This window comes from Paracoccus sp. TOH, from assembly GCF_030388245.1.
Classification (GTDB): domain Bacteria; phylum Pseudomonadota; class Alphaproteobacteria; order Rhodobacterales; family Rhodobacteraceae; genus Paracoccus; species Paracoccus simplex.
The window spans coordinates 53,386-107,608 of the sequence record NZ_CP098363.1 but is presented as its reverse complement, the minus strand read 5'-3'; the positions used below and the strand labels follow the sequence as shown (position 1 = coordinate 107,608).

The window sequence follows — 54,223 nt, the reverse complement described above, 5'->3', positions numbered from 1 at the left end:
AGCCATTCGGCTTTCCGCGAGCGGCCCGAGATCTTCGCTGCCCTCGTTCTTGATTTCCTGACCCGATCCACCGCCCAGTAGTTGGACCCTGCCGCCATGAAGATCACTGCGCTGAAAGCCACGCCTGTCAACATTCCGCTCGATAAGCCGATGTGGTGGACGGGCGGGCACTATCCGGGCACCTCCAAGACGATCATCGAGGTCGAGACCGATCAGGGTCTGATCGGTCTGGGAGAGGCGCCGTCGGTTGACGTCGTGCGCAGCATCGAGGCGATGGGTGAGCGGCTGATCGGAGCCGACCCCCTCGACATCGCCGGCTGTGAGGCGTTGTGCGTACCGCCTTGGCAAATCGTCCAGAACACCGATGACTCCTCGGTCGTGAAGGCGTTCGGTGCCATCGAGATCGCGCTTTGGGACCTGCGCGGCAAGGTGGCGGGTGAACCGCTCTATCGGCTGCTGGGGGGTGCGGTCCGCAAGGACATCCCGTTCACCGAATACTTCGGCTTCCGCGACGGTGGCGAGATGACGCCCGAGGCCATCGCCGACTACTGCCTTGCCATGCGCGAGGCGCATGGGTCGACCATGTTCGAGGGCAAGCTGATCCTTGGCGACCCGCTGCTGGAGATCGATACGGTGCGCCAGATGCGCGCTGCGCTGGGGCCGCGGGACATGATCCGGCTGGACAGCAACATGCAATGGTCGCTGAACACCGCCATCCGGGTGCTGCGCGAGATCGAACCTTACGACATCCGCAACTACGAAGACCCTGTTGGGACTTTCGAGGACATGGCGGCCCTGCGGCGACACTCGTCCATTCCCTTCTCGACCCATGCGCCCGACATCCGCCGCGCAGTGCGGATGGGGGTGCCCGATTTCATCGTGACGAATTTCGCCGTGCTGGGTGGCATCGCCCGCGCCGTACGCTTCATCGGCGCCTGCGAGGCGATGGGAGTGGGCTTCTGGTGCTATTCCGGCGATGCGGGCATCGCAACGGCTGCCTATCTGCACATGTCGGCGGCCCAACCGTGGATCACCGAACCATCGCAGTCGCTCTTCCGTTGGCAGATCGGCGACGTGATCGAAGGCGGGCCGTTCCGTCAGAAGAACAACGTGGTGCAGGTTCCTGAGGGCCCCGGCCTTGGCGTCACGCTGGACCGGGCGGCGCTGGCGCACTGGAACCGGCACCTGGTCGACAACGGCCCGCTGGATCACTTCCACGATCCCGCAGCACCGGGTCGCTTCCGCCGTTTGCCGCTCAACTGACCTTCCCTTTACGAGAGAATGACCATGCCACCTGTTTCGCCTTTGCCGCTTCATGCCCGTGCCGTCATCATAGGCGGGGGTGTCGTCGGCTGTTCGATCTTGTTCCACCTTGCCAAGTTCGGCTGGAAGGATTGTGTCCTGCTGGAGCGGGACGAACTCACCTCGGGTTCCAGTTGGCACGCTGCGGGGCAGATCCACACGATTAGTTCCGATCCCAACATCAGTCGCCTGCAAGGCTATACGATCAATCTTTACAAAGAGATCGAGGCAACCTCGGGCCATTCCGTCGGCATGCACAACACCGGCGGCTTCTACCTCGCCTCGAACGAGGTCTGGCACGATTATCTGAAGCGGGAACGGTCCAAGGCGCGCTACATGGGACTGGATCAGGAGTTCATCAGCGTCGAAGAGGCCGCGCGCCGCCACCCACTGATCGACCCCAGCCACTATATCGCCGCGCTGTGGGACCCGCTGGATGGCGATGTTGACCCGTCGGGCGTCTGCTACGCCTATGCCAAATCGGCGCGTGTGCATGGGGCGCAGTATTTCACCCATACGCCCGTGATCGAAACCCGCCAGCGCAAGGACGGCAGCTGGGACGTGGTGACGCCCAAGGGCACGATTAACGCCGAGCATGTGGTCAATGCCGCAGGCCTCTGGGCGCGTGAGGCGGGGCGGCTGTCGGGTCTGCATGTCCCAGTACAGCCGATGGAACACCACTATCTGATCACTGAAGAGATCCCCGAGATTGCAGAGCGCATGAAGTCGGGCGAACGCCTGCCAGCTGGCATCGATTACGAGGCGAACATCTACTTCCGGCAGGAACGCAATGGGATGCTGCTGGGCACCTACGAGCCGAAATCCACGCCCTGGAAGGTGGCTGGCACGCCCATGGATTTCGGCCACGAGCTCCTGCAACCGGACCTTGACCGTATAGCCGACCGGCTGGAACTGGCCTTTGACCGTATCCCCGCGCTTGGGCGTGCCGGGATCAAGACGGTGGTGAATGGCCCCTTCACCTTCGGTCCGGATGGCAACCCCATGATAGGCCCGGTTCCTGGGATGACCAACTACTGGGCCGCCGTTGGAGTAATGGCAGGTTTTTGCCAGGCGGGCGGCGTGGGCAAGAGCCTTGCCGAATGGATGATCGAAGGGGAGCCCGAAATCGACGTCCGCGCCATGGACATCGCCCGCTTTGGCGATTTCGCAACGCCCGACTGGGGCACCGTGAAATCCAGCGAAAACTACGAACGCCGCTTCGTGATGACCTTCCCGAACGAGACCCTGCCCAAAGGGCGTCGGCAGAAGACGACCGCATTGCATGACCGCCTGGTCGCCAAGGGGGCCGTCATGGGCGTGTCCTTCGGGCTGGAACATGCGCTGTGGTTCGCGAACGGACCGGAAGACGCGCATGAAGAGCCGACCTTCAACCGCAACCGCAGCCATGACTATGTCGCAGCCGAGGTCGCGGCGGTCCGAAAAGCCGTGGGAATGATCGAGATCGCCAACTTCGGCAAGCACCTCGTCGAGGGCCCGGGAGCGCGGGCCTGGCTCGACCGAATGCTGGCTGGGCGGCTGCCTGGTCCGGGTCGTGTCGCCCTGTCGCCGATGCTGTCGCACAAGGGGCGGCTGGCGGGCGACCTGACGGTGTCATGCCTTGCCGAGGATCGCTTCCTCCTCCTCGGTTCCGGCACCGCGCAGGAAATGCACCGCCGCTGGTTCGAGGCAAACCTGCCCAACGACGGCGTCACCTATGCCAACGTCTCGGACGCGTTGCACGGCGTTGCGATTTCAGGGCCGAGATCGCGCGAGCTGCTGGCGCGGGTCACGCGCATGGATGTCTCGCCGAACGCGATGAAGTTCCGCGATGCCCGCGAGACCTTCGTCTGCGGCGTTCCTGTGACACTCCTGAGGCTCAGCTTCTCTGGAGAACTGGGGTACGAAATCTACTGTGCCCCGCAATACCTGATGCGTTTGTGGGAAGGGCTCGAGGAGGCAGGCGCAGATCTGGGCCTGCGCCCCTATGGGGGGCGGGCCCTCATGAGCCTACGTCTGGAAAAGGGCTGGGGCGTCTGGGGCTTGGAGTTCCGTCCCGACTACACCGCAGCGATGAGCGGGCTCGATGCCTTCATCGACTGGAAGAAGGACTTCATCGGCAAGGCAGCAGCGCTGGCTGAACGTGAGACAGGTCCCGCGATGCGGCTGGTTACCATGACCGTCGAGACAGATCAGGATGTGGTGGGCGATGAGGCGATCCTAGTTGGCGACACCTGCGTCGGACACGTCACCTCGGGTGGCTATGCCCATCACGGTCAGACCTCTGTCGCGATGGGTTATGTGGATCGCGCGCAGGCCGAGGCGGGCACTGTTCTCCAGATCGAGATCGGCGGCCAGATGCGCCCGGCGCGCGTCCTTGGCACACAGATCCACGACGCGGATGGTGTGCGGATGCGGGGGTAGTTCATGAAACACTTCGGGGAAGGGATTTTCGCAACTGGCAACGAAGGTACAGACTGCCGCAGATTGGCTTTCCTGCTGCTTGGTGGTTTCACGCATCTCGCCTTTGCTTGCGCGGTAGAGCCATTGAGATTGGCAAGCCTTGCCGCTGGCCGAACACTTTTCGAGTGGCGGACACTGTCGACCGATGGGCGCAAGGTGAAGAGTTCGTCGGGAATCCGGGTCGAAGTGGACGCTGGGGTCAACCAACTGGAAAAGGGCGAAGTGCTTGTCGTGGTTGGCGGTTTGCCACCCACCCCAAGCGAGAGGGAACGGGTCATCGCCCGGCTCCGTCATGAAAGGGCGCATGGCCGCCAAATCATGGCGATCTGCGGTGGCGTGACGATCATCGCTGAGGCGGGGCTGGCAGATGACATGGACTGCGCCGTCCACTGGCAGATTGCGCAATCCTTCGCGGAACGCTTTCCGAAGGCGCGCATCTCTCTTGCTGCCTTTGAGATGGGGAAGATCCCGACCGCCTCGGGCGGTACCGCCGCTGCCGATCTGATGCTGTCCTTGATCCGAAATCTTCATGGCGACGATCTTTGCCGCAAGGTCGCAGATCTGATGGTGCATCATGCGATCCGCGATCAGACAGGGCCGCAGACATCATCGCTCATGTACCACATTCCGGGACGGAACGCGAAACTGGCTTCTGTCATCAGGCTGATGGAAGAGACGATCGACGCCCCTCTCGGGGCCGAGGAACTTGCCGAGGAGGCAGGTGTCAGCGTCCGGCAGATGGAGCGCCTCTTTCGCCGCTATCTGGGCACGTCACCCAAGCGGCATTATCAGGCCCTCCGCTTGAACCGCGCAAAGGATCTGCTGGTACAGTCCAATCTCTCGATCACGGAAATCGCGATGGCCACGGGTTTCGCAGCTGTTTCGCACTTTTCCAAATGCTATCGGTCGAAATTCGGCAGTTCGCCCTACGGCAGCAGATCCGCAGCACAAACCTACTGCCTCTCCAAGAGCTTGAACCCGCGACGAATGCAACTTGTGTCAGAACGGTCGCTTTCAGACAGTGCGGACTAGGTTCAGGACGTCTGTAAGGGGGATGAACCCGTAATCGGTGTCCAGACCCTAGTCGGGAGGCATTGTGCTCAATGCTTGGGCACAAGGGCTACCCGCCGAGTGAGGTGCCGCAGGACGCTAAGCATCAGTACAAGCATGGGATTGCTAGGTAGCGGTGCATTGGCAATACTGCCCAAGAAGCGTCGTCGAGGCGATCAATGCAGCAAGTCATCAGAAACTCCATTCTTGACCGTCTCTTTGACCGCGATCACGTCCGCTTGGTTATGATCGAGAGTCCGTCGGGCAGTGGGAAGTCAACGCTTCTGCGCCAGCTGCAGGCCGAACTCGCGTTGCGTGACATAACTACGATCTCTCTGCAGCCGAATGGCGAGGTGGATGCGGTTGTGTTGGCAACTCGGATTCTGGAGGGGCTGGGAGTTTCCACACCGTCGATCGATGCAGCGGCACCCGTCGAGCCCCTCGACGTTGTGACCAGTAGACTGACTCAGGAGCTGCGCGCTCAGCCGACGCAGGTCTATGTGTTGCTCGACGACTTTCAGAAAGTGAAGTCGTCGACCACTATCCGACTGATGTCGCAACTGCTTTATCTGGATCCTCCCCCGCCGCTCACGCTGGTAATTGCGTCGCGCGTCTCGACCGATATCCCGGTAGCCGCTTTGCGCTTGACCGGAGGAATCGCAGAATTTGGCATGGATTCATTGAGCTTTTCAGAGGAAGAAGCTGAGGCACTCCGAGCCCTGGAAGCTAAGGAGTTCGATCCTGCGATATGGCGTGCGTTCAACGAGAAAGTGAATGGTTGGGCCGTCGCTCTGAGACTCGCGCTCGTTCTTCTTCGTGACCGTCGCATCGACTTAGCGGGGTTGATAGGCTTTTCAGGTAACCACCGCGAAATGGCCGCCTATCTGTCACAATTGATAGTTGACGGGATTGATGAGCAAGATCGCCCCCTGCTTCTAGCCGCTGCAGCGTTCGAGACCCTGCACCCTGACATGCTTCGTGCTGTTCTCGGCCCTGAGCAATCGCGACGTCTACTTGGGCTGATTGATGCCCTAGCTCTTCCTATGGATAGAGGCGATGCGGTCGTGGGAGGCAGGCGACTCCACAGCGTAGTGGCAGATTACCTCTCCGCCCAGGCCAAAGTTGAAGGTGTCGATCTGACAGCATTGCAAAAGCGCGCGGCAGTACATTATCAGGGCCTCGAGCAATGGCGCCGCGCAATCCGATATGCATTGCGCTCGCGCGATCTCGCGTTCGCCGCCGGTGTTGTAGAGAATGGCGGGGGATGGCGGCTTATCTATCGTGGCGAAAAAGGAACGCTTGCGCAGTTCTCCGCATTGATGGAACTTGCGCCTCGGCACTACCCCGCCCATCCCCGAACAGTGCTCGGCTTGGCGATCTCGGCGGCGAAACGGGGTGAAATCGACTTGGCCCTCCATCTCGTGATGGCAATCAGTTCGATGATCCCTCTATCCGATTCGATCCTTGTCGCAGAGCTTCGACTGGTAGATGCGCTAATGAACCTCTACAGCGACCGCCGGATACCGGCCGATACCGTTGCTCGGTTGGAGACCGACATCGAAAAAATCGCTGAAGTGGATCCTGTGCGTCTTGCACTTACGCAGAATATTCTCTGCTTTAGCTTGCTTCAGGATGCACATTTCGATGGTGCAATTCGGTATGGTAGGCTTTCTGTTTCTACCTTTCGCACCGCAATGTCGGATTTCGGTGCCGCACATCTGCCACTACATATTGCTCAGGCTGAATTCTTTTCTGGAAGATCGGAGAACGCCCGCAAGACTCTGTCCGAGCATCTGATACCGCATCCCCCAGAAACGACATACTCTGTGCGAACCCCTGCAAGGACTGTTGAACCTGTTCCTGAAGGTCTACAGCATGAGACAGCCCAGCGCGGTGCCGCTCAAGCTCTTCGGCTGTCTCGGCCGCGAGGGCTTGATAGCGAATACGCCATTGTCGCTCCAGCGCCTCCAACGGTTGTAGAGGGTCTTGGCCGGGCCGTATTCCTTCGGCGCGTCACACCAGCGCAACCCATTGCGATTGATGAAAATTATACCGCTCAGAACGCGACGGTCATCGACGCGGGGCTTGCCATGGCTCTTGGGAAAGAACGGCTTGAGGCGCTCCATCTGGGCGTCGGTCAGCCAATAAAGATTGCTCATCGATCAGGTCTCCTTGCAGAGCCTGAATCATGTCAACGGTCTGAAATCAATGGGTCTGGAGCCTAAGGTCCATTTCCAGGTTGAATGCCAGGTAAGGGCGGTCCGCCGTGGCCTGGGTGATCCGTGCGATGATCGGAACGTCGATCGAAACCAGCATGCCCTGGCCCGCATCGTGCTGGAACGGCCGGTCGCCCAGGGTGCTGACCTGCGCACCCTGGACGACGACGCACAGCGAGGGGCGGAACACCGAACATATGATGCCGCTCGGCGCCACGGCCCGGCTCAGCAGCAGGCCGTCCAGCGGCGTCTCGTGGCCGAACCGGCCGAACTGGCGTTCGATCAGCAGGCCCAGGGGTTCAAGCGGCGTGTCCATGCTTCGGTCTTATCTCACCGCGCCTGCCGAGGGGGCAAGCCGCCGCCGCGCCCGCCGGGGCGGGCGGGAAGCCGCATCGGGGGCCGGAGGCGGAGGCCCATGCGGGGCCGACCGCACCATGCCCTCGCCTTGCCGTCAGCGCGAGCTCTGCCCATACAGGATCCTGCGGGCCTCCTCGTTCTCGATATCGGGCGCATCGCCGTCCGGAAGCTTGACCGCCAGCCCGCGCGCGACGCCGGGGCGCGCCTGCATCCGCTTCTGCCATGCCGCCACATTGGGGAACTCGGCCGGGTCCACGCCCAGGTCGTCCCAGTAAAGCGACCAGTCGATCACGGCGATGTCGGCGATGCTGAATTCGTCGGCGATATGGTCGCGTCCGTCCAGCTGCCGGTTCAGGACACCGTAGAGCCGGCGGGTTTCCTTGCGGTAGCGCTCGATGGCATAGGGAATTTTTTCCGGCGCATCCTTGGCAAAGAAATAGTTCTGCCCCAGCAGCGGGCCGAACCCCGCCACCTGCCAGAACAGCCACTGATCGACCTTGATCCGGGCCCGGTGGTCCCTGCCGTGGAAGCGGCCGAACTTCCCGGCAAGATACTGCAGGATGGCGCCCGATTCGAAAATCGACACCGGCTTGCCGTCCGGCCCCTCCGGGTCGAGGATGGCGGGGATCTTGTTGTTGGGCGAGATCTCGAGGTATTCCGGCTTGAACTGGTCGCCCCTGCCGATGTGAACCGGGTTCACATGATAGGGAACGCCCAGCTCCTCCAGCATGATGGTGATCTTCTTCCCGTTCGGGGTCGGAAAGTAGAAGACTTCGATCGGTTGCGTCTGGCTCATGATCTTCTCCTGCATTCCCCAAGTGGCGTGTCGTTTGAGGTGAAGATCGCCTGTATCCGAGCGCTAGACAAGGATTTTCTGCCGCAAGCGGCACCTGCGGTCGCGCAGACTGCTGGATCTGGACGGATCAGACCGCGAAGCCGCTGTTTCCTTGCCCAGGGGCGGCGTTTTTCAGCGCAGCGGACAGATCTGTCCAGCCGCTTTCGTTCAGTTTGAGCGTGGATCGCGATCATGCGCATAGCGGTGGCGCTCGCAATCGGCGGATAGCGGCGAGGATGGCGCGTACCATCGTGCCGGTGACAGCGACCTCGGCCAGCTGGAAGGTGATGGTGCGGGCGTGACGGACCACACGTGCCCCGATCTTGATCAGCTTCAGTTGCAGGCTGGTCAACGACCAGTCGGCCATGGCCTCGGGCAGCTCGATGCAGTGCAAGAAGGTGGCCAGGTTGTACGCCAGGGCGTGCAGTTGCAGCCGCACCTCATTGTCGCGGAACTTCCGGCACGACAGCCGCGTCCAGCGAAAGGCGTATTTGCCCTCTTTGATGTGCTGCTCGGCGGTGCCGCGCTGGTTGTAGAACCGCACCACCCAGTCCGGCTCCATCGGCAGGTTGGTGACGATGAAGCCGACACGCGGGAACAGTTCGCCCGGATGCCATTCGATCTTGGCGATCACCCGGCGTTCCTTGTCCCAGGACGCCGCCTGATACTCGAATTCCTCGAAGAACCGCTTGACCTTGGTCAGTGACGGCCGCCCGACAGGGCGCGTTAGCCGATGCGCGATCTTGTCCTTGAGGACCGCGTTTGCGGGCAGCCGGATGGCGTAGAAGAACCGCGCTTCTTCCAATCGCTCATAGATCGCCGGGATCGCGTAGGCAGCATCGGCCCGGAAGAACCTGCCACCAAGGTCGCGCTCCGCGTAGCGCGCAATGACGGGGTCGAGAACATCACGCCAGCCATCGGCGCTGTGGACGTTGCCATGGCGCAGGGCGCAGCGTTCCAGCATCCCGAACTGGTTGAACAGAAAGTTGGGGTGATAGCAGCTACAGTCGAAATGGCCATTCCAGGCGGACCCTTCCTGGTCGCCATGGGTCGGGCTGACCGAGCTGTCCATGTCCAGAACGATGTACTTCAGCCCGTTACGGTCATGGAACCGGTCGATCCATTGCCCGTTCAGGTCGGCCAGCGCGGCACGGTTCCCGGCCAGAGCCAGCGTCTCGGTCTCGAACCGTCCCATCTGCGATGCCGAGGCCGCTTGTGCATCGACCGCTCTGCCGCCGACAACTTGGCGCATGACCGGATCGCAGGCGAGACGGTTGGCGTCGTTGACATCCTCGTATCCGGCCAGCCGCCCAAAGACTGATTGCCGGAACAGGCCGTCGAGCCGATGGACCGTGTTCTTGCCAGAGCGAGTATCGCGCAGCGCCGCTGACGCCAAATCGGACAACCCGAGCGCGTCATCAAGCTCGCGCATCACCAGAAGGCCGCCGTCGGAACTGAGCTGCGTGCCGCGAAATTCCAGCCGCACGCGAGGGTCGAAATCCACCCGATCTGCCCGTTGCAAGCCCGCACCCTCTGGGTGATCCATGAAACGCGCCCCTCGCAGCCTTCAACACCATGTTTTATATAGGAAATATAATGGTCAGGACAGCGAAATCAGCGCCTTACTTGGGAAATGTGGGATTGGACGCCGCCCTTGGTGATCCCGGCGGCGCGCGCCACTGCCTCGAAGGTCAGACCCGAGGCTCCGACACGGCTGACAATCGCCTCGGCCGCGTCCAGCACCTTGTCGCGGTCGATCGTTCTGGGACGTCCCGACATTTTCACCCTTCCATTTCAGTACGGGCGTATTTATTCCTTTCCGCAAGTTTGTCAAAGCCGCTTCTTCACTTCATGAGGTCCCGATGCCCGCTCGCAACCGCTGGTTGGCCCTTGCCGTCATCTCAAGCGCCCTGTTCCTCATCGTCATCGACATGACGGTGCTTTACACGGCGCTGCCTCGGCTGACGCATGATCTGGGCGCGACGGCGAACCAGAAGCTGTGGATCGTGAACGCCTATCCTCTGGTCGTCGCGGGCCTGCTGCCGGGCTTGGGCACGCTGGGCGACCGCTTCGGCCACCGCCGGATGTTCATGCTGGGGCTGGCGGTCTTCGGCTTGGCCTCGACCATGGCGGCCTTTGCCTGGTCGCCGCAGGCGCTGATCGGCGCGCGGGTGGCGATGGCCGTGGGCGCGGCAATGATGATGCCCGCCACATTGTCACTGATCCGCCTGACCTTCACCGATGAGGATGAGCGCGCCTTCGCCATCGGCATCTGGGCGGCCGTCGCCTCGGGCGGCGCGGCCATCGGGCCGGTGATCGGCGGCATCCTTCTGGAGTATTTCTGGTGGGGCTCGGTCTTCCTGATCAACGTGCCGGTGGTGCTGGTCGCGCTGGTGCTGGTGCCTCTGCTGCTGCCCTATCGCGAGGGGGTGAAGGACCGGCCCTGGGACCTCATCGGCTCATTGCAGGTGATGGTGGGTCTGGTCGGGCTGGTCTATGCGATCAAGGAAATCGCCAAACGCGATCCCGCCTGGGGTGAGGCCGCGCTGGTCTTCGCCATCGGCCTGATCGCCATGGTGCTGTTCGTCCGCAGACAGCTGGCCAGCGCCCATCCCCTGATCGACTTTTCGCTGTTCGCCATTCCGCGCTTCACGGCGGGGGTGATTGCGGCGCTGGTCGCCGCGGGCACGCTGATCGGGTTCGAGTTGGTCTTTACCCAACGCATGCAGCTGGTGCTGGGGCATTCGCCGCTTTACGCGGGGCTGTTGAACCTGCCCCTGCCGCTGGCGGCCTTCTTTGCCGGTCCGATTGCCGGGCTAATGCTGTCGCGTCTGGGGACCGAGCGGATGATCTGGCTGACGCTTCTGGTCGCCGGACTGGGGCTTGCGGGCTATCTTCTCAGCTATCAAGCCGCGGCCGCGATCTGGCTGGGCGCGCTGGCGGTGATGGGCTTCGCCATCGGGGCCTGCATGACCGCCGCCTCCAGCGCCATCATGCTGTCGGCACCCGAGGATCGCGCAGGCATGGCCGCCTCGGTCGAGGAGGTCTCCTATGAGCTGGGGGGTGCGCTTGGCGTGGCGATCCTCGGCAGCCTGTTCTCGGCGCTCTACACCTTCTTCCTGCATGTGCCGGACTCGGTCCCGCTCAGCGCCGCCGCGCGCGACAGTCTGGATGAGGCGATGATCCACGCCGAGACCCTGCCCGCCGATCAGGCGGCCGAGCTTCTTCAATACGCACGGCTCGCCTTCGATCACGCCTTCGTCTGGGTGACTTTCGCCGCCATCGTGATGCTTCTGGCGGCGTCGCTGATCGTCTGGAAACGCAGCGGAAAGCCCGTCGCGGCGCTCAATTCGGCCTCGTCGCAGCAGCCCGGAATGTGATCGACCGCTGCGGGAGGCCCCGCAGCGGCTCGACGCCCGTACCTCAGGTTGTTTCGAGAACTTTCCGATAATCTACTGTAGTCGGCAGATTTAATGCCAAAGCACCGGAACGGCCCCGCATCCGCCCCATGCGCGTGATTGCCTATGCTGCGCCATGATCCTTGCGCGGATTGCCCCATGGCTCGCACAATAACTCCATTGTGAACGCCAAGAGGGAGGAACCGACATGGCGGGAACGCAGCCGGCAACCGGATCGGTGCCAGCACAACCGGAACTGCACCGGGTCATGGGCCCGAAGCTACTTCTGCTTTTCATCATCGGAGACATTCTGGGAACCGGGGTCTATGCCCTGACCGGCACCGTCGCGGGCGAGGTCGGCGGCGCGGCATGGGCTCCGTTCCTGATCGCCTTTCTGGTGGCCACGATCACCGCGCTCTCATATCTGGAGCTGGTCACCAAATACCCACAGGCCGCAGGCGCTGCGCTTTACACGCATCGCGCCTTCGGCATCCACTTCCTGACCTTTCTGGTCGCCTTCACCGTCATGTGCTCGGGCATCACCTCAGCCTCGACCGCGTCGAACGCCTTTGCGGGCTTCGTGAACGACGGCTTCCACCTGGGCTTTCAGGCGGGCGGCACCGGCATCCTGACCATCGCTTTGGGCTTCATGGCGCTGGTCGCGATCATCAACTTCCGGGGCGTCGGCGAAAGCGTCAAGGCCAACGTCGTGCTGACCTGCGTCGAGCTTTCGGGCCTTCTGATGATCATCATGATCGGCTTTTACGCCATGAGCCAGGGCCGCGCCGATTTCTCCGAGGTGATGGTCTTCAAATCTTCCGAGGACAAGGGCGCCTTTCTGGCCCTGACCGCCGCCACGGCGCTGGCCTTCTTCGCCATGGTCGGGTTCGAAGATTCGGTGAACATGGCCGAGGAGGTCAAGGACCCCGTCCGGATCTTCCCGAAGATCATGTTGACCGGGCTGGGCGTCACCGGGGTCATCTATGTGCTGGTCTCGATCTGCGCGGTGGCGCTGGTGCCGGTGGGCGATCTCTCGGACCCGAGCAAAGGATCGGCGTTGACGCAGGTGGTGCGGGCCGGGGCACCGAACTTCCCCTTCGACAAGATCTTCCCCTTCATCGGCATGTTCGCAGTGGCGAACTCGGCGCTGATCAATATGCTGATGGCCAGCCGGTTGCTTTACGGGCTGGCGCGGCAGCGGGTCCTGCCGCATGGGCTTGGCCTTGTGCATCCGACGCGGCGCACGCCCTATGTCTCGATCGCCTTCACCACGGCTCTGGCCTTCGGGCTGATCTATTTCGTGGTCACCCGCTCCGAGACCCCGGCGATCAGCCTTCTGGGTGGCACGACCGCGCTGCTGTTGCTGTGCGTCTTCACGGTGGTGAACATCGCGCTGCTGGTGCTGCGCCGTCAGCCGGTCTCGCATGAGCATTTCCGCACCCCCGGCATCCTGCCCTGGATCGGCGCGCTGACCTGCGCCTTTCTGGCCGGGCCCTGGGCGCGCAGCGCCGCGCAGATGGAGCAGTACCGCATTGCCGGATGGCTGCTGGCGGTCGGTGTCGTGCTGTGGGTGGTGACCTGGATCTGGAACCGCGCGAGCCACCGCCATGCGGCGGGCTATCTTGAGAATGTCGAGGATCTGGCCGCGCATCACGGCGACTCCACCCGCAACTGATACCCGCAACTGATCTGGACCGAGGGGGCAAGCCGCCCCCTCGGCGCTAAATTCTCGCCTCCCGAGTGCCGGAGTTTTCCCCGCGTCACATCGCTTCGGGCTGGTCATTCAACAGCTTGAACGCCATAGTGACGCCAGTTTTTCAGCCGGTGCCGCCTATGTTCGATCCGTGGTTATTGCCAGTCTCTGACGATCCCCAGCCGCGATCCGCGCCGCAGAAAACCACCCTTGAAGGGGTTCAGCCTCTGGCGCGGCAGATCGGGGTCTGGCCCCGCCCGACGGTCCCTGACGCCCTGCATCCATGGCTCTTTGGCGATCCGGCTCAGCGCAGCTTTGCGCTGCTCGACGCCGCCCGCATCCGCTTCCTGCCCGAGCGCCTGCGCCAATCCGGCCTGCCGCACGCCTGCCTGTTTGACGGCACCACGGCCGAGGATCTGGCCGATACCGCGCCCTGGCTGGTGGAACTGGCCGAGGGCAATGACTTCACCCGCAGCCTTTTCACCCGGGGCGATGCGCATCGCGACCTGTGGGATGCCGAGGCGGGGGTGTTCCTGCGCTCGCCCCTGCCCCTGCAAGAGGTGCGCGCCCATCTGCGCAAGCTAACGCGGCTCTGCGATGAACAGGGCGAGTGGTTCTATCTGCGCTTTTGCGACCCGCTTTACGCGCGCCACCTGCTGACCCATGGCTCGGAAGAGATGCGGGCGCGTCTGTTGCGCAGCGGCCCGATGATGATGCGTGGCCCGCAGGACGGCCAGATGCTGATCTGGACGCCGCCCGCACAGCCCGATGATCTGGCCCCCCGCCGCGCGCTTCTGCTGCGCGTGCAGGACAGGCAGGCGCTGAAACTGGCGCGGCTGGAAAGCTTCACCACGCGCATGATCACCTGGCTGAGCGGACAGATCTGTCCAGCCGCTTTCGTTCAGTTTGAGCGTGGATCGCGATCATGCGCATAGCGGTGGCGCTCGCAATCGGCGGATAGCGGCGAGGATGGCGCGTACCATCGTGCCGGTGACAGCGACCTCGGCCAGCTGGAAGGTGATGGTGCGGGCGTGACGGACCACACGTGCCCCGATCTTGATCAGCTTCAGTTGCAGGCTGGTCAACGACCAGTCGGCCATGGCCTCGGGCAGCTCGATGCAGTGCAAGAAGGTGGCCAGGTTGTACGCCAGGGCGTGCAGTTGCAGCCGCACCTCATTGTCGCGGAACTTCCGGCACGACAGCCGCGTCCAGCGAAAGGCGTATTTGCCCTCTTTGATGTGCTGCTCGGCGGTGCCGCGCTGGTTGTAGAACCGCACCACCCAGTCCGGCTCCATCGGCAGGTTGGTGACGATGAAGCCGACACGCGGGAACAGTTCGCCCGGATGCCATTCGATCTTGGCGATCACCCGGCGTTCCTTGTCCCAGGACGCCGCCTGATACTCGAATTCCTCGAAGAACCGCTTGACCTTGGTCAGTGACGGCCGCCCGACAGGGCGCGTTAGCCGATGCGCGATCTTGTCCTTGAGGACCGCGTTTGCGGGCAGCCGGATGGCGTAGAAGAACCGCGCTTCTTCCAATCGCTCATAGATCGCCGGGATCGCGTAGGCAGCATCGGCCCGGAAGAACCTGCCACCAAGGTCGCGCTCCGCGTAGCGCGCAATGACGGGGTCGAGAACATCACGCCAGCCATCGGCGCTGTGGACGTTGCCATGGCGCAGGGCGCAGCGTTCCAGCATCCCGAACTGGTTGAACAGAAAGTTGGGGTGATAGCAGCTACAGTCGAAATGGCCATTCCAGGCGGACCCTTCCTGGTCGCCATGGGTCGGGCTGACCGAGCTGTCCATGTCCAGAACGATGTACTTCAGCCCGTTACGGTCATGGAACCGGTCGATCCATTGCCCGTTCAGGTCGGCCAGCGCGGCACGGTTCCCGGCCAGAGCCAGCGTCTCGGTCTCGAACCGTCCCATCTGCGATGCCGAGGCCGCTTGTGCATCGACCGCTCTGCCGCCGACAACTTGGCGCATGACCGGATCGCAGGCGAGACGGTTGGCGTCGTTGACATCCTCGTATCCGGCCAGCCGCCCAAAGACTGATTGCCGGAACAGGCCGTCGAGCCGATGGACCGTGTTCTTGCCAGAGCGAGTATCGCGCAGCGCCGCTGACGCCAAATCGGACAACCCGAGCGCGTCATCAAGCTCGCGCATCACCAGAAGGCCGCCGTCGGAACTGAGCTGCGTGCCGCGAAATTCCAGCCGCACGCGAGGGTCGAAATCCACCCGATCTGCCCGTTGCAAGCCCGCACCCTCTGGGTGATCCATGAAACGCGCCCCTCGCAGCCTTCAACACCATGTTTTATATAGGAAATATAATGGTCAGGACAGCGAAATCAGCGCCTTACTTGGGAAATGTGGGCTGATACAGTGCCGTCGCGAACTTGGTTCAGCATCTGACCTCACTTTGATGGCGGTCGCGCTCTTGGAAGAGGTCAACTTGGAAGGTGGCGATCGCCCAGCTGATCTATCATTTCTATCCTCAGCATTCGAGCAACTCGGACATCGCGATAGCTGGTTCGATCCGCTTGCATCATTGGTGGTATCCCGAATGCGGATTGCGTTGATTGATGGAGCGGACGCGGACTCCATTTTGCGTCATACTGAGAGCGTCGCCAATCGACGAAATTACCGCCGTCTCTTACGGCTTGTCGATCTGCTCAGGATTGAAATGCTCCTGCGGACCGAGCAGGAAAACGAGGCTGCCCGTCTGATTGAATTTTTGCGCGATGCTCCATGGAGCAAATCCGAGCTGGATCCAGTCAATCTACGCGGCGCGCCCATCGCCACGCTTGAAGCTCGCCTTGCGCTAGTACGCGGCGAGCCCGAGGCAGCACTGAATAAACTCAATGCTCAATTGTCCGGTCTCGAGATTGCGCGCAATACGCCGCGATCAATTCGCCTTTCGCTGCTTAAGGTGAGAGCACTTCTTATGCTCGACGAACAGGCTCCTGCCCGCGGCGAGCTCGAACGTTTGGCACTGAGCCAACGGGTTGATCAGTACTGCCTGCCTTTTGTCGAGGAGGGTAAGGGACTCGCGCAGTTCCTCAATGCGCTCGTTCTCGACATCGAGCCGACGTCCATCGTCTTCCGCCGTCTTGCCCCCTGTGTGGCATTGATCGGCAGGCACATTCCGGAAATGGCTTTTCCCGAGATCGCCCGACTGACTCCGAGCGAGAGCGAAGTTTTGGTTCGCCTTGAGCGGGGGTTAGCCAACAAAGAAATCGCCAGATCACTACAAATTACTGATAATACAGTAAAATACCATCTCGCTAACATCTTTCGAAAGCTGGATGTTACGACCCGCACAGCGGCAATCACGCGCGCACGTACGTCGGGGCTTCTTGCAGCGATCCGTCAGCGTGCCAACCTCTCAAGCATCTCGGGCTGAACGTTCCTTGACTTTGCATTCCATCCCACCCGGACGGGTGGGAAACAACCTTAGCGGCAATCGATAAGCTGATTCTGTAACAGGGCACAACGTCTCAGTGCCGCCCTAAACAGGAGAGGTAGGCCCGTGCAGGTTGAAGCAAGGGAAAGGGTTGATCTGGTCACGCTTGAGATCGTTCACGGCAAGCTATTGTCGGTTGTGGACGAGATGGGCGTTGTCATGCAGCGAACAAGCATGAGCCCGGTCATTTACGAGGTGCTGGATTTCGCCTGTGGCATCTGTACGGCTGATGCGGAGCTTGTGGCTCAGACCAATGGAATCACGTTATTCACGGGGACATTCGGTACCCAGCTGCGCTCAGTCATCGACACCTACCGGGGCGATATCCATGCTGGCGATATCTTTGTCACCAATGACCCTTATCATGGGGGCACTCATGCCTGTGACTTCGCGATAATCCGACCAATTTTTTGGCGGGGCGACTTGGTGGCGTGGGCACTCAATGTTGCGCATTGGGTGGATGTTGGCGGCGCTGTACCCGGCAGCCTCCCACCAGACGCAAATTCCAGTTTCCAGGAAGGCTTAAGGCTGTCGCGCATCCGGCTTGCAAGCAATGATATTCTCAACCCGGAGATTGTCCGCATCATCCGTGAAAATACCCGACTGCCGGAAATCGCGATGGGAGACCTAAACGCGCAAATCGCCACAGTGCGCATTGCCGAAAAACGGCTTGAGGAAGTGCTCGACCGCTACGGGGCGGAGTTGATCAGGAGTTGCTTCGGCGCGATACTTAATACTGCGGCACGGAGAGCGCGCGCGGTAATTCGACAGCTGCCTGACGGAATCTATGAGGCGACCGACGTGATCGATGGCGACGGCGCAACGGAAACGCCGATCCCGGTGCGCGTGAAGATCACCATTGAAGGCGAACGTGTCGAGGTTGATTTCACCGGCTGCCCGCCGGCCGTGATGGGACCAATCAATTGCGGTCTTGGAGCATTGCAATCAGCCGTCAAATCAGTGTTCAAGGCGCTTGTTGCGCCGCATGACCCATCAAACGAGGGCTGGTTCCGCCCATTGACGGTCCGGGCGCCATCGGGGACCATCTTCACGGCAGAGAAGCCGTCGCCGACTGGGTGGTACTATGAAGGCTCAGTTCAGGCATCCGAATTGGTGTGGAAGGCGCTGGCACGCTTTATGCCAGAGCGGTTCTCGGCAGGATCATACTCCTCACTCTGTGTAATTTATCTCTCCGGCTACACTGCCCAAGGGGAGGAATTCATCCACATCGAGCCGACCCACGGCGGTTGGGGTGCCTGCGCTGACCAGGACGGCGCAAACGCGGTAATTTCTCTGACCGACGGTGACACCTACAACTACTCGATCGAGTTGCTCGAAGCTAAATTCCCGTTGCGGGTTAGGCGCTACGACTTCAACACTGAAGGCGGGGTTGGCGCCGGTCGGTTCCGCGGCGGCTTCGGCGTAGTACGAGAATACGAGGTGCTTTCGGAAGGTACGGTTCTGACCGGAAGCTTCGGGCGCAACACGACCCCGCCTTGGGGAGCTGAGGGCGGCCTCAGTGGGTCGATCAATCGTTTCGAGGTGATCGAGGCAACTTCCGGCGAGGTCACGTCCTACGGGCGGCTCAACAAGCGCCAACTAAAGACAGGAGACATTGTCCGGATAATTACGGGCGGTGGTGGTGGCTGGGGCTCGCCTGCGGAACGCAAGTGCGAAGCAATTGTCGCTGATCTGCGCGCGGGACTGATTACGGTCGAGGACGCTCGCAGAGTCTATGGATATGAGGAGGCTTGAATGGCAATACGTTTGGCCAGCGATGTGGGCGGTACATTCACCGACCTTTTGGGCTATGACGAGGCGACCGGCCAAGTCTACACGGCCAAGAGCCTAACGACAGTGGACGATCAGTCCCGCGGAGTGATGGACACGATCCAACTCGCGGGCAAGAAGGACGGTCTTGATCCCGAGCACGTTGGCTTCTTCGTCCATGGCGGCACGACCGTGATCAACGCCCTAACAGAGCGTAAAGGTGTCAGGACCGGACTAGTCACTACCCGTGGCTTTCGTGATGTTCTGGAGATCGGGCGAGGCAATCGGCCGGACCTTTATAACCTTCGCTTTCGTAGCCCGCGCCCCTACGTGGAGCGCTCGCTCCGCTTTGAGGTAAACGAACGCATCGACTCTGACGGCTCTGTGCATACACCTCTCGACCGAGACGACGTCGCCCGTGTGGCGGCGGCAATCCGCGAGGACGGAGTTGAGGCAGTCGCCATCCTCTTTTTGAATTCTTACGCCAACCCGTTGCACGAAGTGGAATGCGTCCGTCTGCTAACTGCCGAGCTGCCCGGGTTGACGATTTGCAGCAGCCACGAGATTTCCGGTCTCTGGCGCGAATTTGAGCGGTCGAATACCGTAGTGTTGAACGCCTACGTGAAGCCCATCATCGCGCGATACTTCCAGCGGCTCGAGAACAAGCTTATCGAAGGCGCGGTCCGATGCGCCCACTATGCAATGTTATCAAACGGCGGCGTATCCTCGTTTCGACAGGCGGCCGCATCGCCGCTGAATCTCGTCGAGTCCGGCCCCTCGGGTGGGATTGCAGGGGCGGTCCGGATCGGCGAGATTTTGGATGAACCGAATGTTCTGGCATTCGATGTCGGCGGAACTACGGCTAAGTGTTCGGTCATCGTCGACGGCAAAGCGCGTGTCTTTTCAGAATATAAGTTGGAATGGAGCCGCACTTCACCAGGCTATCCGGTGCAGGTTCCCGTGGTGGACATCGTCGAAATAGGGGCTGGCGGCGGCTCGATTGCGCGTGTCGACAAATTTGGCGCACTTAAGGTAGGACCAGAGAGCGCCGGCTCGAAGCCTGGGCCGGTTTGTTACGGCCTTGGAGGCAGCGAGCCGACTGTTACAGATGCCAAACTCTTGACTGGCGTGATTGCTCCGCAAGCCTTTGCGGGAGGTAAGATTCGGCTTGATGTTGAAGCAGCCCGTTTAGCTATGGATGTTCTGGGAAAGAAGTTGGGCCTTGGAGTTGACGAGACGGCCCAAGCGATAATTGACATTGCCGAAGCCAACATGATCAACGCGCTTAAGTTGGTGACGATCCAGCGCGGTTACGACCCGCGCGACTTCACCTTGGTTGTGACCGGCGGCATGGGACCACTTTTTGCTGCCAGTCTCGGTCGTGAGCTGAACGCCAAGCGGGTGGTCATCCCGCCACACGCGGGGATATTTTCGGCTTGGGGGATGCTGGCGGCCAAGCCGAGGGTTGACTTGCGCAAGACTTGGTTTCGTGAGCTTAGCGCCGATACGATCCCCGAGATCGAGGATGAGGCCGCCGAAATGCGGCGCGCGGCGATCGATTATTTCGGCAAGGATCGCCCCGAGAACCTCAGCTATAGCCTAGCGCTGCAGCTGAGATACCGCGGCCAGGAACACTCGGTCGCTACTGCGCTAGACGGCGACCTTGGTCTAGAGATGATCGCGACGCGCTTCCATGCGGCTCACAAACAAGCGTACTCCTTCGATCTGCCGGATACCTCAATCGAGATCACAGGCATAAATATGACTGCCGAAATGGAAAGCCCAGTGATCTCGGCTCCGATGATCAACTCTGCCGGACTAACACTAGAGAGCGCACGCCGAGAGAGCCGTCCGGTGTTTCGTTGCGCTGGCGATGGCTGGGCCGAGTGCGTTGTGTTTGATCGCGATCGACTTCCGCCGGGTGCTTTGGTTGACGGCCCAGCACTGGTTGAGGAGCCGACATCTACCACGCTGATCTTGCAAGGACAGATGGCTCATCGCAATGACCGGGGTCTCCTCATCATACATGAGAAGGAAGAGCATTGATGGCCGTTGCGATCGGACTCCACGGGCTCGGACGTCGCTTCGGTGATGTGACCGCTCTTACGCCGCTTGACCTCGACATCAGAGCGGGCGAGTTCTTTACATTGCTCGGATCGTCCGGTTCCGGCAAGAGTACCCTGCTGAAGATCATCGGCGGGTTTGACCATCCGACAACGGGGCGCGTCACCTTTGTAAGCGGGAAGCTGATGCCGTTCAGGGCGTGTAGTTCCAGGGCATGAGGGCGTCGATTTCGGCGCTTGGCCATTGGTTGGCGATGCGCTCGAGGGTCTGTGTCAGCCAGGCTGCGGGGTCCACGTTGTTCATTTTGCAGGTCTGCAGGAGGGTGGCGATGGTGGCCCATGTGCGGCCGCCGCCGTCCGATCCGGCGAAGAGGCTGTTCTTGCGGGTGATGGTCTGGGGCCGGATGGCGCGCTCGACGATGTTGGAGTCGAGTTCGATCAGGCCGTCGGTCAGGAAGCGCTCGAAAATGTCGCACCGGGCGCTGGCGTAGCGGATGGCTTCGGCCAGCTTCGATTTGCCCGAGATGCGCGGCAGGGTCTGTTGCCAGAGGGCGAACAGCTCGGCGACGATGGGCGCGGAGATGGCCTGTCGCGCGGCGGCGCGGGCCTCGGGGCTCTGGCCGCGCACCTCGGCTTCGAGTTTCCACAGATCGGCCATGCGCTCGACCGTGGTGGTGGCGACCTGGCTGTCCCCCGCGGTGTGGAGCTCAAAGAAGCGCCGCCGGCTATGGGCCCAACATCCAGCGAGGCGCGGGCCATCATTGCCCCCGTCCTTGCGGACGAGCTGATTGTAGGCGGCATAGCCGTCGACCTGAAGAATGCCGCCATACCCGCCGAGATGCCGACGAACGCATTCTCCGGATCGGCTGTCCTCGAAGCGATAGGCCACCATGGGCGGCCCGCTGCCGCCGAAGGTGCTGTCGTCGCGGGCATAGGCCCAGAGCCAGGCCTTCTTCACAGCGCCGGTGCCGGGCGCGAGGGTCGGCAGGCTGGTCTCATCGGCGAAGACGCGCGGTCCCTTCAGGATCTCGCCCAGCACATGCGCGGCGAGGATCTCCAACTCGAAGCCGACCCGGCCCATCCATTGCGCCATCAGCCGCCGGTCGATTTCTACGCCGTCACGGGCATAAATCCCCTCCTGCCGGAACAGCGGCAGGCCGTCGGCATATTTGGAGACCGCGATCTGGGCCAGCAGCGCCTCGGTCGGCAGGCCGCTTTCGATGATGTGGGCCGGCGCAAGCGCCTGGATGACACCGTCCCAGCCCTTGAGCGCGTATTTCGGGCGGCGGGTCACGATGACACGGAACTTCGCCGGGATGACGTCCAGCCGCTCGGAGATGTCTTCCCCGATCAGCACCTTCTGCTTGCCCGCGTGTTCCGGCAGGTCCTCGGGCTCGATCACCACCTCGACCCGCTCGAGATGGGGCGGGAAGCCCTTGCGCGGCCGCGGAGCCCGCTTCTCGCCCGGGGCCCGGCCTTGGCCTGTCTGCGCCTTCAGCGCCGCGATGCCGGTCTCGATCTCCTCGAAGACGAAGGCCTGCTGCGCCTCTTCGTCAGCACCAGCCCCAGCGGTGCCAAGCTTCTCGGAGCGCCGCCCGAACCGAGCCCGGTCATAGGCCTTCAGGATCTGCATCAGCCGCTTGATCCGCGCGTCGGCATCAAGGCTGCGCGCCTTCAGGGCAGCATTCTCGTCCTCCAGCACGGCCGTCTTCTCCGCCATGGCGCGGACCATGGCCTTGAGCAGGTCCATGTCATCGGGCAGGGAAAGATCATCGGTGCGCATGCCGCACAGGATAGCACGGCCCGCCGCGCCATGCCTCAGGCGATCGACATTCCGGGCTGGGGTGATTCACTTTGCCGCAGGCTGGTTATCCAGCAAATACAGGCGCTTTTACCACTACGGGGCGAACCCGTTTCCAATCCAAACCGTCGAGCAACGCCATGAGCTGGGCATGGTTGAGTTGCACCCGGACAGGCCCGATCCGCGGCCAGCAGAACGAGGATTTCTCGAGCCGCTTGGCAAAGAGGCAGATCCCGCTGCCATCCCACCAGACAATCTTGATCCGGTCAGCCCGCTTCGCCCGGAACACGTAAAGCGCCCCGCTGAACGGGTCACTGCCAGCATCGCGCACCAGCGACAGCAGGCTGTCAGGCCCCTTGCGGAAGTCTACCGGCTGGCTGGCCAGATAGACCTTCACACCCGACGGCATCATGCCGAGCGCACCGCACGAAGGATCCGGCGCAACGCAGCCTCGCTGAGGTCCGGGCCGACGCGGATCATCACCTCGCCCACCACGATCTCCACCACGGGCGCTGGCGCACCCGCCGGGGCGTCTGCGTTCTGCTTCTTCAGGAAGGCCTTACGCCATCCGAACAGCTGCGGCGGCGAAATCCCCAGGCGGCGCGCCAACGCCGAAACATTCACACCTGGCTCCAGCGCCGCCGCGACGGCTTGGGCCTTGAACTCATCCGACCACCGGCGGCGCTCCCCAACCGGAGCTCCGTCGAAACGCTCGATCACAGCCTCGACCAACTGTAAGCTACCAGTCGCAGGCATAGGCGTAGAACTAGTCGTAGACATGGAACCCCGGCGTCAGACCAACGCCACCAGCCTATCCCGGACCGGCAACGCCGCTAACCCACGGGGTCTCCTTGCCGCTTACTCACCTTTGACGGCGCGGACGTAACCAACGTTCCGGCAAACAAGCGGCATTGCAACACCGTTTTCCAAGATCTTGCGCTGTTTCCACATATGACGGTCGAGCAGAACGTGTCCTACGGCCTGCGGGTACGAGGTGAGAACCGCACTGCTTGCATACGGAAAGTCCAAGATGCGCTGAAAATGGTGGAGCTTGACGGCTTTCAAAGCCGGGGTATCACAGCTCTTTCCGGCGGTCAGCGACAGCGGGTTGCACTCGCCCGGTCGCTAGTGATGGAGCCCGGGATCCTGTTGCTCGACGAGCCGCTCACGGGCCTCGACGAACGCTTGCGCCAGCAGATGCGCGACGAATTCGGTCGGCTGCACAAGAAGACCGGGGCAACCTTCGTCCTAGTAACGCAGGGAGTGGGCAAAACTTGGGGGTCATGCGGCTGCTCTTTGGTAGGCTCCGGTTAGCCGACCGTCGAGAACGGCGGCGCGGACAACAGCCACGCGGTGGGCTCCATTGGGCGACCATCTCATGCGGCGGCGCTTGCCCATGCGGGTGTTCCCGATGTCGTCCACGCAGCCCTCTGCCCGGGATGAAGAAATCGGAAAACCCGTGCGGTACCGCCGACCATAGTCGGTCAGGCTGTCCATGTTGTTCGCAAGGTAGGAATAGAGGTCCCGGCACCGGGCTTGCACGCGTCGGGCTGCTTCAGCCGCCATGCGATCATCTGTATTCAGCCGCGTGCAATCGACGATCAACCATTGCAGACTGGTCGTGGCCGTTAGAACTTTCCCATGCCAAAGGTACCATCGCAGTGTTTCGGCCGGACGTTTGAACAACACTGGAATGCCGGAGAAACCCCTGCTCTGCAGCAGGCCTTTTACGGCGTTCTCGACGTGCTGAATACGCATCGAGATATGCCACCAGTCGAGGATGTGGCGGACCTTTCCATCGACGGCATTGCGGACGAGGTTTGGCAGGGCTGGTTCCCCGTCCGAAATTACCGTGACGGTTTGTTCGTGATCCCAACCGAGAGCCCTCAAGTGCTGGCGAAGCTGACTGGCAGGTGACAGGACCGCCTGTTGCACCAAGCCGAAGCGACGGCACCTATCGTGGCCTTCAATTTTACCGACCACAACATCGAGGTGTCGCTTCTGATATTCCGGCCTGCATCGGATATGCGCACCGTCCAGGAAAACCGTCAGCGCAGGCGCCTCTTCGGCGGCTGAAGGAACCAGCGGCTCATTCTGCTCGCTGTCGCAGATTTCCCGGGCAACTTTGCCCAGTCGATTGCGCACCGATGTGTTCACCTGCTTCGCGCAAGGCAGAAAGGTTTCCAGAATACGCACCGCTTCCCGAAAGGAATGACGCGCTCCAAGTTCGGCTTGAAGGCGTCGCAGTTCCGGGGTCGATCGATCCGGGAAAAAGTGAGCGAGAGGCGAAAGCGGTCCGCCCAAGACAACATCGGATTTTGCATTGCAGGCGCAACGCCGAATGCGCGGCGCTTTGACCTCGAACCTGCCGAAGAGTGTGTCGAGCACCCGCGACCGATAATCATGTATAGCCCGGACCCCGTCGCAGTCCGGGCAGATCCGGCTGGCTTCGGAAATTTCCTCGATCTGGTCGTGCAGGATCGCACTTTGCAATTGCCCCAGGATCGTCTTCGCATCTTCGAGCAACAACCCGAACCCCTCAGGCTGCGTGCGTCGAAACGGGCGGGACAAACGGCCGAGACGATGCCTCTTTGTGGTTCCGTTCTCAAAGGTCGTCTCGACAATAATCCGCACTTCCATGGCAGTTCCCTTCTCAATGAACCACCAACATACACAGACACCCCCAAGTTTTGCCCACTCCCCACAGCGAACCAGGAAATCCAGCCCACGGCGCGTCAGGGCGCTCTCAAGCGCATATCGGGGCGTGACCGCATAATCCATGCTCACCGGAGCCGCCAAGGCAAACACGACACCATCGACAAGGCTCTGGTGGTTGCACACCACGATGCAGGGCCTCGACCGGATCAGTTCAGCTTGCGGCGTGAACGTCACCTCGACGCGAAGCAGTAGCAGAAATAGCCGACGCCAATTCATTTATCCGCTTTCCTACATCCCCTCACGCTGGCCGAAATTGTCGGACCAGGTTGCCAGTTGACCGGCTCATAGAGCGCCAGCCAGCGCTCTATGGCCGCGCGGCCCTTCGACGGGCCATATCGGGAAACGCCCTTTTGCAACTCGCGAACAGCCCAATAGATCGCGTCCTCCATTGAGGACGCGAAATGGCCCCACTTCGGACCAACCCGGTATCCGCTACCTCCAAGTTCGATGCTGAAGGCAGTCGCCCACATCCAATAGCTCTCATGCGGATGAATCTCGATCCTCGCGAGATCGTGCTGTTTCTGGCGCGGGTGGGAAAGGCGCAGGACCGTGTGAATGCGCTCTGTGATGACCATCCCATCAGGATCGACCGCGCGAAAGAGTGGCGCGGGCCGGAACAAATCGAACATGGAAAGTTGAGCATCCGCAGCCATCATCCCCTTCGCCCCCCTTCATCAATTCGAGCGGGTGTCCACTCGCGCAACACAGCCAGCTTGCCGGTCGCAGTTGCGTATGGTCGGAATTTTCCGCGTGTAGATCGTCAGCGCATTGGTGCCATCGGCCTTCTGCTCGATGCGAACGGCATCACCCAAGATGGTCAGACTCTGCGCCATCCCTTGCAGGGCCTCCTGGACCTGGTTTTGCAGTTCGACGGCGTGGGTAAGCGCAGCGCGGTGCTGCTCGACCTCTTCGCTCGTCTGTCGCGAAAGCACTGACAGGCTCGCCTGTTGGTCCGAAATCTCGGCCGAGGCCGCTTTGACCTCGGCCACCAGCCGGGCGCCCCCGATTGAAAAATAGAGCGTAGGCACCAACAACAACACCGCGATGACGCCCGCCGCCGCCAGGCCATAGGACAACTTTTTGATGAGGGCATCCTTACTGGCTCCCTGCTCGTCCAGTTGGGCCTGCGCTGCATCGAGCTTCTTCTGGAACAGCTTTACCACCTCGACCGCTGCGGCCAGGTCGCGGCCGGTTTCCTCGACCAGCACATCTTTGCTTTCCCGCGCGACCTTCTGGAAATCCACCAGTTTCTCATTGAGATTCCGGCGCACGGTGTCTGCGCTTGCCTCAAGTGCCTTCACATCATCCGCGAGTTCAGATTGTTTTTCAGATACCAACAGCGCAGCGCGCTCCTGGAAGCTGCTGAAGCGCGTCTCCAGTCCTTGATCCACTTTTCCCATGGCGTCCGCGACGTGACGCTGTGCAGCGTCGTGGATGGCCTGCTCAACCCCTGGAGCGAGCTTTTCGGATTGCGCCCTGGCTTCAGCCCGCAGGCGGGCCACGCCTTCCTTCACGGTATCTTCCAGTTCGACAATCTTGGGATCATCGATCCGGCCAAACCCCTCGCCAAACGCCGGGCCGGACAGCACCACCGGCCTTTTTGCCTTCTGTGCAAGATCCTCGCTCTCACCGACATACCGCACCGTCAGCGCTTGAGGATCTTCCTTGGCGACTTCAAAACCGATCTTGCCCAGGTCCGCAATTACCTCACGGCGCGACCGCAGTTCGCCCGCCATCACAGCGTCCTCGACATAGGCTGTCAGCGCCGAACGGAGACCCTTATTCGGCCCCCGTTCGGCCAGGTGAAAATCCGGCCGGATGCCCGACCGATAGCGCGGGAAGGGGTCTTTCAGGCCGAAGGTGAGTGCCTGCACACGAGTCCAAAGCTCGGATCGATCGATCATTGCCCTGGGCACAGGCAACAGGGCCTGATCGGCCTTATTCCACAGAGGAAGGAAGAAGCGCAGCTCGTGCGCTGCACCCCAATTTAGGTGATGCCACAGGATTTCATAATGCTCATGTCGCGCATAGCCAGGCAGAAAATCGGATTCCCAGCGTTCGGCCATGCGGCGAAGAAAGATGTCATCATCCTCTTCGCCACCAGAAAAGACGATTGCGCCCAGCAGGGCGCGCGGCTGGCCTTGAATGGCCGACTGGACCGCCTTTGCGCCGGTTCTCTTGTAAGCCGCCTCGACAGCCGCTTGACGGCCGATCAGTTCGGCCACCCTCGGGGCGTCCTTCCGGTCGAGGAAGCCCGTTTCATCGAGCGTTGTGGCATCACGGGGCACATCGTTGAAGCGAAGAAGCATGTCTCTGTTCCTGGAAATCAGTTATCTGGCGCGGGCATCAGCTCGCGGTAATAGGCAAGACCGACATTGGTGATCCCATACCCTGCCCCTGCGACCTCCCCATCTTCGGTGAACAGACCGCACCGGAACTGGCAGTAGCCCCGCTGTGCCAGGTCGCGCAAAAGCCCTCGGGCCATCTCTTTTGGCAACCACTCATTGGTGAAGGTTCGGATCGGGAAGAACGTCTCTGTGTGTCCGAAGGAACCACCACGCTCTGCCATCGTCTGAAGAATATGACGGTCGAAGAACCGCCGCGCCTCGGGATAGCTGTCGCTCATGGTTGGGCCTCAACTCGGCAAGGGGTCGAGACGAGCGCGGTCGTGCTCCGCGAGTGTGAACACCTGGCTCGCTACCGAGACCGTAGGTGGGAACAGCGTCACCGTTCGGATCGTCACAAGGGAGAAGCGCCCATCATCAAGCTCCCTGATCTCGTCACCAGCTCGCAAGGCAATTGCTGCCTTTCGAGGTCCGGCGATCTGACCCGTCATGGGCGAAACACAAACGTATCGCATATCCTGTCCTTTCCTATGCAGCGTGCTCGCGCGGCGGTCGGCCGATGACCTGCCGCAGGAAATCCAGCTCGATGAAGTGGTCCGCCTGCCGCCGCAGGTCGTCTGAAACCATGGTCGGCTGGGTCAACATTGTCGAAACGACCGTCACGCGGACGCCCTGGCGCTGCAACGCCTCGACCAGCGGCCGGAAATCGCCATCGCCAGAAAACAAGACTGCATGTTCGATCCGGGGAGCCAGTTCCAGGGCATCCACCGTCAGCTCGACATCCATGTTTCCCTTGATTTTCCGTCGCCCGAACCCATCCGTATATTCACGAGCTGGCTTCGAGATCAGAGTGTATCCATTATATACCAGCCAATCGGTCAGCGGCCGAAGAGCCGAATAGTCGTCATTCTCCAAGATCGCGGTGTAATAGTAGGCGCGGATCATTTTGCCGCAGCGTCCAAACTCCTGACGCAATAGCCTAAAGTCGATGTCAAACCCCAATCCCTTGGCAGCGCCATAAAGATTGGCCCCGTCGATGAACAATGCTGTCCGCTCGCCCCTGAAAAACAAATCACTCAGCTCGAAGCGGTTGCTGCTCCTTTTCGCGTGTTCATTCATATTTCGCCCTCAAAGGTGTTCTGATTGTCCGGCGCTACGGCCCGCGTCGGGGCCGCAGCTGCGAGAAAATCAGTGTGCAGGCGTGAAGCAGCTATCCTCGATCCACTGCCCCCCGGCATCCACGCAGCCTTGGATTTTGCTCCTGCGGCGCTCACGGGAAGCGGCATAGGTCGCATCGAGCGCCTCACGTTCACGCGCCCAATGCGCCTCCTGCTCGCGCTCTGTTTCGGCAATCTGCTCCCCCCAAGCCGGAAGCCAATCCATCAGGGCATAGCCCCAAAATATCGTCATGAAAGCGCCGCCCATGAAAGCCCGCACAGCACTGGAAAGGTTCGGACCCAACTTGAGCAACTGCCAGAACCCCATGAGCGCAATGAGCAACGAGCATGTCGCAGCCAGCCCCGCGATGGCATACCCGACCCACAGAAAGATCGATGGGAAAATCATGGCCCCTCCAACGCTTCGATCTTGCTGGGCTGGAACCCGGCCCAATGCTTATCTTCCGCAACCACGACAGGGGCTTGCCGGTAGCCCAACGTGACCACGAAAGCATAAGCCTCCGCATCCTCGGTCAGGTCGATCAGTTCGTATGGAATGCCCTTCGCCTCCAAGGCTCGCGTGGTAGCGGTGCATTGCACACAGTTGGGCTTGCTATAAACGGTCACAGTCATTTTCCCTCAATCCATGTCCTCATTGTCGATCACGACATCTTCGTCATCTTCGTCCTCATCATCAGCAACACCTGCTGCCCTCGCCCTGGCTCGATCTTCGGCCATCTGCTTACGCACAGCGTCCAGCAGCCGCTGCACTTCGGTCTTGGCCTTTTCAAGCTCGGTTTCGTCGTCGCCAATGGCGAGAACCATGTAGGAAAGCGAGGTTTTAAGATCGTCCTCGGCATGGCCGAGGATCTGGGCAAAGAAGGCCGACTTGGTTTTCCGCAGTGCCCCAAAGCGAGCATAGGCCAGCTCGGCATATAGTGCCCGGAGCCACTTGACCGACAGCTTGCCCAGCACTTCGTCAGTCATGCCTTCGATTTGGCTGAGCGAGCCGCGCAGCTGGCCGTTAAACCGCCCGCTCTCGCCCGCATTGAGATCCACATAGTCGAAGTTCTGCCAGCGCTCACCCAGCTTCGAGGCGCGGATCTCTTCCATCGCCTTGAGCACCATCGGAACCGTGTCCACCTTCCCGGCCGGAATGACAGGAATCCGGTAGCTGACGCCGTGCATCGAGCCTTCGGCTTCGCGGGTCTTGGCCTGTCCCTCAAATTCCAGAACGTATTTCAGGCGGGCCGTGCCCTTCGGCAGCTTTTCCACCACCGGGCGAAAAACGCCAGTCTTCACGACCTCGATAAACCGCCGACCCGTCAGGGCCATAACCCCTAGCGCCTTCTGGCGCATATCCGTGCTTTGCAGCCATTCAACGAAAGCCGCAACCAGCTCATCCGGGTTTCGGATCAGCACAAGATTTTCAGCCCGCGATTTTACGGCCCTGTTGTAATCACGGGTCAGCGTCTCTGTCATACCATCTGGGAAGGTAATCACTTCGAGCACCTTGCCTTCCAAAGCACGGCGCGGATCGTCAGCTGGCAGGCTGGCGAACCATTCCTTGATCGAATTGCGGAACTTGACGATGTAGAGCTTGCGAGACCCGAGGGTCTTATCCGCGAACTCTTCCTGCTTGGCGTTCCACGAGGCGGTCAGCCGCCCTTGCCAGCCCTGCTGGCCAACCATCACTTCAACGTGCTGGGTGAACTCTGCGATTTTCTTCGCGAGAGGGTAACGTCCACGGCCCATATCCCAAACCTCCTGGTGCGACTGTTCAGGTAAATATAAAACAGCCTTCACCACCTGGCAAGGTATATTTGCGGTATATATCATAATTACCTTACAACCCGCACATAAGCATCCGGGTAGCCAGATCGACGTGCCCACGCAGCCAGCGTGTCAGCCCTGTTGCGCTCCGTTTCCGGCATCAGGACCAGGTGCAGTGCCCCTTCGCGGCCGATCACAGCAATAAGCCCTGCTGCCTTGATCCGTTCGACATGTGTGTTGGCACTTTCGCGGCGTTGGAATGCACCGACTTGGGCATATCGCGCACCGGCGCGCGCTGGGCTTGCAGTATTGTTACCAAGGAAGGAGCCTGCATCCAGCACCCGCGACAGGTGCTTAGGCTCTGGCAGCTTGTCCCACTCCATACCCTGGGCCTGCGCGACGGCAGGGGCCAACGTGAGCAGCACAGACGCAGCCAGGAGAGAATGCCGGATCATGGTCATCACCCTTTCTTCCTCGTGGTTTTCCGCCCTTTTCCACCACTTGCCTTCCCCGATTTGCTTCCGTTCGCGTCTATCCATTTGGAAAGCAAAGCCTTCGACTTCATGGCTTCGGGAGGAACGTCGATTCCCTTCGCCTGGGCGATTCTTTCGGCCGCGTTGATCTGCGCGGGCGTGGCTGTGTCGTCGCGATCCTTCTGCGGCGCGTTCTGCGCATTCGCATCGATCCACGCAGACAGCTTCCTGCGATCTGCGGCAACATCATCGGGCAGCGCCGTGCCCATCGCCTCGGCAATCTTTCGGGCAAAGTTAAGTTGAGGTTCTGACGGCTGGTTGCCTTCCGGCATCGGCCCGAGGAAATCCTTGCAGATCCTGGCATCCGAGGTCGCGCCGGTCGGCAATCGGACCCCCTCACGCTTGGCCTTAGCCCGCGCTGCGGCCAGCAGCTTCGGGCTGGGTGGCTGCTTCACGTCTACCTTCAGCGCCCCTTCGCCGTTAGCGCGGCGCTTCATTGCATCCAGCAGCTTCTGGGCTTTCAGCAGGATGTCATCAATCACCTGACGCGGATCGGCTTCGCCCCGCAGGATCGCATCGAGAGCCATTTCCATTTCGGCAGTTGCCGCAGGATCGAGCCATTCCGGGCACTCTTTCATCAGCTCGCCATACAGGCCCAGCGCCAACGGCGATGCAGTCAGCTTGCCTTTGTTAGAGACAAGAAATCCCTGCTTGATAAGCCCAGCGATGATGCTGTCCCTCGTTGCCGGGGTGCCGATCCCCTTTGCCTCTTTCAGGCGCTCGGCCATGGCCGGATCATCCGCAAACCGCCACGCCTCCTGCATCGCCTTAATCAGGGAGCCTTCGGTGTAGAACGAGGGCGGTTTCGTCACCTTGGCATCAAGCCCAGCGTCCTGGGCGGTTGCCTGCGCACCGTCTGCCCATTGCGGCAGAGCGGGATATTCTTCGCCGTCTTCCTCCTGCTCGGCCGCGCTCGCCCCCATGGCCTCGCGCCAGCCTGCCACCTTCTCGACAATCCCCACGGCCGAGAACTTCCGCTCACCAGCGGACATGGAAATCTCGGTGCGATCATAGATCCTGTCCGGCCCTACCGCTGCCAAATAGGTCCGAGCGATATAGTCGAACAACCGCCCCTCATCGGTGCTCAGCCGGTCGTAAATCGCCTCCCAATCATTGACGGTCTTGATGTTGGGCACGATGGCATGGTGCGACGATCCTTCGAGAGCCTTATCCGAGAAGTGCCCGGCTTTTCCCTTGCGGATTACGGGTGTCTGGTAGCTCACGCCGAGCTTACCCAGACCCGATAACCCAGCCAGCATGGCAGGGGCATTCGCGATCTCGACCTCCGGCAGATAGCGGTTCTCGGCCCGTGGGTAGGTCGTGATCTTGTGCGTCTCGTAGAGTGCCTGGGCCACGTCGAGGGTCTTCTTTGCCGTCCAGCCCCAGCGCGAGGCCCGAATTTGAAGCGTCGGAAGATCGTTGAGCTTCGGCGGGGCCTGACGCTTTTCCTCCCGCGAAACCGACACCGGGCCGGACCAGTTGCGCACCCCACCAATGATGGTCTCGGCTTCCGATTGATCGAACAGCCGGTCTTCTTCGCCGGGCTTGTGCGTCAGATGAACCGTATCGCCTCCATGGGCGACATCGAGCCAGAGATCCCAATACGAACGCGGCGTGAAACCATCGATCTCGATTTGCCGCTTGCAGACAATTGCCATGGTGGGCGTCTTGACGCGCCCCATTCCCACGGCCCCCCTCATTCCGTCAGGCTTGAGCACCACCGTCGCGGCGCGGGTGGCCGACAGATTTGCGATCTGATCGACCTGCGCCCGTGCCACAGCGGCCTGGTAGAGCCGGAGGTATTCCTTGTTCGGCCGCAGGTTGGCAAAAGCCTCACGCAACGAGGCTTCGTCCTCTGCATTGAACATCGCCCGATAGACCTCACCCCGAAATTTCAGATAACGGGTCAGGTTTTCCCCGATTGCCTGACCTTCACGGTCGCAGTCGGTGGCGATGATGACGCGCTGCGCGTCCTTCAACTCGTTGCGAATCTCGCGCAAGAGCTTATCCTTGCCGCCCGTGCGATCCTCCGCAAAGGGATAGAAGCCGCTCTCCGGCCGGAGCAGATCGCAGCTCCATTTCTTCCATTCCGGGTTGACCTCTTCGGGGTCTGCCAGGCGGATGATGTGCCCCCGTAGGCCGATCACCCGACCAAAGCGGTTGCCGACCGCAGCCTGCACGTTGCGGGCCTGGGACGGCTTTTCGCACAGCACGATGGATTTCATGGTGTCGCCCCTGTTCTAGAACGGAATTTCGTCGTCGTAGTAATCGTGCTGATCGAGGGGGTTCTTTCCGTCGATGGGCGGGCCGTCAGGAACATTGCCAGCAGCGTTCTTGCTCTTGCCTCCTGACTTGCCCTTGGAGCTGCCGCCCTGCGGCCCGCCCTGCGTCTGGCGACTGGCGCGATCCGCACCCTCGTCGCCATTGCCCCCGTCCCCGGCCCTTCCGGTATCCAGGAAGTGCAGCTTCCCTCCAATCGGGACCAATACACCCCGGAAATAGTTGACCTTGCCGGTCTGGTCGTCGCGCTTGCTGCTTTCGACGTTCTCACCCTCGACATAGACCGGCATCCCTTTGCGCAGCCGATCCCGGCCATGCTGGATGCGATAGCGGTCGAATGTCGTGACGTTGTGCCCGGTCGTTCGTTCCTGCCACTGGCCGTTCTCGTCCTTATAGCTTTTGCTCGTGAGGACGCGGACCCGCATGTATTCGCGGCCATTCGGCGCCGTCGCGAAGACCGGATCATCTGCCAGTCGGCCCATCAGGCGGGTTTCGTTGATGTTGAGCATTCGCAGGAACTCCTTGGATCGGTTGACGGCTTGCAGAGTATCCCACTCTAGGCCATATTTCAATCTAAATACAAGTTGTCAATTTATGGATGAGAGAGCATCAAATGCCATCCTTCGAGAGCTATACGCATCAGGATTTGCTGCGCATCGTGCTGGCAGACGGCACCGTCATGCAGGGCAACTACCAGCACATTGCAGGAATGAACTTCCTCCATGTCCGCGACGGCTCGCCCATGGGGCGTGTTGAAGGCCCACTTGATCTCCAACTCGTGGATGAAATCCGTCTGCTTGCCACGAAAGACGAGATCAATGCAGAGAAGAAAGCCAGGCTACGCGGAGATCCATTCCCCGGCCGTGCCCCCCGCACCCGAGACGACTACGAGTATCGCCTGGGCCTGCTGGCACGGGCCATTGCAGCCGAGGCGAACAAGAAGCGCCGAGACGAGTTGATCTACCAGTTCAACGATCTGGGCGACGAAATCCGGTTGGCTCAGTCGAAGCGCGCCTGGTTGCTGGCTGAAGGCCGGTTCTCGCTGATCTCGAACGCCCCGCCGACCATGCGCGACCTGTGGATCGCGGATGTCGCATCGCCCTCGCTTTTCAAACGGCCGAGACCGCAAGACTTCGATCCCGCTCCGGCCGAGCGCCGCAAGCGCGTCCCTCTGCCGGAAGACGTGCTCGCAGAAAAGCGCTCGATCCCGAACATGCTGGCGGCGCTGCGGGCTGCGGGCTTCAAGGCCCGGATCAGCCTTGCAGGCGATCCACCCCATGAACGGGCTGATATTCAGGTCGATCTTTCAGAGAACCGGCACCACCGTTTCATCCTGGAAGGCCGACGCCTGGACGCAGTTACCAACTGGCGGATGCTATGGGCCGGAAACCACACCGCTACGGGCCTGCGCCGCTATCGATCGATCACCCGCACCGACACCTACAGGCAGTTCATCGCGGTTGCACAGATCGCGAGAGAGGCGGTGTGAGATGGTGCAGGCCAGATCCTCCGCTCCGCTTTTCAAAGCAATCAGCGGCCGAGGCAGAACGTCCGATCCGGCGCTGCCATTTGGAAGCCTGCCGACCCAGAAGAGGCCAAAGAGCGACGAACGCCGCCCAGATGACTTCTATGCCACGCACCAGCCCGAGCCGATCAGGGGACTTCTGGCCCGCGACGGCGAGGTGATACGGGCTTGCGGGTCGGTTTGGGATTCGGCCTGCGGCGATGGTGCAATGGTGCGCGAAATCCGCGCAGCTGACATCCCGTGCTTCGCCTCTGATCTTGTTGATCGCGGCTGCGAGGGAGCGGTTATCTCCAATTTCTACACTTTTGGGGAAAGCCCAGCTCGGGCCATCATCACCAACCCACCCTATTGCGAGATCAATTCCCGAGACGGTCACGGCCGCTGGCTACGCCATACGCTCAACTTGCCGGGTTGGGATTACCTGGCCCTGCTGCTGTCTTGGGATTGGCCCGCTGCACGGTCCAACGGGCTGGGCAAGCTGCTTGAATCCCACCCTTTCAGCTACTGCTACCTCATGCGTTGGAAGATCGACTTCACGGGCGAGGGCGCACCACCCCAGCGGAATGCCTGGTTCATCTGGCGGCGCGGCTGGAACGAAGTGCCGATGCAGATGCGCTTCATGGACAAGAGCGACGGAGACGCGCTGCGCCAGGAAAGCCTATTCTGATGCCCGCATACCGTTCTCCCGAGGAAGCCGAGATCCGCAAGCCTGTCGTCGCCCGGCTGCGTGAGCTTATGCCCGGCGCGCGGATCATCCACGAGATTCAGAGCGCCTGCCAAGGTCCGACGCGCATCGACGTGCTGGCCGTCTCGACCGACCGCATCGCCGCCGTCGAGATCAAGAGCAGCAAGGATAAGCTGGACCGACTTCCTGCCCAACTCTCGGCAATGTGCGGTTGCGCGCACCATCCCATAGTCGCCCTGCATCGCAAGTTTTTCGAGATCAAAGAGACGCCGAACGCTGGCACCTGGATCAACGCGCCGGAGGAAGCTGGCCACGGCGTGATCTGGGGCTTTGATCTACCGCAGCTCACAAGCGCCGAGCAGTATCTCCGCCACGAGCTACAAGACCGCTGGCGGAAATGGATGGCTTGCCCGCCTCCTGGAGCCATTGACATGCTTTGGCGCGACGAGTTGCGCGAGATCGCTTCGCGCCGCGCCCTGCACCGCGCCACGTCACGGCTCACCATTCCAGAACTTATCGACGTGCTGACCTGGCACATGACCGGCGCGGAAATCACCAAAGAAGTCTGCGCCGCGCTGCGCGCCCGGAAATGCGTCGAGGCCGATCCACCTATTGAAACCGACACGCCCGATCCAGGCCCCGGCCATGATCGCGTCTCTCGACAATCCCAAGGGGTTCTATTGTGACCAGCCTGAAAACTCTTGCCCTCGCCATCATAGCCTGCGGAGGCGGCATCGCAGCTGGCAGCACCGTTCACAGCGAGCAGTGGCTATTCGGGCCTCTGGGCCTGCTGTGCATTGCCCTCGCCTTCACCCAGGCCAAATGCGCCCGGACGGCCGCGCTGATCGGCTGGACAGGCGGTGCCTTCTATTTCGCTGCTGCGCTTCCCTTCTTGCTCACAGGATATGCCTCTATCGGCCTGACCGGCCTGCAACCGACCATCGGCGTGATCGCCCTTTATCTGCTTCTCTCGATCTGGTGGCCTGTCGCGTTCGCCCTCGCTCACCGGATGGGTAAAAGCCCACTCACCCTCTCGATCCTCTGGGCCGTCGCGGAGCTTCTGCGCAGCCAGGTGTTCCCGTCGATACCCGTGGCGCAGATCGCCTCGATCTGGTCGCAGATGCCCATCGTCCAACTCACCCATGTTCTGACTGTCGAGTTGGTCGGGGGTCTCACGCTGGCTATATGCGTGGCCGCTGCCTTTGACCTGGCACAGCGCCAGGTGCCCTATGGCAGCACTGTCCTGCTGCTGATCGCGACCGGCGTGGGAGCCAGCATGATGAACACGCCCCGGCCGATGCCGGAAATGCCGCGGATCGCGACCATTGACACGGCGATCCCGCAACGCCTGCGCTGGGATTATGGCGCCCTCCCCGGTTATATGACCGATCTCACCAGCCGCACCCGTGCAGCTTTCGACGCCGGGACCAACCTCGTGATCTGGCCGGAAGCGGCTGTGCCCTATTTCCCGGACGAGCTGAAGGAGGCCCTGGCTGACGCCCGCCCTCCGACCGGGGCATACCTGGCCCTGGGAATGATGGTGCCCATCGAAAGCGATCCTGGCCGGTTCTGGAACAGCTTTGTCGTGCTCGATTCCGATCTGAAAGAAGTCGCCCGATACGACAAGCGCCGCCTCTTCCCCTTCGGAGAATATGTGCCCTTTGCCGAGCAGCTAGAACGCTGGTTCGGCCTGACCACCATAGCCACCAGCACGAATGCCATCGCACACGGTGACAGCGAGCCGCTGATGCGGCTTCCGGGCCTTCCAGGAGTCCTGGTCCCGGCAATCTGCTATGAAGGTTCGTTCGCTCTCTCACGCGCTGAGCGCGAGGCTCCAGGGGCCTACATCGTCAATATCAGCAATGATGCTTGGTGGGCCGGATCGAACGGGTCAAGGTTTGTCGAGCAGGAAGCGCGGCTCCGGGCCATCGAGGCGGGATTACCGCTGATCCGGGTGCCCAACATGCGCGAAGCCAAAGTGTTCGACGCGCATGGGGAGCAAGCTCAACTCCCCTGACTTCCTCCGCGAAGCGCTTTGGCGGCAGTCGATGGGCTGTCGCGTCACAGGCGAACAGGCCGATTAAGGGCGCACCCATAGACCATAAGTCGTAGCGCTCCCCACCAAGAGAACAAGCCGTGCCAGGCCCCCATGCAGGCTAGTTGTGTGAACATCTTCCAACGGCTGAAGCCCCGCGCCTCATATGCAGCTCGAAAGATAGCTTCGAGATCTTTTCTGGCAGCATCTCGTTTTGCCCACTGCGGTTTCATCTTCTTCCCCTCTCGTTGCGGCACGGGATCTTGCGTTCAGAACAGCCGCCGCCATTCCTCGGGTTGTGGCTTGGCCAACTGCATCGTCGTTCCGCCTTCGTCCTCGTCCCAATAGAACCAGCCCTGCGAGATCGCGCCATCATCGTATGCGACAGCCATTTCGATGCCGCCGCAGACGCCAACGATTGGCGTCCCATCGGTGGGCGCTTCTGAAATGGGACGATAGGTGTGCTTTGGCATCATTTTCCTCTCTTTGATGGCGGGCGAAGCCAGTAACCTTGGGGCTTCATCGTCAAGCCCCACAGTTTTGCCCTCTTGCGGATCGCAGCATCCGTCACGCTGAACATGACCGCGAGCTTGGTGATCGGCGCTTCGTCAATCAAGTTTTGCAGCTGTTCCGGCGTCACGGCCTTCCAATCCAGTTGGGGAAACTCCAGATCACGCTCTGCTGATGACAGCAGCGCCCGGCGCTTGCGGTCCCGCTCTTCTTCGCGCGAGGCTTCCGCAGCCAACTCGGCTTCCCGTGCAGCGCGAAGTCTCGCCGTGTTCGCTTCCCTCTCTGCCTGATGGGCCTGCCACCATTCCTTAAGGTCGGCCTCAATCTCGACCGGCGCATATTCCTGGTAATGCGGAACAACGAGCGCAAAGTGGTCGAAGACATACTTGTGTCCCCGCACAAAGATATTCGCCATTTCCTCGAACGTCGGCGGTCGCCCGAGGCTTTTCTGGTCACACGCCCCTGTTTCCACCAGAAAGTCCTCGCAGTTCAGAAAGCTCATGTTCGGCCCCAGCGAGGAAGAAGCGCGATGCCATTCCCACGGGAATGGCTGTCCGCGATCAGACCAGAACTCGCTTGTTACCCATTGTATGAGGCTGTCCTGAAATTCCCAGGATTGCCACCGCCAATCGGCCATATATGCACCACGGAACTCTTTCAGGGAGGCAAACATCAGCAGCCCGACCAGTTCCCTCGACGGACTTTCCTTTGTGGGTTTCCTGATAATCTCCGACAGGTATTTCAGGGTCTTCTCGGCCCCGACCTTGTGCATCCTATCGCCAACTGCAATTCGTCCATCCCGGAGAATGCTCTTGTGAATTTCGAGCGAACCTTGCGCGAGCTTCGAGCGCTGGACCCAGATCAAAGGCTCCAATTCAGCCATCCGCTCTGGGCGACCGACCAGGCCAATGTCCATATGCACCGGCTCGACCGCAGTAATATCGAACCCGACCCTATCTGCGGCCTCTTTCCATCTCGCATACCAGTCCATCAGAGCGACCTTTCCAAGGATTACTGGATGCGGCGGGGCCAAGCGGGGCACCGCTGGCCGGTCAAATCCTCATAATCTTTCTCAAGACGGTCGATCTTGAGGGACAGACCATCGCTCGGGCTGGACCAGTGAACGGCATCGAGCCGTTTGATCTCGGCCAGCAACTTGCTCGGGTCTTCACGCATCGGTGCCTCCATGGGTTGCAGAATTATGTGACACAACCTATGACATGGCGTCAATACAAAAGATAATGTCATACCCCTAATCCAGCGCCGCCCTGCCGATGCCGCTGCGGATATTCTTCATGGCCTGCTCCAGAGCGCGTTGGCGCAGACCCTGATCCGCGATCCCCCCTGCCTTGCTCCAGGACTCGGCCATGATGCCGCCCCGCGCGATCCGCGAACACAAGAAACCTATGGCGGCGAGCACATCTTCCCGGCACGGGTCGAGAACATGCGATTCGCGCACCGCGCGCTCGGCCGTGGCAAGACAGGCCGCAACGCGCTCCCGCACGACGATTTGCTCTGACCAGTCCCCACCAAAGGCTACATTCTTGAGCTGGTCTTTTCGCTCCATGGCAACCAAGTCCCTTCCTGTCTTGAGGGAACAAATATAGAACATTGACGCTTGCTTTGTCACGATGTCAGGTGCGCCCATGGGAGAGTTCAAGATTCTTTACTGCGACATGTCGGCCTTCTTCGCCTCGGTCGAACAGCACATGCACCCTGAGCTGCGAGGACGGCCCGTCGCGATCACGGCCGTCGATGCGAACAGTGGGGCATGTGTGGCCGCAAGCTACGAGGCCAAAGCGTTCGGCGTTAAAACCGGGACGCCGGTGTGGGAGGCACGGCGGCTCTGCCCCGGCATCACCCTGTTACCGTCGCGGCACCGCCTCTATGTCCGCTTCAACCTGAAAGTCGGGGCCATCCTGGACCAGATGGCCGAGGTTGAGCGTATCCGCTCCGTGGACGAGTTCCAAATCCGCCTCTCCGGCGAAGCCACCGAGGAAGCTGGTGCGTTTGCGCTGGTCCGCGCCATGAAGGACAGGCTTGCGCGAGAGATCGGCCCTACCATCAGGTTTTCGGCCGGGATCGGCCCCAATCACTTGTTGGCGAAAATTGCTGGTAAGCTCGAAAAACCGGACGGGTGCCAATGGCTTAGCCCTCGAAATATGCCGGATCGGCTCGCCCATCTGGCGATAGACGATCTGCCGGGCATCAGCAAAGGCATCAAGGCAAGGCTCTACGCCGCCCACGTCTGGGACATAGCCACCCTCTACCGCCTCGATCCGCGCCATGCCCGCGCCATTTGGCGCAGCGTCGAAGGTGAGCGGTTTGTTCGGGCGCTCCAGGGCGCTGACATACCGCTGGTTTCGACCGAGCGGCATGGGTATGGCAACAGCAAGATCCTCTCCCCTAGTTTCCGGGCGGTGCCGCAAGCCTATCTGGTCGGCCGCTGGCTGACAGAGAAAGCTGCCGCTCGCTTGCGCCGCGACGGCCGCGTGTCTTCGCGCTTCGGCCTGTCGGTCCAGCTCATGCCGCAAGGCATCTGGAGCCGTTCTATGAAATGCGAGGCCAGCCAAGATTCTGCCTATTTCCTGCATCTGCATCGCCAACTCTGGATACAGCTCTGGCGGCAGCTCCGCACGAGAACGGTGTTATCTGTCGGGGTTAACCTCGGGGACGTATCCCTGCTGGAAGAGCGGCCCGGCGACCTTTTTGCTCCGCTGAAACCGGCTACGCCTTCGGCTGGGGAGCGTGTGTCTGGCGTCGTGGACCTCATCAATAATCGGTTCGGTCCCGGCTCGATACACTACGGCGTCAACAGACCTCATCCAGGGTTCTTCGAGCGCGGATAAGACCGCACAAACGGCAGCTCGCCCGCGCTGCGAAGACTTCATCTATCGTAGCAGCGCGGGCGAGCGGGGAATCCAATTCTACGATCAGGCGTGGGTTGCCCGTAGGATAACCACAGCGGCGACGATGATAGCAGTAAAGACAGCGCTTGTGCGAAACATAGTGCGTTCTCGGCCTGTTACTTCCTCCCCTCTAAGTGCATTTTTCCACGATTTCACGGCGGCCATAGCAAGCCAGACTGTAAACAGAAGCATGGCGCCCAAGGTTAGAATGTCCAAGACATTCTCAACCTTAAATCTGTTCAGCAGGTAATCGACGGTCATAACGGGCCACACTGCCGCGCCAAGCGAGACAAGAACGGGCGGACCCCACAGATCAAATGCTCTGTTCATGTCGATCCCCACATTAAAGCAGCGCGCCGAGCACCATAAGATGCACGGCGAAGCACCCCACCGAAGCGGCAAACCGCACCAGTGGATGCCGCTCAATTGTCAGGAGCACCGTGCCGGATGACAGCATGGAGATCAGGAGCAGCCCTTTGCGTTCCATCAATGCCGCCTCAACCGTGTCCATGATGCCGAGAACCCAGCCGGTCCAGTCCAAAGTGCCGGAGCCGAGATAGTGGTTGCCGATGTCCACGGGCCATGCAACGGCCAGCGCCGCCAGAAAAACGAACACGATGATCGTAGGCACAAGAACGATCCCGCCAAAGAACGTGGATGCGGTCCAATGCGACAGCCGGTAGCTGAACCAGCTGAACTCACGCCAAGTCGTCGTCATTGTTCTTCCCCTCTTTATGGTTGGCTGAAGCCATTATTCGGCTGATGTCAGCCGTGGTCCAGCCTTGTGATGCTGCAAGGTTCCAGAGCGCGGCGATCCGCTCGGCCACCTCGCGCTTTTCGGCATCGGTCAAGCCATAGGAATAGGCTGTCGTAGCAAGCCCTCGGTCTCGGGTGCCGACGATTATACGAGCGCTGCGGTGCCCGTCCCAGACGGCTGGCAGCATTTCGATGGGACGGTTCTCGCCGCCTCGCCCTGCCACAATCTTCGCCTCTTCGGACTCCCGGTATGTCGTCATGGTAATGTGTCCTCGAACCGCTCGTGCTGCGGGCCGTCGAGCACCACGCGCCCCACGTTCTCGCAGTCGCGCATCGCCATGCGCAACGCTATGTTGTTGCCGGGGCCGAGCTGGTGCATCAGCCAGCCGATGCAATGGGCCTCCTGGCCCTCAGGGTGCTCGTGACAGGCCATGACGCGCAGTGGGGACTGATCGAGCACCGCCGCCAGGTTCCCGCTGCTGTCGGCAATCGTGCCCGCCAGGGCACGGTGCCGATCCTCGGAATAGCCATGCGGAATATCGTGCGGGTCCGTCCCGACCTTCCACGGGCATTTCGCGCATTGCCTGGTCCGGTTGAGCTTCCAGGTCATCACGAGTTCATCCTTATCTCTGCCACAGTCTTCCTGACCAATTTCCGCTGCTTGCGGCGTCGAATCTCTGCCAGCACCCACGGATACGCTTCCGAAGCCAGCCGGGCGTCTTCAATGAACTCTGGATCTTCCGCCCCCACTGCGACAGCATCGCTCATGCACTCGATGGCATGAAGAACGGCTTCAAGGTGAGCAACGGTGATACGCGCCATCACGCTTCCCCTTCTGGGCTGTCCGGGTTGCAGCGCGGGCATGGTAGGCCGCGCCGGTTCTCACTGATCGTCCAGGTGTCATAGATCCAGTCCGTGTCGTAGCCGCAATGCGGGCAGACGAACTGGATGCAGGGCTTCCCATCAGGGAACACTCCTGCATCCTCGACGCGCATCCGCTTCAACGGTGCCCGGCGTGGCAAGTCCTTCTTGTCGAACAGCAGCATCGACATCGTGCAAGCTCCATACCCGATGGTTAGAGGCGATAGCGCAGTCCCATGTCATCGATCTCGCTGAACAACTCGCGCGCACGGTCTTTGCCGATTTTCTGGCCACCAGCCTTGATGCGCTGCATCAGAGCATCTTTTTCAGCATCGCTGGCGCCATTCATTGTCGGGCCAACGCCTTCATATGCGGCGCAGTCGCCCACCGCCTCATTGATCGACAAGATCGTGTATTTGCAGACCGGCGCTTGGTCTTCTGGCAGAAGGCCAAAGCTGGGCAGGTATTCTTTATGAGTGACAAGCATCCGCCTACCTCCATTTTTACTTGGAACGCCGTCCATATGGATCATTTCGGAATAGTATGTGCCAGATGATGGACGCGCCCAGACCGCACATTCCGATAATAAAGGCGCAGACGGCAATACTCATGCCTGTCGATGCACCGGCTTCGCGAAGATCACGATATATCCACCACGTCCCTTGTGGGACGGAAACCGCCATAAAGACAAAAACGATAATCTTGCTCACGGCCCAACTTAGGCGGTTCCAAGTCATATAGTGCCTCCATTTGGGCGCTAAGGGCTTTAGTAGTCGATCTCTTCGAGCAGCGCGGCTGCATCTTCGGCCTGCCGGTCAAACTGTTCGGCCAGGCGCTCATGCCCGCGCATGTTGCGCAGTTCGACCGCGTTCTCGCGATACCTGTCGCGGGCCAGTTCAAGCGCACCACGCAATGTCGTGATCTTGTCATCGGTCAGATTGAGGCTCTGGGGCTTGTCGTAGGGCATTACTTTCTCCTGTTTTCACGGCGAACTTGTTCCTGGACTACCCATGCGTGAGCGCGCTCGAAGGTCGAACGGTCTTCTCCGTCGAAATCACCGCCCTCGAATCCTTCGCCTGCCAGGGCGGCAGCGAGCGCCGATGCCATCGCATCGAGTAGCGGTTTGGTCAGCCGGGGCATTGCGGGTCTCCCGGTTTCGTCGGAACGAGCGCCGCGCGACCAGCTGGTGTGACCAGGCCGAACTCATCAATCATCCCTGCCCTATAGAGGGGCCACGCTCCGCTCAGGAGCATCTTGCGATCAGGGAATTCGGGATCGCGCACGGGCCGTCCGTCCAGGCTGTCAATGTAGAGGTCGCGACGATCCGGCGTCAGTTCCACAATCGCCCGCCCCGATGCGATCAATTTAAGCGCTTCCAAGGGCGCAGGTTTCGACATCGCAGCTTTGCAATGATCGATCTCGTCAGCGGTAAAAGACATGGCTCACATCCCTGGTTTAGCTCTGGCGGACTTCTACCACGAGGTAGCGGAGCGCTTCGGCTATGCGGTCATTTCTTCCCCCAGCAGCCTGCAATTCCTCAACCGCGCGCCGCAAGGGGCGCTCGTAGTCAGCTCGGCTCACGGGTGCGGTGTCCTTGATCTTCTTCATGGTCATGCCCCCTTCTGCTCGGCTGCAAGCCGCCTTTCGGCTGCGGCGATCCAGTTCTTGAATGCACCCTCCAGACCGCTGGTGCAGGTTGAGCTGATGCGGTGCATGGTGATGCGGGTGGCGTCCGGCTTCTCGGCTATGCGGGCGCTGTAGGTGTCGGCCAGATACTGGCCTAAGGCCCGCGCCGCCTCGCGTAAGGTCCGATGCTGTTCCATGTAATCGCCACGGCTAAATCTGACCTCCGGCAACGCAGCAATGCGCTGGCGAAGATCCGCTATGGTCGCTTTGAGGGCTTGTGCCTGATCCTGGGTAAGAACGGCCATGCTTCACTCTCCCATATCCGGCAGCTTCCACGCAGCCTCGTTGATCGGAAAATTCCGCTGATCGGCACAGAAGCCCCGCCAGTGGGCATCGAGCCGTGCGGCGTCGGTGGCGATCACCAGCAGCGTATGCCGCCCGCTCGGGCCGGACAGAACGAACCGGCGATCCACGCCATCACGCTCCGGGGTTGCCGTCAGCGTCACCTGCCCCCAATGGATGCAGGCGTTCGGCTCCCCGACCAGAAATTCACGGCGGGCTTCGGTGATCGTTGCCGGTGCAGAATGCGGGACCGGCGCAGGATCACACAGCCGCGCCTCTGCGGCCGTCAGGTCACGGGCGATTGCTTCCATACTCTTTGCCATATCGGCCTCCCGGCTTTTATACCAATGGTTGCATCCATGTGTGACACAACCTAAGACACAATGTCAATGCAAAAGATTATGTCACAGCCTCTTGCCTCGCCTTGTGTTTCATATTATTTTCTCCATATGCTTCATATGAAAGGATTCATATAATGCCTGTGTTCGTTGACAACCCACTGGTCGATGACCTGGTGAAACAGCTCCAGGCCATCACCGGCAAAAAGAAGGTGGATGTCGTGAGGGAAGCGCTCGAAGAGGCGGTGGCCCGCCACAGGGCAAAGCCCAGCCTTCTCGAAAGCGTCCGGGCATTGCAAGCGCAGGCGAAGGCCGATGGCTTCAAGCGCCTGCCGGATGAAAAGGAGTTCCTGGACGATCTGTCGGGGGGCATCTGATGTTCGTAGACAGCTCGGCCTTCATGGCGATCCTGCTCGATGAGCCGGATGCCATCGATCTTCTGATGCGCCTACAAGAGAACCGGCGTAAGCCGATCACGTCGCCGGTTGTTCGGTATGAGGTGGTGGTGTCACTCGCGCGCAGCCGCGCCGAAGGTCGGCCGATCTCGCAAGAGGATCTTGATCTGGCCACGGAACGCTTCGACGGCCTCCTGCAACTGCTCGGCTGCACCGAAATCATGGTCACGACGAAGATCGGCCGTCTCGCGGCCGAGACTGCCGCGATCTACGGAAAGGTCGCTGGTCATCCTGCCAAGCTGAACATGGGCGACTGCATGAGCTATGCCGCCGCGAAATCGAACAACATGCCCCTGCTCTACAAGGGCAACGATTTTGCGGAGACGGACCTTGCGTAATGCGGTTCTCGCCGTCGCAATCACTCTGGCGCTGGGCGGGAACGCCGCCCATGCGCTCGATGATCTCCAAGGCCGTGTCTCGGTGATCGACGGCGATACTTTAGAGCTGCACGGCCAGCGGATCAGGATCTTCGGCATCGACGCGCCCGAATCCGGGCAGCGCTGTGCTCGGGCCGATGGCAGCACCTGGCGCTGCGGCCGAGACGCGGCGCTCGCCCTCGACGACCTGGTGCAGGGGCGCACCGTGACATGTCGCGCCCGAGACAAAGACAGATGGGGTCGCGTCGTCGCCGTGTGCCGCCTCGGCCACCTCGATCTCGGTCGCTGGATGGTCGAACACGGCTTTGCGACCGCCTACCGGCGATACAGCCACGACTATGCCTCGACCGAGGACGAGGCCCGCAGCGCCAGGCGTGGGATCTGGGTAGGCAACTTCGACAGCCCAGAGAGCTGGCGACATCGGGGGAAGTGGGAAGGGATGTAAATGATGTTGGCAATTTTTCAGGACGGATCGCGGATTGAGCTGACGGCCGAGCAGGGGCAACGAGCGCTCTATGCGCTTACCAGCCTGGCAGTGACGCCCCTCGCGCATCACTTGAACATCCAGCGGATCGAAGGCGGCGACGGCCAAATTCTTTGGCAAAGTCCGAAAGGTTCGTCTGGATCATAAAAACCGGGGCGGTCGATCTGACCGCCCCGGCTCGCTTCTGCCCCTCGGTTATACCTTCACCAGCGCCTGCGCTGTTCCTCGTCTCTCCGGCGCTGCTCTTCCATCCGCCGTTCATCCTCGCGCCTACGCTGTTCCTCATCACGTCTGCGCTGCTCATCCTCGCGCCTGCGCCGGTCTTCTTCATCGCGCCTGCGCTGTTCTTCCTGCCATCGATCATCCATGATTTGCGTCCCTCTCCCTCGGGATCAAAGAAAACATGAGGATGGCTGACACTCCGACGACAACCCCCAACGCACTCACCCCGACATCCATCAATGCGGAAAGGGGCGGACCCGTGAAGAGGCAATAAACGAGTAAACATCCCAAAAGTGAGCCTGAAATAAGGAAAAGGTAGAAGAAGGCGCTTATCATCCGGCTTCTAAACATTGTTGTCCCTCCCTGGACTTTGCCGCTGCGCGCTGGCCTGCTTCGATGCAGCAGCACTGGTCATATCGGCCAGATGCTCAAGCTGCCTGATGGCCTCAGCCGGATCGCTGGGATAGCCAGGCAGGCTCACGAGGAACTGCGAGACCTTCTGATGCTCGTTACCTGCCGCGATCACGTCATCGACAAGCGTATCGCTCGTCAGATCGACGCCGGTTCCATCCAGGGCGTCTAGGAAGCCTGCTGTCCGCTGTTCGATATTGGTCATTGGTGTCCCCTCCCCAATTACGGCCGTGCGGTGACACCGGCCGTCTTCTTCGCCTCGGGCGTGACGGTCGCGGCGCTGGGCAAGTCGAGTGAAAAATCGTCGTCGTCGCCAAACCCCAGATCGGCTTCTTCCTCGGGTTCATCGATCTCGATGGGTTCCTCCGGCACGTCCTCATCCTTTCCTGCTTTTGCAGCCTGGGCGGCATTGGGGCTTTGACCCTTCGCCTTCAGCTGCTGGATTTCCGCCTCAACGGCGCGGTCGTATTCGCCCTTGGGCATCGTGCCCTCCTTTCCTGCCTTTACGGCCTTCGCGGCCTCTGCGGCCCTCTCTGCCGCCTTCCTGCGGCGCTCTTCCTGAAGCTCGGCAATCCAAGCCTTGTCGTCAGCCGGGGGCGCTGTCGGCACGGCCTCTGCCGTAGCAGGAGCGGGTTCGGGGGCCTGCTCCTGCTCTGGCGTGTCGTCCTCGATCAGCGCATCATCCTCATCCTCGGGCGTTGTCGCCGTGGTGACGGACGCTTTCGGAGCAGGAGCATCGCCGGCGGCTTTCGGCTCGGCCGGTTCCGGCTCCTGCCCTTCCAGCTCGGCATGAAGTTTCTTCGCTGCCGCAAGCTCCTGTTCGGTGGGGGCCGATAGGGTTCCGGGCGAGTTCCGGCGCTGGTGAACGCGGAGCGTAAGATCCTCGTTCGCCAGCTGCAAGTCATAATCAGCCGCGAGATGCACCACGCGCTCTTTGAAATCTTCGGTCCCGGAAACCTTGACGACGCCCCACCGCATCTGGGCGAGCTGGAGCGAGGCCAGGAGAGCGATGTCGTCGTCGTAGGCCGGGACAAAGATGTTCTTGCCATCATCGATGAAGGACGGCTTCCCGCTCTTGCCCTCGACGTGAAACGCGACTTCCTTTCCCTGAATCTTTGCCTGGAAAAGGCGAATGTCCTGCACCAGCTCTTCGGGCTTGCCCTCGGCCGCGCGCAGCTTCGCCTGGTGATGGGCTTCCTCGATTGCCAGCGTCAGGGCGTTCACCGCGACCTCGGGCGGGGTGCGGCCGAACATGCTGCTCTTCTGGGCTGCGAGATCATCCATTTCCTGGCGGTGCCGCCGCTGCAAGGCTGCGAACTCGGCCCGTCGCCGCGCCATTTCGTGCTCGGCCCGGTCCTCGACCTGGTTCTCAAGCTGCGTCCGCGATGCAAGGCGGCGCGGATCGCGCCCGTCCGAGAAGAAGTTCTCGCCGTGATCGAAAGCCATAGTGTCGTCTCCCCATAAGGGGCGTCATCAGTGGATGATGCGCCGGTCTGATTTCTTGATGGCGATGGGCTTATCCGAAGCCGCGAAGACGGTTTCGGGATCGAAGTCGAGCGCATCGCTGGGATTGAGCGCGCTCTTCAGGTCGTTCTTCTCGGCCTGCCGTTGGGCCTCTGCCCTGTCGATCTCACGGTATAGGGCATCCAGATTGAAAGAAGCGCCTGTATCATCGACCACGTTCGCGCGATGATAGCCCGCGATGAACTCTTTGGTGACGAACCGAGCCGCTTGTCGCGACAGGTCATTCGACGTGCGGCGCAGAAAAGGCTTGTGGATCGGAGCGCCAATAGCCTTCTCGGCTTTGAAGTGCTCCCACATGCCCATGGAATCGACCGTGCTGATCGGCTTGCCCAGATCAAGCAGGAAGCGCCAATGGTGGATCTCGACAAACCGCATCCAGCGCCAGACTCCGGGAGGATAGACACCCATCTGCCGGGTCCGTTCGACAAGGGTGCCCATCAGGCCAAAGCAGAAAGCGTTGGCCTTCATCAGCCGGGTGCATTCCTCGGCCGCTTCGACCAGGCGCTCCATCACTTTGTCCAGGTAAGCGCGCTCGGCAGCGGTAGCAGGCGGCGCATCCTTCCAGACGAACCGCGTCTTCTCGTCCTGGGCGACCGGCCAGCGCTTGCGATCTTCGAGCCGGTGCGTCGTCAGCACGTCCCACATCAAATCGCGGGCCTTTTTCACGGTCTTCATCACGTCGCCGCGACGGGCTTCCTTCCCGTCCACGGTCACGGTTTCATCTAGATATTCCGCCAGCGTCACGAGATCGATCGATCCCGCCGCCTCGGATTTCTTGCCCTTCTTCTTGCCGCGCCCCTTGGCCTGGTTCTCGTGCCAGAGGCTGTTCTCGGAAGCCCGGTGCTTGTCGCTGTCAAAGCCCAGGCGAAGCCGGTGGCCCTCGGCCTTCTTCATGGCGTTCAGCTCGGCCCAGACTTCATCTGGAAACTTGTGCAGATCAAGGACGGCCCGGACATAGGCTTTTTCCTCGTAGAAGATCGAATAATGAACCCGCGCGATGGCCGGGGCCATGACCAGGACCATGTAGAAGGGCAACTCATCGACCGCCTTCCGAACCGCGTCCAGGTCGTTCATGTTTGGCATATCCACGAAGGGGTTGCGCGGCCCGAAGGTGCGCGCGAAGAACGCCTGGATGCCCGGCTTGTCCACTTCTAGATAGGCGAAGGGCAGCGGCTCGGGGAAATCCGTGTTGACATTCGCGTCAGCCCATTCCGATGGCTTGCCGATCCGCTTGATAAAGCCGTTCTCGTTCAGAAAATTCAGGGGATGGTAGGGAAGCCGCCCTGCCCCACGGATCGAGGACAAGGCATAATCCTTGTAATCCAGCACGAAGCGCACGGCAGGTTTGAAAATGGCGAATTTCCCGAGCATCGTCATCATCGACGGCGGCTCTTTATGGGTGATGTAGGCGTCCAGGTGCTCGGTCGTAACCTTGTTGTGGGCCATCATGCCGAGGGTGAACACGCCGATCCCAGCGAGAACAGCGGTCGGGATCGCACTCTTCATGAGCGTCCAGATGCTGTAATATTCTTGATCGGTTTCCGCGATCAGCTGCCGCGCCTGGGGAAAGAGGTTATCCCAGAGCGTGGCGAACTGGATCGTGCGGATGGCCTTGTAGGCGTCGATCAGGAGTTGCGGCTTCGCAATCCAGAAAATGGCGAAGAGGACCGCCGAAAAGAAGACGGACATGGCAATAAGTATGCCATACATCTCCAACTCTTGTTGCCGTTTGCTCTTCACCGCCATGCTTTGTTACTCCGCGAAAAAAGTGCTGACCTTGATGTCGAATAGATCCATGGCAACCGGGTCCGATCCGTCATAGCCAAGCAGCGCCTCTGCGATGCCCGAGCGGACCAAGGCGTGAGAGAACTGCTCTCGATAGGATCTCGGAACGCCGCCCTCGTGATATGCCCACCGGAGCAGCAATGCCGGGGTGCGCTTGCGCACCAGAAAGTTCGTGTCCGCCATGAGAGATTCCAGCGCCCTCGGCCCGAGGCTTTCATGACGGACCACATCCCAGACAAGCGCGATCAGGTCGTCGTTCCGCTTCGGCTGGTTGGCGGCTTCCTTCTTCGGAGCAGCCCGGACGTAATCTTGAATGGACGTGCCGGGTAGCAGCTGAATATCTCCGGTAATGACCAGCTCTTCAAATCGCTCGCGCTGCTGGGAAGGGATACCCTTGCGCTCACCCTGCACCCACGGCCAGATCGACGGAGATTTCCGCTCGAAGAGCGTTGCGAACTCAGTTCTCGCCTGTTTGGTATCGCCAAAGTTATGCCGGATCAGCGCAAGGACATTCGCGCCGAGGCGGGTGTTTTCTTTTTCGTCGGTCAAGTAAGGCACCTCCAGATGCTAAAGGCGGACATGAATAGCCCGTGTCTCCTTGGATGGCGGCAACCGTAGCATAGGGCCACAGTTGCCGCAGCCGCCCTTACGTTTTGGTGCCGACAAAATATTCCACGACAACGAAGGTCAGGACCGAGAAGACGGCCGTGCAGCCGCCGATGATGATGCTCGCCAACGCCACACCCTTGCTCGTGCGCCCGGATTCGTCCTGGTTTGCCTTGTGCAGCAGCCAGAAGCCGAAGAGCGCGACGCCGAGGCCGAGGGGCGCTGCCCAGACGATCAGCACGTCAGCGATCTTCTCGGCAGCGCCCTTGGCCGAGTCAGCGTCCAGCGTGGTCGCCTGGGCAGCTGTGCGCGCGTCCTCGACCTGCTGGATCGGGTTCAGAACGTCAGCGGTCTGTGCCGCCGCCCGTTGCGACATGACTGTCAGTGTCGTGACGGCATAGACGTAGAGCGCCAAGGGCGCATCCTTGATTGCATTCCAGAGTTTCATGGATCTCACCTTTCTTGTGGTCGGAAAAAATTATGCTGCCTTGGACTCGACAAAATCTCGGATCAGCGTCGAAGCGATTTCGGCGTAGATACCGAGATCCTCTTCATCCCCGGACTGGTCGAGCTTCCATTGCTCGACGTAATCCACCGCCGTTCCTCGGGGGAATCGCGTCACCAGCAGCTTCAGTGCGCGTTCCAGGCCCAACTTGTTGACCAGAGCCTTCCGCAGAAGGCGGTTTTGGGTCGTCGTATCCAGTGCCCATAGGAGGGTGGGCGCCAGATGGTTGTAGATGCGGAGCCAATGGAAATTCGTCTTCAGCTTCGCACCGATCACGAAGGCCGCGCCCATATTGGGGCGAGGCCCGTGAAGCTCTTGCAGTTGCTCAATTACGGCGTCCGAGAAGCCGAACTGATCCTGCAATTTGCGCCGGGTTGCATTGTCGGTCGCATCGAGAAGCACGATGGTCGAGGCCAGTTCCGTAAAAGCCTGGAAGTCATCGATCTTCTGGGAAGCCAGCATGATCTCAAGGCCCCATTTCCGGCCCTCTCGCGCCATCACCTCGACAGAGTTGACGATGGATGGCGTGGAGCCGGTGTTGTGGAACTCGTCCATGGCGAAGCGCTTCGGGGTCTCCGCAATGTCCTGGAAGCGCTTGCGCCAGTAGGTCTGATCCCACATTCTCCAAGTAAGTCGCTGATTTCGCTGTCGTAATCGTGATATTTCGCATATAAATCATGGCGTTGACGGCTGCGAGGGGCGCGTTTCATGGATCACCTGGAGGGTGCGGGCTTGGCGCGGGGAGATCGGGTTGATTTCGACCGCCGTGTGCGTCTGGAGTTCCGTGGTGCGCAGATCAGTTCAGACGGTGGCCTGCTGGTGATGCGCGAGCTTGATGACGTGCTCGGCCTGTCCAATCTGGCGTCGGAGGCGCTGCGAGACAGCCGCACCGGGAAGAACACGCTCCATCGGCTTGACGGATTGTTCCGGCAATCGGTGTTCGGACGACTGGCCGGATACGAGGATGTGAACGATGCCGACCGCTTGGCCCTCGATCCCGTGATGCGTCAGGTCGTTGGCGGCAGGGCCGTCGAGGCGCAAGCTGCTTCGGCATCGCAGATGGGACGGTTCGAGACCGAGACGCTGGCTCTGGCCGCGAACCGGGCGGCGCTGGCCGATCTGAACGGCCAATGGATCGACCGGTTTCATGACCGCAACGGGTTGAAATACATCGTGCTGGACATGGACAGCTCGGTCAGCCCCACCCACGGCGATCAGGAAGGTGCTGCCTGGAACGGGCATTTCGACTGCACCTGCTATCACCCCATCTTCTTGTTCAACCAGTTTGGCATGCTGGAGCGCTGCGCCCTGCGTAACGGCAATGTCCACAGCGCCGATGGCTGGCGGGATGTCCTTGATCCCGTCATTGCCCGATATGCTGGCCGCGACCTTGGTGGACGCTTCTTCCGGGCCGACGCTGCCTACGCGATCCCCGCGATCTATATGCGGCTGGAAGAAGCCAGGTTCTTCTACGCCATCCGTCTGCCCGCCAACGCCGTCTTGCGCGAGAAGATCGCGCATCGGCTGACACGGCCCGTGGGACGGCCTTCGCTGACCAAGGTCAAACGGTTCTTCGAGGACTTCGAGTATCAGGCGGCGTCCTGGGACAAGCCGCGCCGCGTCATCGCCAAGATCGAATGGCATCCGGGCGAGCTGTTCCCCAAAGTCGGCTTCATCGTCACCAACCTGCCGATGGAGCCAGACTGGGTGGTGAGGTTCTACAACCAGCGCGGCACCGCAGAGCAGCACATCAAGGAAGGCAAATATGCCTTTCGCTGGACGCGGCTGTCATGCCGGAAGTTCCGGCACAACGAGGTGCGGCTGCAACTGCACGCGCTGGCCTACAACCTGGCAACCTTCCTGCGCTGCATCGAACTGCCCGAGGCCATGGCGGACTGGTCGTTGACCAGCCTGCAACTCAAGCTGATCAAGATCGGCGCCCGCGTCGTCCGCCACGCCCGCGCCATTACCTTCCAGTTGGCCGAGGTCGCCGTCACCGGCCCGATGGTGCGGGCCGTCCTTGCCGCCATCCGCCGTCTTCGAACGCCTCCGTCATGCGCATGACCACGATCCATGCCCAAGCTGAACGAAAGCGGCAGGACAGGTCCGTCTGCCGCGCGGAAAAGCGGCTCTGCCGGGCCAGAATGCTGCGGGTTCGAGGCTTGATCCACCCGACTTCGGCCGTTTGCGCGACGACAGACACCGCTCGGGGCGAAAAACGCTTGCCCAGCGAGCAAAATCAGGCGATCTTGAAGTCAAGCGGCAGGCCACTTGGGGAATGTCGGCTGATAGATGTCCCGCAGCTTCCCTTCCGGGAACGACATGGCTGGAATATCGTCCTCGTTGCCGCTGATCTGGCGCAGGAAGAGCTGTGCCGCGCACATATACATGAGGGAGTTGTTGCGAACGACGCCACGTTCCCTGGACGATCCGCGGATCACCACATCGTTGAGGTCGATGGCACAGATACGGGCTTCGCCAATATCCAGCGTGGTCGGCCGGGAGAAGATCGGAAACTGCTCGATAGCCCCCAGGATGCGCAGGTTGGCTTCCTTGGTATAATCCTCCCCGAAATCCTGACGGAACACGTTGCCGGTAACGACACGAGCGAGGTCTTCAAGCAGCGGCGAAGCGTAGCGCTGGGCCACCATGGCCTCGCGATACAGGCCCCGCTCTGCCAGTTGATCCACGATCTGCCACCAGCGCGTCGTCTCGCGAAGAGCAATGCCATGCTGGGCACAGAGCACATCGATCTGGGGGCACATGCCCTCTTGCCATCGTTTCGCCTGGTTGGAGATCTCCAGGTCGGACAGTTCGGCATAGAGCTGCTTGACCGCCGCAGCGACGAAATCGCGGTTCGCCCGGCCGTCATCGTCGGCCAGGATTTCGGTCACGAAGGCTTCAATCACCTGCCGCTGCTGATCGGTCGGCTTGCGATTACCAAGCGTCAGTTCCAGCATGTTGATGCAGGTCGCGCTGTCATGCCGGTCGTTCTTCAGCTTCACCAGCAGCATCTGGTGACGCATGGAATCGGGAGCCATCGCCCTGACCAGT

General features: G+C 61.0%; 64 protein-coding genes and 4 pseudogenes (2 of these 68 running past the window's edge). 24 read left to right on the top strand and 44 right to left on the bottom strand.

Features of this window, described 5'->3' with window-relative positions:
* The 5 genes and pseudogenes from NBE95_RS20850 to NBE95_RS20830 form a co-directional block, all read left to right on the top strand.
* Positions 1–81, top strand: the final stretch of a protein-coding gene (locus NBE95_RS20850; RefSeq protein WP_289896761.1) for an alpha/beta hydrolase. The gene continues 789 nt to the left of window position 1, outside the view; 81 of the gene's 870 nt are visible here — the last part of the coding sequence; its start codon lies off the left edge, out of view; its stop codon occupies positions 79–81.
* A gap of 15 nt (positions 82–96) precedes the next feature.
* Complete coding sequence (locus NBE95_RS20845) at positions 97–1,263, top strand: mandelate racemase/muconate lactonizing enzyme family protein (RefSeq protein WP_289896760.1); 1,167 nt, start codon at positions 97–99, stop codon at positions 1,261–1,263.
* 18 nt (positions 1,264–1,281) lie between these two features.
* The gene (locus tag NBE95_RS20840) at positions 1,282–3,723 is read left to right on the top strand and encodes an FAD-dependent oxidoreductase (protein ID WP_289896759.1); all 2,442 of its coding nucleotides are present in this window, start codon (positions 1,282–1,284) and stop codon (positions 3,721–3,723) included.
* A 3-nt stretch (positions 3,724–3,726) separates the two neighbouring features.
* Entirely contained in the window at positions 3,727–4,794 is a 1,068-nt protein-coding gene (locus NBE95_RS20835) for a GlxA family transcriptional regulator (protein WP_289896758.1), read from the top strand.
* A gap of 197 nt (positions 4,795–4,991) precedes the next feature.
* Positions 4,992–5,354: pseudogene (locus tag NBE95_RS20830) on the top strand (AAA family ATPase); the annotation flags it as partial.
* 1,395 nt (positions 5,355–6,749) lie between these two features.
* On the opposite strand, the pseudogene NBE95_RS20825 reads toward NBE95_RS20830, so the two are convergent.
* The 5 genes and pseudogenes from NBE95_RS20825 to NBE95_RS20805 all read right to left on the bottom strand — a co-directional run.
* Positions 6,750–6,971: pseudogene (locus NBE95_RS20825) on the bottom strand (transposase); the annotation flags it as partial.
* Between the two features lie 46 nt (positions 6,972–7,017).
* On the bottom strand, positions 7,018–7,344 hold the full coding sequence (locus NBE95_RS20820; RefSeq protein WP_289896641.1) for an AraC family transcriptional regulator: 327 nt from the start codon (positions 7,342–7,344) through the stop codon (positions 7,018–7,020).
* Positions 7,345–7,479: 135 nt separating this feature from the next.
* Positions 7,480–8,181, bottom strand: coding sequence for a glutathione S-transferase N-terminal domain-containing protein (locus NBE95_RS20815; protein WP_289896640.1), 702 nt, complete (start codon positions 8,179–8,181; stop codon positions 7,480–7,482).
* 229 nt (positions 8,182–8,410) lie between these two features.
* A complete protein-coding gene (locus tag NBE95_RS20810) occupies positions 8,411–9,766 on the bottom strand; it encodes an IS1380-like element IS1247 family transposase (protein ID WP_078527637.1) in 1,356 nt (451 codons plus the stop codon).
* Positions 9,767–9,861: 95 nt separating this feature from the next.
* Positions 9,862–9,999: pseudogene (locus NBE95_RS20805) on the bottom strand (TetR family transcriptional regulator); the annotation flags it as partial.
* 83 nt (positions 10,000–10,082) lie between these two features.
* Here NBE95_RS20805 and NBE95_RS20800 point away from each other — a divergent pair.
* From NBE95_RS20800 to NBE95_RS20790, 3 genes are all read left to right on the top strand, one after another.
* On the top strand, positions 10,083–11,600 hold the full coding sequence (locus NBE95_RS20800) for an MFS transporter (RefSeq protein ID WP_289896639.1): 1,518 nt from the start codon (positions 10,083–10,085) through the stop codon (positions 11,598–11,600).
* Positions 11,601–11,826: 226 nt separating this feature from the next.
* On the top strand, positions 11,827–13,293 hold the full coding sequence (locus NBE95_RS20795) for an APC family permease (RefSeq protein ID WP_289896638.1): 1,467 nt from the start codon (positions 11,827–11,829) through the stop codon (positions 13,291–13,293).
* A 176-nt stretch (positions 13,294–13,469) separates the two neighbouring features.
* Positions 13,470–14,246, top strand: coding sequence for a DUF4123 domain-containing protein (locus NBE95_RS20790; RefSeq protein ID WP_289896637.1), 777 nt, complete (start codon positions 13,470–13,472; stop codon positions 14,244–14,246).
* Here the strand turns inward: NBE95_RS20790 and NBE95_RS20785 are convergent.
* The gene (locus NBE95_RS20785) at positions 14,235–15,590 is read right to left on the bottom strand and encodes an IS1380-like element IS1247 family transposase (RefSeq protein WP_078527637.1); all 1,356 of its coding nucleotides are present in this window, start codon (positions 15,588–15,590) and stop codon (positions 14,235–14,237) included. The two genes, NBE95_RS20790 and NBE95_RS20785, sit on opposite strands and share 12 nt — an antisense overlap.
* Here NBE95_RS20785 and NBE95_RS20780 point away from each other — a divergent pair.
* The 4 genes from NBE95_RS20780 (at position 15,589) to NBE95_RS20765 (ending at position 20,825) form a co-directional block, all read left to right on the top strand.
* Entirely contained in the window at positions 15,589–16,713 is a 1,125-nt protein-coding gene (locus tag NBE95_RS20780; protein WP_289896757.1) for a LuxR C-terminal-related transcriptional regulator, read from the top strand. The genes NBE95_RS20785 and NBE95_RS20780 overlap by 2 nt on opposite strands.
* A 126-nt stretch (positions 16,714–16,839) precedes the next feature.
* Positions 16,840–18,528 (top strand): hydantoinase B/oxoprolinase family protein, encoded by a 1,689-nt coding sequence (locus NBE95_RS20775; RefSeq protein ID WP_289896756.1) that lies wholly within the window; start codon positions 16,840–16,842, stop codon positions 18,526–18,528.
* The gene (locus tag NBE95_RS20770) at positions 18,529–20,589 is read left to right on the top strand and encodes a hydantoinase/oxoprolinase family protein (RefSeq protein ID WP_289896755.1); all 2,061 of its coding nucleotides are present in this window, start codon (positions 18,529–18,531) and stop codon (positions 20,587–20,589) included.
* Positions 20,589–20,825 (top strand): ATP-binding cassette domain-containing protein, encoded by a 237-nt coding sequence (locus NBE95_RS20765; protein ID WP_289896754.1) that lies wholly within the window; start codon positions 20,589–20,591, stop codon positions 20,823–20,825. The genes NBE95_RS20770 and NBE95_RS20765 overlap by 1 nt, the downstream gene beginning before the upstream one ends.
* On the opposite strand, the gene NBE95_RS20760 is transcribed toward NBE95_RS20765, so the two are convergent.
* The 3 genes from NBE95_RS20760 to NBE95_RS20750 all read right to left on the bottom strand — a co-directional run bounded on the left by NBE95_RS20760 (position 20,800) and on the right by NBE95_RS20750 (position 23,127).
* Positions 20,800–22,389 carry an IS66 family transposase gene (locus NBE95_RS20760; RefSeq protein ID WP_289894914.1) on the bottom strand — a complete coding sequence of 530 codons (1,590 nt, stop codon included), beginning with the start codon at positions 22,387–22,389 and terminating at the stop codon, positions 20,800–20,802. The two genes, NBE95_RS20765 and NBE95_RS20760, sit on opposite strands and share 26 nt — an antisense overlap.
* 85 nt (positions 22,390–22,474) lie before the next feature.
* Positions 22,475–22,804: an IS66 family insertion sequence element accessory protein TnpB gene (tnpB, locus tag NBE95_RS20755; RefSeq protein ID WP_289894913.1), complete on the bottom strand. Its 330-nt coding sequence runs from the start codon at positions 22,802–22,804 to the stop codon at positions 22,475–22,477.
* 11 nt (positions 22,805–22,815) lie between these two features.
* Positions 22,816–23,127, bottom strand: coding sequence for a transposase (locus NBE95_RS20750; RefSeq protein ID WP_289894912.1), 312 nt, complete (start codon positions 23,125–23,127; stop codon positions 22,816–22,818).
* Positions 23,128–23,283: 156 nt separating this feature from the next.
* Between NBE95_RS20750 and NBE95_RS20745 the strand changes: the two are divergent.
* Positions 23,284–23,721 (top strand): annotated as a pseudogene (locus NBE95_RS20745) (ABC transporter ATP-binding protein); the annotation flags it as partial.
* On the opposite strand, the gene NBE95_RS20740 reads toward NBE95_RS20745, so the two are convergent.
* From NBE95_RS20740 to ssb, 11 genes are all read right to left on the bottom strand, one after another.
* Entirely contained in the window at positions 23,689–25,047 is a 1,359-nt protein-coding gene (locus NBE95_RS20740) for an ISKra4 family transposase (protein WP_108437546.1), read from the bottom strand. The pseudogene NBE95_RS20745 and the gene NBE95_RS20740 overlap by 33 nt on opposite strands.
* Positions 25,048–25,337: 290 nt before the next feature.
* A complete protein-coding gene (locus NBE95_RS20735) occupies positions 25,338–25,754 on the bottom strand; it encodes a hypothetical protein (protein WP_289896752.1) in 417 nt (138 codons plus the stop codon).
* A 45-nt stretch (positions 25,755–25,799) separates the two neighbouring features.
* On the bottom strand, positions 25,800–27,434 hold the full coding sequence (locus NBE95_RS20730; protein ID WP_289896751.1) for a hypothetical protein: 1,635 nt from the start codon (positions 27,432–27,434) through the stop codon (positions 25,800–25,802).
* A 17-nt stretch (positions 27,435–27,451) separates the two neighbouring features.
* The gene (locus tag NBE95_RS20725; protein ID WP_289896750.1) at positions 27,452–27,751 is read right to left on the bottom strand and encodes a hypothetical protein; all 300 of its coding nucleotides are present in this window, start codon (positions 27,749–27,751) and stop codon (positions 27,452–27,454) included.
* Between the two features lie 247 nt (positions 27,752–27,998).
* On the bottom strand, positions 27,999–28,541 hold the full coding sequence (locus NBE95_RS20720) for an NYN domain-containing protein (RefSeq protein ID WP_289896766.1): 543 nt from the start codon (positions 28,539–28,541) through the stop codon (positions 27,999–28,001).
* Between the two features lie 117 nt (positions 28,542–28,658).
* Positions 28,659–29,036: a hypothetical protein gene (locus NBE95_RS20715; protein WP_289896749.1), complete on the bottom strand. Its 378-nt coding sequence runs from the start codon at positions 29,034–29,036 to the stop codon at positions 28,659–28,661.
* The gene (gene nrdH, locus NBE95_RS20710; RefSeq protein ID WP_289896748.1) at positions 29,033–29,260 is read right to left on the bottom strand and encodes a glutaredoxin-like protein NrdH; all 228 of its coding nucleotides are present in this window, start codon (positions 29,258–29,260) and stop codon (positions 29,033–29,035) included. The genes NBE95_RS20715 and nrdH overlap by 4 nt, the downstream gene beginning before the upstream one ends.
* 6 nt (positions 29,261–29,266) lie before the next feature.
* On the bottom strand, positions 29,267–30,436 hold the full coding sequence (locus NBE95_RS20705; RefSeq protein WP_289896747.1) for a protelomerase family protein: 1,170 nt from the start codon (positions 30,434–30,436) through the stop codon (positions 29,267–29,269).
* Positions 30,437–30,468: 32 nt separating this feature from the next.
* Complete coding sequence (locus NBE95_RS20700) at positions 30,469–30,861, bottom strand: SPOR domain-containing protein (protein WP_289896746.1); 393 nt, start codon at positions 30,859–30,861, stop codon at positions 30,469–30,471.
* Complete coding sequence (locus NBE95_RS20695; protein WP_289896745.1) at positions 30,861–33,158, bottom strand: DNA topoisomerase; 2,298 nt, start codon at positions 33,156–33,158, stop codon at positions 30,861–30,863. Before NBE95_RS20695 ends, NBE95_RS20700 begins: the two co-directional genes overlap by 1 nt.
* Before the next feature lie 15 nt (positions 33,159–33,173).
* Positions 33,174–33,722, bottom strand: coding sequence for a single-stranded DNA-binding protein (gene ssb, locus NBE95_RS20690; protein WP_289896744.1), 549 nt, complete (start codon positions 33,720–33,722; stop codon positions 33,174–33,176).
* A 104-nt stretch (positions 33,723–33,826) separates the two neighbouring features.
* Here ssb and NBE95_RS20685 point away from each other — a divergent pair, with 104 nt between their 5' ends.
* Genes NBE95_RS20685 through lnt form a run of 4 tightly spaced genes read left to right on the top strand, consistent with a single transcriptional unit; the run spans position 33,827 to position 37,440 of the window.
* Positions 33,827–34,702, top strand: coding sequence for a hypothetical protein (locus NBE95_RS20685; RefSeq protein ID WP_289896743.1), 876 nt, complete (start codon positions 33,827–33,829; stop codon positions 34,700–34,702).
* A gap of 1 nt (position 34,703) precedes the next feature.
* The gene (locus NBE95_RS20680) at positions 34,704–35,405 is read left to right on the top strand and encodes a hypothetical protein (protein WP_289896742.1); all 702 of its coding nucleotides are present in this window, start codon (positions 34,704–34,706) and stop codon (positions 35,403–35,405) included.
* Positions 35,405–36,109 carry a hypothetical protein gene (locus NBE95_RS20675; protein WP_289896741.1) on the top strand — a complete coding sequence of 235 codons (705 nt, stop codon included), beginning with the start codon at positions 35,405–35,407 and terminating at the stop codon, positions 36,107–36,109. The genes NBE95_RS20680 and NBE95_RS20675 overlap by 1 nt, the downstream gene beginning before the upstream one ends.
* A complete protein-coding gene (gene lnt / locus NBE95_RS20670) occupies positions 36,106–37,440 on the top strand; it encodes an apolipoprotein N-acyltransferase (RefSeq protein WP_289896740.1) in 1,335 nt (444 codons plus the stop codon). The genes NBE95_RS20675 and lnt overlap by 4 nt, the downstream gene beginning before the upstream one ends.
* A gap of 287 nt (positions 37,441–37,727) precedes the next feature.
* Here the strand turns inward: lnt and NBE95_RS20665 are convergent, their stop codons facing one another.
* From NBE95_RS20665 to NBE95_RS20650, 4 genes are all read right to left on the bottom strand, one after another.
* Entirely contained in the window at positions 37,728–37,934 is a 207-nt protein-coding gene (locus tag NBE95_RS20665; RefSeq protein ID WP_289896739.1) for a hypothetical protein, read from the bottom strand.
* Positions 37,931–38,959, bottom strand: coding sequence for a hypothetical protein (locus tag NBE95_RS20660; protein WP_289896738.1), 1,029 nt, complete (start codon positions 38,957–38,959; stop codon positions 37,931–37,933). The genes NBE95_RS20665 and NBE95_RS20660 overlap by 4 nt, the downstream gene beginning before the upstream one ends.
* Before the next feature lie 20 nt (positions 38,960–38,979).
* The gene (locus tag NBE95_RS20655; RefSeq protein WP_289896737.1) at positions 38,980–39,144 is read right to left on the bottom strand and encodes a hypothetical protein; all 165 of its coding nucleotides are present in this window, start codon (positions 39,142–39,144) and stop codon (positions 38,980–38,982) included.
* 76 nt (positions 39,145–39,220) lie between these two features.
* Entirely contained in the window at positions 39,221–39,616 is a 396-nt protein-coding gene (locus NBE95_RS20650; RefSeq protein ID WP_289896736.1) for a hypothetical protein, read from the bottom strand.
* On the opposite strand from NBE95_RS20650, the gene NBE95_RS20645 reads away from it, so the two are divergent.
* Positions 39,615–40,817, top strand: a complete 1,203-nt coding sequence (locus NBE95_RS20645; RefSeq protein WP_289896735.1) for a UMUC-like DNA-repair protein — start codon at positions 39,615–39,617, stop codon at positions 40,815–40,817. The genes NBE95_RS20650 and NBE95_RS20645 overlap by 2 nt on opposite strands.
* Positions 40,818–40,901: 84 nt before the next feature.
* On the opposite strand, the gene NBE95_RS20640 is transcribed toward NBE95_RS20645, so the two are convergent.
* The 13 genes from NBE95_RS20640 to NBE95_RS20580 all read right to left on the bottom strand — a co-directional run bounded on the left by NBE95_RS20640 (position 40,902) and on the right by NBE95_RS20580 (position 44,773).
* Complete coding sequence (locus tag NBE95_RS20640; RefSeq protein WP_289896734.1) at positions 40,902–41,207, bottom strand: hypothetical protein; 306 nt, start codon at positions 41,205–41,207, stop codon at positions 40,902–40,904.
* A 13-nt stretch (positions 41,208–41,220) separates the two neighbouring features.
* A complete protein-coding gene (locus NBE95_RS20635) occupies positions 41,221–41,595 on the bottom strand; it encodes a hypothetical protein (protein ID WP_289896733.1) in 375 nt (124 codons plus the stop codon).
* The gene (locus NBE95_RS20630) at positions 41,576–41,893 is read right to left on the bottom strand and encodes a hypothetical protein (RefSeq protein ID WP_289896732.1); all 318 of its coding nucleotides are present in this window, start codon (positions 41,891–41,893) and stop codon (positions 41,576–41,578) included. The genes NBE95_RS20635 and NBE95_RS20630 overlap by 20 nt, the downstream gene beginning before the upstream one ends.
* Positions 41,890–42,243, bottom strand: a complete 354-nt coding sequence (locus NBE95_RS20625; RefSeq protein ID WP_289896731.1) for a DUF6283 family protein — start codon at positions 42,241–42,243, stop codon at positions 41,890–41,892. The genes NBE95_RS20630 and NBE95_RS20625 overlap by 4 nt, the downstream gene beginning before the upstream one ends.
* The gene (locus NBE95_RS20620; protein WP_289896730.1) at positions 42,243–42,455 is read right to left on the bottom strand and encodes a hypothetical protein; all 213 of its coding nucleotides are present in this window, start codon (positions 42,453–42,455) and stop codon (positions 42,243–42,245) included. Before NBE95_RS20620 ends, NBE95_RS20625 begins: the two co-directional genes overlap by 1 nt.
* Entirely contained in the window at positions 42,455–42,685 is a 231-nt protein-coding gene (locus NBE95_RS20615) for a hypothetical protein (protein ID WP_289896729.1), read from the bottom strand. The genes NBE95_RS20620 and NBE95_RS20615 overlap by 1 nt, the downstream gene beginning before the upstream one ends.
* 23 nt (positions 42,686–42,708) lie before the next feature.
* Positions 42,709–43,026 carry a hypothetical protein gene (locus NBE95_RS20610; protein WP_289896728.1) on the bottom strand — a complete coding sequence of 106 codons (318 nt, stop codon included), beginning with the start codon at positions 43,024–43,026 and terminating at the stop codon, positions 42,709–42,711.
* 234 nt (positions 43,027–43,260) lie between these two features.
* Complete coding sequence (locus NBE95_RS20605; protein WP_289896727.1) at positions 43,261–43,461, bottom strand: hypothetical protein; 201 nt, start codon at positions 43,459–43,461, stop codon at positions 43,261–43,263.
* The gene (locus tag NBE95_RS20600) at positions 43,461–43,634 is read right to left on the bottom strand and encodes a hypothetical protein (RefSeq protein ID WP_289896726.1); all 174 of its coding nucleotides are present in this window, start codon (positions 43,632–43,634) and stop codon (positions 43,461–43,463) included. Before NBE95_RS20600 ends, NBE95_RS20605 begins: the two co-directional genes overlap by 1 nt.
* Positions 43,622–43,933: a hypothetical protein gene (locus tag NBE95_RS20595; RefSeq protein ID WP_289896725.1), complete on the bottom strand. Its 312-nt coding sequence runs from the start codon at positions 43,931–43,933 to the stop codon at positions 43,622–43,624. Before NBE95_RS20595 ends, NBE95_RS20600 begins: the two co-directional genes overlap by 13 nt.
* Before the next feature lie 16 nt (positions 43,934–43,949).
* Positions 43,950–44,102 carry a hypothetical protein gene (locus NBE95_RS20590; RefSeq protein ID WP_289896724.1) on the bottom strand — a complete coding sequence of 51 codons (153 nt, stop codon included), beginning with the start codon at positions 44,100–44,102 and terminating at the stop codon, positions 43,950–43,952.
* A 2-nt stretch (positions 44,103–44,104) separates the two neighbouring features.
* Complete coding sequence (locus NBE95_RS20585; protein WP_289896723.1) at positions 44,105–44,425, bottom strand: hypothetical protein; 321 nt, start codon at positions 44,423–44,425, stop codon at positions 44,105–44,107.
* A 3-nt stretch (positions 44,426–44,428) separates the two neighbouring features.
* A complete protein-coding gene (locus tag NBE95_RS20580; protein WP_289896722.1) occupies positions 44,429–44,773 on the bottom strand; it encodes a hypothetical protein in 345 nt (114 codons plus the stop codon).
* A 164-nt stretch (positions 44,774–44,937) separates the two neighbouring features.
* Here NBE95_RS20580 and NBE95_RS20575 point away from each other — a divergent pair, with 164 nt between their 5' ends.
* Genes NBE95_RS20575 through NBE95_RS20555 form a run of 5 tightly spaced genes read left to right on the top strand, consistent with a single transcriptional unit; the run spans position 44,938 to position 46,523 of the window.
* Positions 44,938–45,177: a type II toxin-antitoxin system VapB family antitoxin gene (locus NBE95_RS20575; RefSeq protein WP_289896721.1), complete on the top strand. Its 240-nt coding sequence runs from the start codon at positions 44,938–44,940 to the stop codon at positions 45,175–45,177.
* Positions 45,177–45,593, top strand: coding sequence for a type II toxin-antitoxin system VapC family toxin (locus tag NBE95_RS20570; RefSeq protein WP_289896720.1), 417 nt, complete (start codon positions 45,177–45,179; stop codon positions 45,591–45,593). The genes NBE95_RS20575 and NBE95_RS20570 overlap by 1 nt, the downstream gene beginning before the upstream one ends.
* A complete protein-coding gene (locus tag NBE95_RS20565) occupies positions 45,586–46,077 on the top strand; it encodes a thermonuclease family protein (RefSeq protein WP_289896719.1) in 492 nt (163 codons plus the stop codon). Before NBE95_RS20570 ends, NBE95_RS20565 begins: the two co-directional genes overlap by 8 nt.
* On the top strand, positions 46,078–46,263 hold the full coding sequence (locus NBE95_RS20560; RefSeq protein ID WP_289896718.1) for a hypothetical protein: 186 nt from the start codon (positions 46,078–46,080) through the stop codon (positions 46,261–46,263).
* Positions 46,230–46,523: a hypothetical protein gene (locus NBE95_RS20555; RefSeq protein ID WP_289896717.1), complete on the top strand. Its 294-nt coding sequence runs from the start codon at positions 46,230–46,232 to the stop codon at positions 46,521–46,523. Before NBE95_RS20560 ends, NBE95_RS20555 begins: the two co-directional genes overlap by 34 nt.
* A gap of 158 nt (positions 46,524–46,681) precedes the next feature.
* Here the strand turns inward: NBE95_RS20555 and NBE95_RS20550 are convergent, their stop codons facing one another.
* The 6 genes from NBE95_RS20550 to NBE95_RS20525 form a co-directional block, all read right to left on the bottom strand.
* Positions 46,682–46,954: a hypothetical protein gene (locus tag NBE95_RS20550; protein WP_289896716.1), complete on the bottom strand. Its 273-nt coding sequence runs from the start codon at positions 46,952–46,954 to the stop codon at positions 46,682–46,684.
* A 17-nt stretch (positions 46,955–46,971) separates the two neighbouring features.
* Positions 46,972–48,195 carry an LPD7 domain-containing protein gene (locus NBE95_RS20545; protein WP_289896715.1) on the bottom strand — a complete coding sequence of 408 codons (1,224 nt, stop codon included), beginning with the start codon at positions 48,193–48,195 and terminating at the stop codon, positions 46,972–46,974.
* Between the two features lie 27 nt (positions 48,196–48,222).
* On the bottom strand, positions 48,223–50,019 hold the full coding sequence (locus NBE95_RS20540; RefSeq protein ID WP_289896714.1) for a hypothetical protein: 1,797 nt from the start codon (positions 50,017–50,019) through the stop codon (positions 48,223–48,225).
* Between the two features lie 6 nt (positions 50,020–50,025).
* On the bottom strand, positions 50,026–50,607 hold the full coding sequence (locus NBE95_RS20535; protein ID WP_289896713.1) for a hypothetical protein: 582 nt from the start codon (positions 50,605–50,607) through the stop codon (positions 50,026–50,028).
* A 97-nt stretch (positions 50,608–50,704) separates the two neighbouring features.
* Positions 50,705–51,112, bottom strand: coding sequence for a hypothetical protein (locus tag NBE95_RS20530; protein ID WP_289896712.1), 408 nt, complete (start codon positions 51,110–51,112; stop codon positions 50,705–50,707).
* Positions 51,113–51,142: 30 nt separating this feature from the next.
* On the bottom strand, positions 51,143–51,790 hold the full coding sequence (locus NBE95_RS20525; protein WP_289896711.1) for a hypothetical protein: 648 nt from the start codon (positions 51,788–51,790) through the stop codon (positions 51,143–51,145).
* Positions 51,791–51,877: 87 nt separating this feature from the next.
* Here NBE95_RS20525 and NBE95_RS20520 point away from each other — a divergent pair, with 87 nt between their 5' ends.
* A complete protein-coding gene (locus tag NBE95_RS20520) occupies positions 51,878–53,233 on the top strand; it encodes an IS1380-like element ISPme1 family transposase (protein ID WP_012112698.1) in 1,356 nt (451 codons plus the stop codon).
* Between the two features lie 191 nt (positions 53,234–53,424).
* Here the strand turns inward: NBE95_RS20520 and NBE95_RS20515 are convergent, their stop codons facing one another.
* On the bottom strand, positions 53,425–54,223 hold the final stretch of the coding sequence (locus tag NBE95_RS20515) for a hypothetical protein (protein ID WP_289896710.1). Its footprint extends 1,556 nt past the window's final position; only the last 799 of its 2,355 coding nucleotides appear in the window; its start codon lies off the right edge, out of view; it ends in the stop codon at positions 53,425–53,427.

Bases quoted from the DNA above. Each gene is read 5' to 3' on its own strand.
- NBE95_RS20845 (WP_289896760.1), top strand. From the start codon at position 97: ATGAAGATCACTGCGCTGAAAGCCACGCCTGTCAACATTCCGCTCGAT.
- NBE95_RS20840 (WP_289896759.1), top strand. From the start codon at position 1,282: ATGACCATGCCACCTGTTTCGCCTTTGCCGCTTCATGCCCGTGCCGTC.
- NBE95_RS20835 (WP_289896758.1), top strand. From the start codon at position 3,727: ATGAAACACTTCGGGGAAGGGATTTTCGCAACTGGCAACGAAGGTACA.
- NBE95_RS20820 (WP_289896641.1), bottom strand. From the start codon at position 7,344: ATGGACACGCCGCTTGAACCCCTGGGCCTGCTGATCGAACGCCAGTTC.
- NBE95_RS20815 (WP_289896640.1), bottom strand. From the start codon at position 8,181: ATGAGCCAGACGCAACCGATCGAAGTCTTCTACTTTCCGACCCCGAAC.
- NBE95_RS20810 (WP_078527637.1), bottom strand. From the start codon at position 9,766: ATGGATCACCCAGAGGGTGCGGGCTTGCAACGGGCAGATCGGGTGGAT.
- NBE95_RS20800 (WP_289896639.1), top strand. From the start codon at position 10,083: ATGCCCGCTCGCAACCGCTGGTTGGCCCTTGCCGTCATCTCAAGCGCC.
- NBE95_RS20795 (WP_289896638.1), top strand. From the start codon at position 11,827: ATGGCGGGAACGCAGCCGGCAACCGGATCGGTGCCAGCACAACCGGAA.
- NBE95_RS20780 (WP_289896757.1), top strand. From the start codon at position 15,589: ATGAAACGCGCCCCTCGCAGCCTTCAACACCATGTTTTATATAGGAAA.
- NBE95_RS20785 (WP_078527637.1), bottom strand. From the start codon at position 15,590: ATGGATCACCCAGAGGGTGCGGGCTTGCAACGGGCAGATCGGGTGGAT.
- NBE95_RS20770 (WP_289896755.1), top strand. From the start codon at position 18,529: ATGGCAATACGTTTGGCCAGCGATGTGGGCGGTACATTCACCGACCTT.
- NBE95_RS20765 (WP_289896754.1), top strand. From the start codon at position 20,589: ATGGCCGTTGCGATCGGACTCCACGGGCTCGGACGTCGCTTCGGTGAT.
- NBE95_RS20760 (WP_289894914.1), bottom strand. From the start codon at position 22,389: ATGCGCACCGATGATCTTTCCCTGCCCGATGACATGGACCTGCTCAAG.
- NBE95_RS20740 (WP_108437546.1), bottom strand. From the start codon at position 25,047: ATGGAAGTGCGGATTATTGTCGAGACGACCTTTGAGAACGGAACCACA.
- NBE95_RS20735 (WP_289896752.1), bottom strand. From the start codon at position 25,754: ATGTTCGATTTGTTCCGGCCCGCGCCACTCTTTCGCGCGGTCGATCCT.
- NBE95_RS20730 (WP_289896751.1), bottom strand. From the start codon at position 27,434: ATGCTTCTTCGCTTCAACGATGTGCCCCGTGATGCCACAACGCTCGAT.
- NBE95_RS20725 (WP_289896750.1), bottom strand. From the start codon at position 27,751: ATGAGCGACAGCTATCCCGAGGCGCGGCGGTTCTTCGACCGTCATATT.
- NBE95_RS20715 (WP_289896749.1), bottom strand. From the start codon at position 29,036: ATGATTTTCCCATCGATCTTTCTGTGGGTCGGGTATGCCATCGCGGGG.
- nrdH (WP_289896748.1), bottom strand. From the start codon at position 29,260: ATGACTGTGACCGTTTATAGCAAGCCCAACTGTGTGCAATGCACCGCT.
- NBE95_RS20700 (WP_289896746.1), bottom strand. From the start codon at position 30,861: ATGACCATGATCCGGCATTCTCTCCTGGCTGCGTCTGTGCTGCTCACG.
- NBE95_RS20695 (WP_289896745.1), bottom strand. From the start codon at position 33,158: ATGAAATCCATCGTGCTGTGCGAAAAGCCGTCCCAGGCCCGCAACGTG.
- ssb (WP_289896744.1), bottom strand. From the start codon at position 33,722: ATGCTCAACATCAACGAAACCCGCCTGATGGGCCGACTGGCAGATGAT.
- NBE95_RS20685 (WP_289896743.1), top strand. From the start codon at position 33,827: ATGCCATCCTTCGAGAGCTATACGCATCAGGATTTGCTGCGCATCGTG.
- NBE95_RS20680 (WP_289896742.1), top strand. From the start codon at position 34,704: ATGGTGCAGGCCAGATCCTCCGCTCCGCTTTTCAAAGCAATCAGCGGC.
- NBE95_RS20675 (WP_289896741.1), top strand. From the start codon at position 35,405: ATGCCCGCATACCGTTCTCCCGAGGAAGCCGAGATCCGCAAGCCTGTC.
- NBE95_RS20665 (WP_289896739.1), bottom strand. From the start codon at position 37,934: ATGATGCCAAAGCACACCTATCGTCCCATTTCAGAAGCGCCCACCGAT.
- NBE95_RS20660 (WP_289896738.1), bottom strand. From the start codon at position 38,959: ATGGACTGGTATGCGAGATGGAAAGAGGCCGCAGATAGGGTCGGGTTC.
- NBE95_RS20655 (WP_289896737.1), bottom strand. From the start codon at position 39,144: ATGCGTGAAGACCCGAGCAAGTTGCTGGCCGAGATCAAACGGCTCGAT.
- NBE95_RS20645 (WP_289896735.1), top strand. From the start codon at position 39,615: ATGGGAGAGTTCAAGATTCTTTACTGCGACATGTCGGCCTTCTTCGCC.
- NBE95_RS20650 (WP_289896736.1), bottom strand. From the start codon at position 39,616: ATGGGCGCACCTGACATCGTGACAAAGCAAGCGTCAATGTTCTATATT.
- NBE95_RS20640 (WP_289896734.1), bottom strand. From the start codon at position 41,207: ATGAACAGAGCATTTGATCTGTGGGGTCCGCCCGTTCTTGTCTCGCTT.
- NBE95_RS20635 (WP_289896733.1), bottom strand. From the start codon at position 41,595: ATGACGACGACTTGGCGTGAGTTCAGCTGGTTCAGCTACCGGCTGTCG.
- NBE95_RS20630 (WP_289896732.1), bottom strand. From the start codon at position 41,893: ATGACGACATACCGGGAGTCCGAAGAGGCGAAGATTGTGGCAGGGCGA.
- NBE95_RS20625 (WP_289896731.1), bottom strand. From the start codon at position 42,243: ATGACCTGGAAGCTCAACCGGACCAGGCAATGCGCGAAATGCCCGTGG.
- NBE95_RS20620 (WP_289896730.1), bottom strand. From the start codon at position 42,455: ATGGCGCGTATCACCGTTGCTCACCTTGAAGCCGTTCTTCATGCCATC.
- NBE95_RS20615 (WP_289896729.1), bottom strand. From the start codon at position 42,685: ATGTCGATGCTGCTGTTCGACAAGAAGGACTTGCCACGCCGGGCACCG.
- NBE95_RS20610 (WP_289896728.1), bottom strand. From the start codon at position 43,026: ATGATCCATATGGACGGCGTTCCAAGTAAAAATGGAGGTAGGCGGATG.
- NBE95_RS20605 (WP_289896727.1), bottom strand. From the start codon at position 43,461: ATGCCCTACGACAAGCCCCAGAGCCTCAATCTGACCGATGACAAGATC.
- NBE95_RS20600 (WP_289896726.1), bottom strand. From the start codon at position 43,634: ATGCCCCGGCTGACCAAACCGCTACTCGATGCGATGGCATCGGCGCTC.
- NBE95_RS20595 (WP_289896725.1), bottom strand. From the start codon at position 43,933: ATGTCTTTTACCGCTGACGAGATCGATCATTGCAAAGCTGCGATGTCG.
- NBE95_RS20590 (WP_289896724.1), bottom strand. From the start codon at position 44,102: ATGAAGAAGATCAAGGACACCGCACCCGTGAGCCGAGCTGACTACGAG.
- NBE95_RS20585 (WP_289896723.1), bottom strand. From the start codon at position 44,425: ATGGCCGTTCTTACCCAGGATCAGGCACAAGCCCTCAAAGCGACCATA.
- NBE95_RS20580 (WP_289896722.1), bottom strand. From the start codon at position 44,773: ATGGAAGCAATCGCCCGTGACCTGACGGCCGCAGAGGCGCGGCTGTGT.
- NBE95_RS20575 (WP_289896721.1), top strand. From the start codon at position 44,938: ATGCCTGTGTTCGTTGACAACCCACTGGTCGATGACCTGGTGAAACAG.
- NBE95_RS20570 (WP_289896720.1), top strand. From the start codon at position 45,177: ATGTTCGTAGACAGCTCGGCCTTCATGGCGATCCTGCTCGATGAGCCG.
- NBE95_RS20560 (WP_289896718.1), top strand. From the start codon at position 46,078: ATGATGTTGGCAATTTTTCAGGACGGATCGCGGATTGAGCTGACGGCC.
- NBE95_RS20550 (WP_289896716.1), bottom strand. From the start codon at position 46,954: ATGACCAATATCGAACAGCGGACAGCAGGCTTCCTAGACGCCCTGGAT.
- NBE95_RS20545 (WP_289896715.1), bottom strand. From the start codon at position 48,195: ATGGCTTTCGATCACGGCGAGAACTTCTTCTCGGACGGGCGCGATCCG.
- NBE95_RS20540 (WP_289896714.1), bottom strand. From the start codon at position 50,019: ATGGCGGTGAAGAGCAAACGGCAACAAGAGTTGGAGATGTATGGCATA.
- NBE95_RS20530 (WP_289896712.1), bottom strand. From the start codon at position 51,112: ATGAAACTCTGGAATGCAATCAAGGATGCGCCCTTGGCGCTCTACGTC.
- NBE95_RS20525 (WP_289896711.1), bottom strand. From the start codon at position 51,790: ATGTGGGATCAGACCTACTGGCGCAAGCGCTTCCAGGACATTGCGGAG.
- NBE95_RS20520 (WP_012112698.1), top strand. From the start codon at position 51,878: ATGGATCACCTGGAGGGTGCGGGCTTGGCGCGGGGAGATCGGGTTGAT.